At 45.9% G+C, this 57671-nt stretch carries 47 protein-coding genes; all 47 read left to right on the top strand.

Translation table 11 applies throughout. The features are described 5' to 3' along the window. Positions 1-42 precede the first annotated feature (42 nt). The 47 genes from mreB (at position 43) to hpf (ending at position 57482) form a co-directional block, all read left to right on the top strand. Positions 43-1041, top strand: a complete 999-nt coding sequence (gene mreB, locus EJP77_RS06525) for a rod shape-determining protein (RefSeq protein ID WP_127198416.1) — start codon at positions 43-45, stop codon at positions 1039-1041. Positions 1042-2028: 987 nt separating this feature from the next. Then, positions 2029-2904 carry a flagellar hook-basal body protein gene (locus EJP77_RS06515; protein WP_127198415.1) on the top strand — a complete coding sequence of 292 codons (876 nt, stop codon included), beginning with the start codon at positions 2029-2031 and terminating at the stop codon, positions 2902-2904. 10 nt (positions 2905-2914) lie between these two features. After that, the gene (locus tag EJP77_RS06510; RefSeq protein ID WP_127198414.1) at positions 2915-3733 is read left to right on the top strand and encodes a flagellar hook-basal body protein; all 819 of its coding nucleotides are present in this window, start codon (positions 2915-2917) and stop codon (positions 3731-3733) included. A 12-nt stretch (positions 3734-3745) separates the two neighbouring features. Beyond that, entirely contained in the window at positions 3746-3946 is a 201-nt protein-coding gene (locus EJP77_RS06505) for a DNA-directed RNA polymerase subunit beta (RefSeq protein ID WP_127198413.1), read from the top strand. Between the two features lie 336 nt (positions 3947-4282). Continuing rightward, the gene (fabZ, locus tag EJP77_RS06500) at positions 4283-4720 is read left to right on the top strand and encodes a 3-hydroxyacyl-ACP dehydratase FabZ (RefSeq protein ID WP_127198412.1); all 438 of its coding nucleotides are present in this window, start codon (positions 4283-4285) and stop codon (positions 4718-4720) included. Positions 4721-4747: 27 nt separating this feature from the next. Continuing rightward, positions 4748-6472 carry a phospho-sugar mutase gene (locus EJP77_RS06495; RefSeq protein ID WP_127198411.1) on the top strand — a complete coding sequence of 575 codons (1725 nt, stop codon included), beginning with the start codon at positions 4748-4750 and terminating at the stop codon, positions 6470-6472. A 119-nt stretch (positions 6473-6591) separates the two neighbouring features. Further along, on the top strand, positions 6592-8622 hold the full coding sequence (locus tag EJP77_RS06490; RefSeq protein ID WP_127198410.1) for a DUF5693 family protein: 2031 nt from the start codon (positions 6592-6594) through the stop codon (positions 8620-8622). Continuing rightward, positions 8595-9731: a polysaccharide pyruvyl transferase CsaB gene (gene csaB / locus EJP77_RS06485; RefSeq protein ID WP_127198409.1), complete on the top strand. Its 1137-nt coding sequence runs from the start codon at positions 8595-8597 to the stop codon at positions 9729-9731. The genes EJP77_RS06490 and csaB overlap by 28 nt, the downstream gene beginning before the upstream one ends. Positions 9732-9737: 6 nt before the next feature. Beyond that, positions 9738-10496 (top strand): WecB/TagA/CpsF family glycosyltransferase, encoded by a 759-nt coding sequence (locus EJP77_RS06480; RefSeq protein WP_127198408.1) that lies wholly within the window; start codon positions 9738-9740, stop codon positions 10494-10496. Between the two features lie 112 nt (positions 10497-10608). Next, complete coding sequence (locus EJP77_RS06475; protein WP_127198407.1) at positions 10609-11733, top strand: glycosyltransferase family 4 protein; 1125 nt, start codon at positions 10609-10611, stop codon at positions 11731-11733. Positions 11734-11941: 208 nt separating this feature from the next. Beyond that, on the top strand, positions 11942-15889 hold the full coding sequence (locus EJP77_RS06470) for an S-layer homology domain-containing protein (RefSeq protein ID WP_127198406.1): 3948 nt from the start codon (positions 11942-11944) through the stop codon (positions 15887-15889). Positions 15890-16063: 174 nt separating this feature from the next. Continuing rightward, on the top strand, positions 16064-16405 hold the full coding sequence (locus EJP77_RS06465; RefSeq protein WP_127198405.1) for a hypothetical protein: 342 nt from the start codon (positions 16064-16066) through the stop codon (positions 16403-16405). A gap of 502 nt (positions 16406-16907) precedes the next feature. After that, complete coding sequence (locus EJP77_RS06460) at positions 16908-19547, top strand: beta strand repeat-containing protein (protein ID WP_127198404.1); 2640 nt, start codon at positions 16908-16910, stop codon at positions 19545-19547. A gap of 206 nt (positions 19548-19753) precedes the next feature. Then, positions 19754-22387, top strand: a complete 2634-nt coding sequence (locus tag EJP77_RS06455; protein WP_246021754.1) for a DUF4832 domain-containing protein — start codon at positions 19754-19756, stop codon at positions 22385-22387. 135 nt (positions 22388-22522) lie between these two features. Then, a complete protein-coding gene (locus EJP77_RS06450) occupies positions 22523-23056 on the top strand; it encodes a hypothetical protein (protein WP_127198403.1) in 534 nt (177 codons plus the stop codon). A 114-nt stretch (positions 23057-23170) separates the two neighbouring features. After that, on the top strand, positions 23171-23452 hold the full coding sequence (locus tag EJP77_RS06445; protein WP_127198402.1) for an alpha/beta-type small acid-soluble spore protein: 282 nt from the start codon (positions 23171-23173) through the stop codon (positions 23450-23452). A gap of 200 nt (positions 23453-23652) precedes the next feature. Beyond that, positions 23653-24855 (top strand): methionine adenosyltransferase, encoded by a 1203-nt coding sequence (metK, locus tag EJP77_RS06440; protein WP_127198401.1) that lies wholly within the window; start codon positions 23653-23655, stop codon positions 24853-24855. Between the two features lie 358 nt (positions 24856-25213). After that, the gene (locus tag EJP77_RS06435) at positions 25214-28864 is read left to right on the top strand and encodes an S-layer homology domain-containing protein (RefSeq protein WP_127198400.1); all 3651 of its coding nucleotides are present in this window, start codon (positions 25214-25216) and stop codon (positions 28862-28864) included. Positions 28865-29272: 408 nt separating this feature from the next. Continuing rightward, positions 29273-31975 (top strand): stalk domain-containing protein, encoded by a 2703-nt coding sequence (locus EJP77_RS06430; protein ID WP_246021752.1) that lies wholly within the window; start codon positions 29273-29275, stop codon positions 31973-31975. Between the two features lie 50 nt (positions 31976-32025). Beyond that, entirely contained in the window at positions 32026-33189 is a 1164-nt protein-coding gene (locus EJP77_RS06425; protein WP_127198399.1) for a sensor histidine kinase, read from the top strand. A gap of 1 nt (position 33190) precedes the next feature. After that, positions 33191-33919, top strand: a complete 729-nt coding sequence (locus tag EJP77_RS06420) for a response regulator (protein ID WP_127198398.1) — start codon at positions 33191-33193, stop codon at positions 33917-33919. A 216-nt stretch (positions 33920-34135) separates the two neighbouring features. Then, positions 34136-34555, top strand: coding sequence for a hypothetical protein (locus tag EJP77_RS06415; protein ID WP_127198397.1), 420 nt, complete (start codon positions 34136-34138; stop codon positions 34553-34555). A 313-nt stretch (positions 34556-34868) separates the two neighbouring features. Continuing rightward, entirely contained in the window at positions 34869-37148 is a 2280-nt protein-coding gene (locus EJP77_RS20860) for a helicase-related protein (RefSeq protein ID WP_246021741.1), read from the top strand. Next, entirely contained in the window at positions 37145-37972 is an 828-nt protein-coding gene (locus EJP77_RS06405) for a ComFC family protein (RefSeq protein ID WP_127198396.1), read from the top strand. Before EJP77_RS20860 ends, EJP77_RS06405 begins: the two co-directional genes overlap by 4 nt. A gap of 411 nt (positions 37973-38383) precedes the next feature. Beyond that, the gene (locus EJP77_RS06400; protein ID WP_127198395.1) at positions 38384-38797 is read left to right on the top strand and encodes a TIGR03826 family flagellar region protein; all 414 of its coding nucleotides are present in this window, start codon (positions 38384-38386) and stop codon (positions 38795-38797) included. A 173-nt stretch (positions 38798-38970) separates the two neighbouring features. Next, complete coding sequence (gene flgM / locus EJP77_RS06395) at positions 38971-39249, top strand: flagellar biosynthesis anti-sigma factor FlgM (protein WP_127198394.1); 279 nt, start codon at positions 38971-38973, stop codon at positions 39247-39249. A gap of 112 nt (positions 39250-39361) precedes the next feature. After that, on the top strand, positions 39362-39862 hold the full coding sequence (locus EJP77_RS06390) for a flagellar protein FlgN (protein WP_127198393.1): 501 nt from the start codon (positions 39362-39364) through the stop codon (positions 39860-39862). 26 nt (positions 39863-39888) lie between these two features. Further along, positions 39889-41448, top strand: a complete 1560-nt coding sequence (gene flgK / locus EJP77_RS06385; RefSeq protein ID WP_127198392.1) for a flagellar hook-associated protein FlgK — start codon at positions 39889-39891, stop codon at positions 41446-41448. Positions 41449-41471: 23 nt separating this feature from the next. Then, positions 41472-42395: a flagellar hook-associated protein FlgL gene (gene flgL / locus EJP77_RS06380; RefSeq protein WP_127198391.1), complete on the top strand. Its 924-nt coding sequence runs from the start codon at positions 41472-41474 to the stop codon at positions 42393-42395. 13 nt (positions 42396-42408) lie between these two features. Next, positions 42409-42972 (top strand): DUF6470 family protein, encoded by a 564-nt coding sequence (locus EJP77_RS06375; protein WP_127198390.1) that lies wholly within the window; start codon positions 42409-42411, stop codon positions 42970-42972. A 74-nt stretch (positions 42973-43046) separates the two neighbouring features. Next, complete coding sequence (gene fliW, locus EJP77_RS06370) at positions 43047-43499, top strand: flagellar assembly protein FliW (RefSeq protein WP_127198389.1); 453 nt, start codon at positions 43047-43049, stop codon at positions 43497-43499. A 1-nt stretch (position 43500) separates the two neighbouring features. Then, positions 43501-43740 (top strand): carbon storage regulator CsrA, encoded by a 240-nt coding sequence (csrA, locus tag EJP77_RS06365; RefSeq protein WP_127198886.1) that lies wholly within the window; start codon positions 43501-43503, stop codon positions 43738-43740. A gap of 134 nt (positions 43741-43874) precedes the next feature. Further along, positions 43875-44702: a flagellin Hag gene (gene hag / locus EJP77_RS06360; protein WP_127198388.1), complete on the top strand. Its 828-nt coding sequence runs from the start codon at positions 43875-43877 to the stop codon at positions 44700-44702. Positions 44703-44866: 164 nt separating this feature from the next. Continuing rightward, complete coding sequence (locus EJP77_RS06355; protein ID WP_127198387.1) at positions 44867-46756, top strand: glycosyltransferase; 1890 nt, start codon at positions 44867-44869, stop codon at positions 46754-46756. 44 nt (positions 46757-46800) lie between these two features. Then, complete coding sequence (locus tag EJP77_RS06350) at positions 46801-48441, top strand: glycosyltransferase family 2 protein (protein WP_127198386.1); 1641 nt, start codon at positions 46801-46803, stop codon at positions 48439-48441. A gap of 36 nt (positions 48442-48477) precedes the next feature. Beyond that, positions 48478-49251: a glucose-1-phosphate cytidylyltransferase gene (gene rfbF, locus EJP77_RS06345; protein WP_127198385.1), complete on the top strand. Its 774-nt coding sequence runs from the start codon at positions 48478-48480 to the stop codon at positions 49249-49251. Then, complete coding sequence (rfbG, locus tag EJP77_RS06340) at positions 49248-50327, top strand: CDP-glucose 4,6-dehydratase (RefSeq protein WP_342772989.1); 1080 nt, start codon at positions 49248-49250, stop codon at positions 50325-50327. The genes rfbF and rfbG overlap by 4 nt, the downstream gene beginning before the upstream one ends. Further along, a complete protein-coding gene (locus EJP77_RS06335; RefSeq protein WP_127198383.1) occupies positions 50328-51554 on the top strand; it encodes a class I SAM-dependent methyltransferase in 1227 nt (408 codons plus the stop codon). Further along, positions 51555-52094 carry a dTDP-4-dehydrorhamnose 3,5-epimerase gene (rfbC, locus tag EJP77_RS06330; protein ID WP_127198382.1) on the top strand — a complete coding sequence of 180 codons (540 nt, stop codon included), beginning with the start codon at positions 51555-51557 and terminating at the stop codon, positions 52092-52094. Continuing rightward, positions 52091-52585, top strand: a complete 495-nt coding sequence (locus EJP77_RS06325; RefSeq protein ID WP_185897205.1) for an acyltransferase — start codon at positions 52091-52093, stop codon at positions 52583-52585. Before rfbC ends, EJP77_RS06325 begins: the two co-directional genes overlap by 4 nt. Then, on the top strand, positions 52582-53403 hold the full coding sequence (locus EJP77_RS06320; RefSeq protein WP_127198381.1) for an NAD-dependent epimerase/dehydratase family protein: 822 nt from the start codon (positions 52582-52584) through the stop codon (positions 53401-53403). The genes EJP77_RS06325 and EJP77_RS06320 overlap by 4 nt, the downstream gene beginning before the upstream one ends. 164 nt (positions 53404-53567) lie before the next feature. Continuing rightward, complete coding sequence (locus EJP77_RS06315; protein WP_127198380.1) at positions 53568-53966, top strand: flagellar protein FlaG; 399 nt, start codon at positions 53568-53570, stop codon at positions 53964-53966. Positions 53967-53979: 13 nt separating this feature from the next. Continuing rightward, positions 53980-55521: a flagellar filament capping protein FliD gene (fliD, locus tag EJP77_RS06310; RefSeq protein WP_127198379.1), complete on the top strand. Its 1542-nt coding sequence runs from the start codon at positions 53980-53982 to the stop codon at positions 55519-55521. Between the two features lie 32 nt (positions 55522-55553). Continuing rightward, positions 55554-55946: a flagellar export chaperone FliS gene (gene fliS / locus EJP77_RS06305; RefSeq protein ID WP_127198378.1), complete on the top strand. Its 393-nt coding sequence runs from the start codon at positions 55554-55556 to the stop codon at positions 55944-55946. Beyond that, entirely contained in the window at positions 55939-56274 is a 336-nt protein-coding gene (gene fliT / locus EJP77_RS06300; protein WP_127198377.1) for a flagellar protein FliT, read from the top strand. Before fliS ends, fliT begins: the two co-directional genes overlap by 8 nt. Positions 56275-56500: 226 nt before the next feature. Beyond that, positions 56501-56698, top strand: coding sequence for a cold shock domain-containing protein (locus tag EJP77_RS06295; protein ID WP_024631599.1), 198 nt, complete (start codon positions 56501-56503; stop codon positions 56696-56698). A gap of 217 nt (positions 56699-56915) precedes the next feature. Continuing rightward, positions 56916-57482, top strand: a complete 567-nt coding sequence (hpf, locus tag EJP77_RS06290; RefSeq protein ID WP_127198376.1) for a ribosome hibernation-promoting factor, HPF/YfiA family — start codon at positions 56916-56918, stop codon at positions 57480-57482. The last annotated feature ends 189 nt before the right edge of the window (positions 57483-57671 follow it).

Genomic DNA, 57671 nt, shown 5'->3' with positions numbered 1-57671 from the left:
ATTTCTTTTACCATTTAAAATACGCTTTGGGGGAGCTTTGTAATGATGAGCAAGGATATCGGAATTGACTTGGGCACGGCGAATGTGCTTATCCATGTAAAAGGGAAAGGTGTAGTGCTCGACGAGCCTTCGGTAGTAACCATTGAGAGCGATACCAAGCGTGTGCTTGCTGTCGGCGAAGATGCAAGACGGATGGTAGGCAGAACACCTGGGAATATTGTGGCAATCCGTCCGCTGAAGGATGGAGTCATTGCGGATTTCGAAATTACGGAGACCATGCTGAAGTATTTCATCAACCGTGTTGGCGGCAAGAGCTGGTATAGTCACCCCCGAATTCTCATCTGTGCCCCAACGAACATTACCTCGGTTGAGCAAAAGGCGATCCGTGAGGCCGCTGAGCGCAGCGGAGCTAAGGAAGTCTATTTGGAAGAAGAACCGAAGGCTGCTGCCATCGGTGCGGGAATGGATATTTATGAACCGAGCGGGAATATGGTTGTAGATATTGGAGGCGGTACCACAGACGTAGCGGTTCTCTCTATGGGAGACATCGTCACAGCGTCTTCAATTAAGATGGCAGGCGACAAATTTGATGCGGCCATTATTCGTTATATCAAAACAAAGTACAAGCTGTTAATCGGCGAGCGTACAGCTGAGGATATCAAGATCGGAATCGGAACTGTTCGTCCAGGCGGCCGTCAGGCAGAGCTCGACATTCGGGGAAGAGACATGGTATCAGGACTTCCGCTTACCATTACAATATCTTCTGCAGAAGTACAGGAAGCTCTATGGGAGCCCGTGTCTTCAATTGTTGCGGCAGCAAAATCAGTCTTGGAGCGCACTCCGCCGGAACTATCAGCGGATATTATCGACCGCGGGGTAATTTTGACCGGTGGGGGCGCTCTGCTGAACGGATTGGACGAGCTATTGGCCGACGAGCTTCGAGTACCGGTAGTCGTTGCTGAAGATCCGATGCACTGCGTCGTGAAGGGTACTGGGCTCATGCTGGATAATTTGGACAAAGTCATTAAGAAAAAGTTCTAATCGTCCGATATAAACTTAAGAACCTTCTTGCCCCCTTGGGCAATTGGATATAGATGATCTACATCACGGTTAATCCTGACGTTGAATGTTATGTAAATGATAGGAGTTAGACATAAACAAGCCAAGTAAGTAGGTCTAAAGTTTAACTACCCATGTCTGAATCATTAGAAACAGGCAATTTATTACAAAAGCACTAGCTGGAGTTCCTACGCCGCGGCTAAGAGAACTGGTCCCTTGCTGATCAGCAATTAGCCTTAGTGAGTAAGCTGTTAAACGGCTAGAGCATTTAGCAAGACCACAAGCAATTAAATCTTCAGCAAGTAACCTAGCAAGTAAAGTAAGTAAGTAAGCAGACCAAGTAAGTAGACCAAACAAGTAGACCAAACAAGGAAATCGTGTGAAGCAAGTAATTGAATCAAGCAAGTAAAAGAAGCAAGCAAGTAAAAGAAGCAAGTAAAAGAAGCAAGTAGAACAATTAAGTAAACAAGTAAGTAAGTAGAACCAAGTAAGTAGCTTAGCTTGTCAAAAGGTGTGTAAGCAAACAGAATCACCACATGGAAGATCCTAAGATTTAAGCCCAAGTAAGTAACTAAGCAATTAACAAGCTGTTAAGATCTTGATTTTAGTACAAGCAGTCAATGAATCAATACAGACATCCTAGCTAAGAAGATATTAGGAACAAATAAGATTTTGCAAGCCAAAGACAGTAAACGTCAATCCGAGTCAGTCAACTTGCTAACACTACACAGTAATTTTTCATCAAAGCAACCCAACCCAGAAGCGTGTCCCGTAGGGACGACAAGCGACTCAGAGCACGATGAGCACTAAGTCCAACTAACCCTGCTCCACTCCCCACCCATTCAGGTGTCCAGAGGATGAAATCCTTGGGGCCCTCCTAAAAGTTTTCCAAGGGAAAACTACTTCGAAAGCATATGCTTAGGCAAGGGAGGGTTTGGGCGGGTTGTGAAAACTAAGGAGGTTTCCCATTTGCTAAGAGGACTCTATACGGCTGCCGCGGGCATGATGACCCAGCAGCGAATGCACGATACGGTGACCCAGAATATAGCCAACGTTAACACACCAGGATACAAGTCGGTGAACGAGGCAGCCCGCTCATTTCCAGAGGTGCTTATATCTCTGGTAGGCGGGAACGGACCCGGCAGCTCACAAATTGGCAAGCTGAATACCGGCGTGTTCGCCGAAGAGACTCAACCTACTTACACACAGGGGGACCTTAGAGAGACAGGCAAGAGTTCGGATTTTGGACTGGAGTCCAGCCTGGAACTGGTTGACCCGGCGACGGGACAGCCGTATGCTTTTGATCAGTCAGGCAAATTCGTGAAAGCGGATGGCAGTGTGGTGTATCGCCCTCAAGCCTTCTTTACGGTTCAAGACAATAGCGGAAACATCCGTTATACGAGAGATGGCAGCTTTCATGTGAATGGAGCAGGGGAACTTCTTAGCTCCACTGGCTTCAAGGTTCTTGGCAGCAATGGTCAGCCGCTGGTTCTTGATCGTCCTATTAATGATCTCCAGATGGATAGTAAGGGTAACTTCCTATATAATGGAGCCCCTACCAACCAACAGCTGCAGATTACAGTAGCTGCATCCCCTTATGAGCTTGTTCGTAACGGGAACGGTGTGTATGAAGCTGCTGATCCGCAGAAGGCGGGTCTTCGCAATATGACCGCTGCTGACGCTGTAACCGTACGTCAGGGTTCTCTTGAGGGTTCGAATGTGAATACAGCTCAATCGATGGTCGATTTAATGACGGCTCAACGGGCTTATGAAGCGAACCAGAAGGTCATTCAATTCTACGATAAAAGTATGGACAAGGCCGTCAATGACGTCGGCCGAGTGTAGGAGGCGCTAAATGAACAACTCCATGATTAGTTCCGCAGTCTCCATGGCTGGAATCCAGCAGCGTCTGGATCTGCTTGCAGATAATATTGCGAATGTAAATACGGTTGGGTATAAGAGTAAGGGGGCTACCTTTGAGGATACCCTTACCAGTATTGTGAAGCAGGAATCCGGGATGGGCCGGACAGGTAGAGCCACTCCGCTTGGGGTGAACGTGGGATTTGGCTCGAGAATGACGAGTGTCTCCCGCGATTATTCCCAGGGAGCGATCAAGGATACAGGGAATGACACCGATCTTGCGATTCAAGGTAACGGATTGTTCGCGGTACAGGCGAACGGCCAGAAGGCTTGGACCAGAGAAGGTGACTTCCATATCCAGCCGGATCCCAAAGATAACAAATTGGCATATTTAGTTACTAGCCAGGGATACTATGTACTAGATAAGAATAATGCGCCTATCACTGTTCCTGCCGGATCCAAGCTTCAGATCGATGCTTACGGCAATATTAAAGCAACTTTGGGCCAAACGACTGCGAACCTGGGGCAGGTTCAACTGGTATCTCCTCAGCGGCCTGAGGCTCTTGAACAAAGGGCGGATAATTTGTTTGTTCTTACAGCAGGCGCCAGTGAGGCAGACGTTCTTGCGAGTAATGATACGCTTCCACAGAATCAACAGGCATCTCTTCGTCAAGGCGCGCTAGAACAATCCAATGTGGATTTGGCGACAGAAATGTCGGAGATGCTGCAGGTGCAGCGGGCGTATCAGCTTTCAGCACGTGCCTTGACATCAAGTGATACAATGACTAATCTGGCGAACAATTTGCGTGGATAGGTGGAAGCATTAATGAGTCAAGAGAGTAAACCGGCAGCCAAGCGGCCTGCTCTGCGCAGAAGCCTGTTCATTCTTCTGCTCCTGTTTATCCTTTTTCTGGCGCTCTTTGGCGGTATGATTGTAGGATATGTCGTGCTCGGGAAGCAAAGCTTGAGCGAGGTCTTCCAGTGGAGTACTTGGCGTCACGTCTATGATTTGGTTTTTGCTCCTTAAAGGTAACAACTCCCGCTTATACGGGAATTCTTGTGTAAAATAATCGCAAGCACTCCCGCGTAAGCGGGAGTTTTATTTTTGAGCAGGGAGAAGGTATAATTGTTGGAGGAATATTCGCACTAGGCAGCCAATAACTTTGCAGCAAAAGCAAAAGGGTTCTATCCGTAGGACAGCTGTTCAGCGGCCCTGCGAATAAACCCCTTATCTGAACCTTCGCATCTGCAGAGACGAAGGATAATTACAGTGTGGCCTTGGCCATTTGTTTTTATACGGATTTTTCCGTTTAAATACAATTACCCGGTGTGTGGGCAAATAAGAAAGGGGCAGTACATAATTATGTTAGACAATAGGCAGATTCAAGACATTATTCCTCACCGCTACCCGTTCCTACTGGTAGACCGCATTATCGAGATGGAAGAGGGAAAGCGGGCTGTAGGAATTAAGAACGTAACCATTAATGAGCCTTTCTTCCAAGGGCACTTCCCAGGGTATCCAGTTATGCCAGGGGTTCTTATTACAGAGGCTTTGGCTCAAGTAGGAGCGGCCGCTATGCTTAGCATGGAGAGCAATAAAGGCAAAATCGGATTCCTTGCAGGACTTGATGGATTCCGCTTCCGTGATATGGTATTCCCGGGGGATACCCTACGGTTAGAAGTTGAGATTATACGTCTGAAGGGTTCAATCGGCAAAGGCCGCGCTACAGCTAAAGTAGGAGATAAGCTGGTAGCAGAAGGCGAGATCATGTTCGCCCTTTCGGATGGAGAATTGAAATAATCTAATAACAGAATGGGAGTAGAGACAATGAGCGAGATCAATCAGACAATTCAAGATAAGGTTCAGGCTTGGCTGCAGGATGCTTCGATTGATGAAGAGACCAAACAGGAGCTTCGCTCGCTGGACAGCAGCCCAGCTGAGCTGGAAGACCGCTTCTATAGAGACCTTGAATTTGGTACAGGTGGACTTCGGGGTGTGATTGGTGCAGGAAGCAACCGGATTAACCGGTATACTGTGGGCAAAGCAACCCAAGGATTCGCCCAGTACATTCTGGATGTCCACAGCAAGTCCCAAGCGGAGGGCCAGCCTTCTGTAGTGATTGCTCATGACTCTCGGCACTTCTCGCCGGAGTTCGCTCTGGAAGCTGCGCTGGTGCTGGCTGGGAATGGAATTACGGCGAAGCTGTTCCGTTCGCTTCGTCCGACTCCGCAGCTGTCTTTTTCCGTGCGTTCGCTTAAAGCTACTGGGGGCATCGTAATCACAGCGAGTCATAACCCGCCAGAATATAACGGATATAAGGTATACAATGCTTCCGGCGGACAGCTTGTTCCTCATGAAGCTGAGGAAGTGATTGATTTGATCCAGCAGGTGTCTTCTTTTGCACAGGTGAAACGCCTTACCCAGGAAGAAGCAGAAGCCAAGGGGTTGCTGGTCTGGCTGGGAGATGCGGAAGATGAAGCCTTCGTGGATACGGTTGCTGCTACCAGTGTGAACCCTGAAATGCTGGCCTCCGGTGCGGGTAAAGATGTGGTCATTGTCTATACTCCTCTTCACGGAACAGGTAATATTCCGGTTCGCCGCGTGCTTGATAAGCTGGGCTTCACGCAGGTCCACATTGTAGCAGAGCAGGAGCAGCCGGATGCAGAATTCTCTACGGTGAAATCTCCGAATCCGGAGGAGCGTGAGGCTTTTACCCTGGCTATTGAGCTTGGGAAGAAAGTAGGCGCAGATCTGCTCATGGGAACAGATCCGGATGCAGACCGTATGGGCGCCGTGGTCAAGGATGCGGATGGAGAATATCAGATCCTGACCGGTAACCAGTCGGGTTCCATTCTGGTACATTATCTGCTTAGCCAGCTGGAGGCCAGCGGTAAACTCCCGGCTAACGGGGCTGTAGTTAAGACTATCGTAACCAGTGAATTGGGTGCCGTGATCGCCCGCCACTATGGAGTTTCGGTCTTCAACACGCTGACAGGCTTTAAATATATCGGTGAAATGATGAATCAATTCGAACAGTCCGGAGACCATACTTTCCTATTCGGATATGAAGAAAGCTACGGATATCTGGCTGGTAACTATGCCCGTGACAAAGATGCGATTGTGGCCTCGACTTTAATTGCTGAGGCTGCGGCATACTACAAGACACAAGGGAAAACTCTGTTTGATGTCCTTGAAGAGCTGTATCAACAGTTCGGTTACTACCGCGAGTCTCTGGTCTCCCGTACGCTTAAGGGTAAGGATGGCGTAGCCAAGATTCAGTCTCTCATGACGGACTGGCGGGATCATGCTCCTCAGGAAGTTGCAGGCATTAAGGTGAAAGAAATTGAGGACTATTCCAAGGGGCTCTACGGTTTCCCTAAAGAGAATGTACTTAAGTTTATTCTCGAAGACGGATCATGGTTCTGCTTGCGCCCATCGGGTACAGAGCCGAAGATAAAAGTGTATTTTGCCGTGCAGGGCTCTTCCAATGAGGAATCACTGAGTACACTTGGTAAATTGCAGGATGAGGTTATGGCAAGAGTTGACGCTTAATTCACATTTGGATGTAATAATGAAATAACGTTTTTACTTAATATTCCGAAGTCTCTGGATGCTCTCGCTTATGGGCTGGGGTTAGGGGCTTCGGAGTTTATTCATGAGGAGGTACCTTCGTGTATCAAAGATGGCAGAAGTGGAATAAGGTGTCCCGCAAGTGGCTATGGATTCTGGTCGTAGTAGGTATGGTAGCTTCATTACCGCTAATCTATGGCCGTATTCAGACCGAGCAGACAGCCAAGAACGTGGAGCTTATTTTCAATTATCGCAGTTTGCTGGAAAGTTCTTATTATCAGCCTAACCCGGAAGCATATCTGAATGAACAGCTTGATAAGCTGCAAGGAGCTGGTGTCAGCACGATCGCGATGTTTGAAAGCAATCTCGACGAGTTGTCCAGATCACACCGTGTGATGGTATACAGCACTCAGGATCTGATCAACATGAAGAAGCTGCCCCTATCGAGTGCGGCAACCGAGAATCAGACTTATGTCGTTTTTACGAATGAGGAGAATGCCCGTACTTTTCAGCCTTTAATTGAAGATACATTCAACACGTTTGATATCGATGTGGCTCCTTGGAGCTGGGAACCAGGCGAGACAGCTATCCGCATTAATACGTCTATGGCAAATGCTCTAATCAAATCTTTTGCTCCTGACCCGATTGCCATGAAGATGCTGCGAGATAAAGGATTTAATATTCTCCCGCGTATGAGTGACAGTATGCCATACGATCAGACGGCAGTAGACAAGATGCTGACCATGTTCCAGGAGAACAATGTGAAGCACATTCTGTTTGAAGGGGATGCAGTGAAGGGATTTACTGATGATCCGGAGAAGAAGAGCTTGAAGGCTTTTGCCGACTCGCTCAAAGCGCACGGACTGGGGATTGTAACCATAGAAGGTCTCAAGAAGCCTCAGGCAGGCTTTAACAAGCTGGCTTACGATCTTAATTACAATGTAGTACGTCTATATTCCTTAAGCGATAAGGATGCCAAGCTGGATACGGACACGCTTGCTGACCGGTTTGCTTTGGCTGTCAAGGATCGGAAGATCCGCATGATCTATATCAATAGTATGCCTAGCAAGGATATGTCGAAGTCTACAATCACAGACTCGGTGGATAACATCGTTCAGACCCTGGGCGAACCGGGAAATGCGATCAAGCGGATCGAGAAGGACGGCTACCACCTTGGACAGGCAGAAGCCTTCACGGTGACTTCCCATACTTGGGATAAAATGCTGAAAGCATTGGTTGTACTGGGCGGTGTAGCTTTCGTCAGCATTCTGGTCTCCTACTTCCTGCCTTCGCTGACACTGGCAGCTCTGATTATCGGCCTTCTTGGCTGTGCCGGACTGTTCGTCATTCACAAGCAGGAGCTGCTGGAGCAAATGCTGTCTCTGCTTGTAGCCATTAGCGCTCCAACTATTGCCATGCTGCTTGCCATTAAGAAGGTACAGGAGACTCAACGTGCGAACTATTTAATGTCATCAGGCCGCCGATTGACTCACAGTCTGGTGCTGTTCATTAAGACCTCGTTATTGTCATTATGTGCAGTGCCTTTCGTGATCGCGCTGCTGAACAATATTACTTATGCTCTGGTCTTGAACCAGTTCCGCGGTGTCAGCCTGCTGCATGTGGTTCCGGTATTCCTGGTTGCATTGTATGTCTTCTTATATCAAGGGAAATCCGTGTACAGTGAACTCCGCAGATGGCTTCGTATGCCAATCACCGTACTGTGGGTGGCTTGTGCAGTTATCTTGGGCGCTGTAGGGCTCTACTACCTTTCCCGGACAGGGAACTCGGGCAGTCTTCTGCCCGGTGAGGCTGAATTCCGTTCATTCCTAGAGAATACGATCGGAGTACGTCCTAGAAACAAGGAATTCCTTGCTTTCCACCCGCTGTTCATTATGGGTGTGTTCGCAGCTCTGCGTTTCCCTAAGCTGATCTATGTGCTGATTATTGCCTCGATCGGTCAGTTATCTATGGTCGATACCTTTGCTCACATTCATTCTCCAGTCCTGATCTCCTTGATCCGCGGACTGCTGGGCATGGGCTTTGGTATTATCATTGGACTTATTGCCGTTGGAGTATGGACTATCGTTGAAAGGTGCTGGACACAATGGTCACCCCGTCTGTTAAAAGACTAGTCATCTCAGGTTATTACGGCTTCCGCAACAGTGGGGACGAGGCGGTGCTCAAATCGATTCTGACTGCACTGGAAGAAGAAGGCGCACGGGCAGGGATTAGAATAGAACCCGTCGTTCTATCTATCGACCCGGAATGGACTACATCCATGTATGGTGTAAAGTCAGTACATCGCATGAAGCTTGGAGAGGTGCGCCGGGCCTTGAAGGATAGCGATGGTCTGATCAGCGGCGGTGGAAGTCTGCTTCAAGATGCTACCGGCATGACCACGATTCCCTATTATTTGGGCATCATAAAGATAGCGCAGTGGCTTCGGAAGCCCACCTTCATCTACGCACAAGGTATCGGACCCGTGAACCATGGGATATTCCATCCTTTTATAAAAGGAATCTTCCGCAAATGCAGCTATGTCTCCGTTCGTGACAATGAATCTGCACAGCTGCTTGGAACGATGGGACTAAGCCGGGACAAGGTCGAGGTTGTACCTGACCCGGTTATGGGTCTTCCTCTGCCGGAGGGTATTAGTCTGGCGGGTCACCCTGATCAGTCCGCTAAGGATCTGCCGATCATCGGCATTTCCGTGCGTTACTGGAATGCGGAGCGGAAGGAGCTCACGCAGCTTGCTGCGGGTCTTGCGGCCTTGGCCTCGCTGATGCCGGTCCACTTCCGCTTTCTGCCCTTCCACCTTCCGGGGGATGACGAAGCTTCTCGCTTTGTCATTGACCGGATGGAGGGCGTGACTGCGAAGGGCAGCGTCATCAGCGTGGCGCCTGAAACGGTGAATCCGCAGGAAATGCTGGCCGAAGTCAGCCGCTGTCAGGCGCTCATAGGAATGAGGCTGCACAGCTTGATTTATGCGGCTTCCCAGCAGGTTCCGCTGCTAGGCATTTCCTATGATCCGAAGATTGATCATTTTCTGGCCCGACTGGGCTCCGTTCCCGTGGGAACAAGCGAGCAGCTTGATCCACAGATTGTGGCATCCGAGCTTCGGGGACTGCTGCTGGAGGGTGCGTCCTGGCGGAGCCGGAATGCATCCCGAATCGATACATTGAAGCAGGAAGCCCGCCGTCCGGCGGAGCGGATTGCTGAATTTTACAGGAACAGAGGGTGAATCAACATGAAGCAGCCGGCAATTGTGCCTACGGTCTCTGTGTTTGGCATTCCAGTCTGCAAGTGGGGAATGGAGGATACCGTTAAGTATTTGACGGAAGTCGTACAGACCGGACAGCCACACCAGATTATCACGGCTAACCCGATCATGGTGATGGCCGCACTGGAGAACCCTGAATATAAGAGCATGATGCAGCAAGCGGATCTGATTGTACCTGACGGAACTGGAGTCGTATGGGCTGCACGGAAGGGCGGCCAGCCTGTAACCGAACGTGTGGCGGGATTCGACCTGCTCCACGAACTGATGAAACAGGGCGAGCAGCTGGGCTGGAAAGTATTTCTGCTCGGCGCAGCGCCTGAAGTGATTCAGGAAGCATCCGCACGGTTACAATTGCAGTATCCGAGAGTGAAGATCGTGGGCACCCGCGATGGATATTTTGGTCCTCAGGAGGACCTTGAAGTTGTTGGTGAAATTGTGAAGGCTAAGCCGGATCTGTTGTTCGTAGCCCGTGGGGCGGATACACAAGAGCCATGGATAGCCAAATATAAGAATCAGCTCGGTGTTCCTGTAATTATGGGAGTTGGAGGAAGCTTTGATGTTATATCAGGGCGGACCCAACGGGCACCGAAATTCATGCAGAAGATGCATCTGGAGTGGTTCTACCGTCTTCTCCGCGAACCTACAAGGATTCGAAGAATGCTTGCGCTGCCGAAATTCACCGTCAAAGTGCTGCGTGAGGGAGAAAACCTCACGAAAGTACGATAAATAGGCGGAATCCTCTGAAAATTAGCGGAATTTTGCTGAAAAACAGAGTTGGTAGTTTGTTCGCATTCGGAGTATAATTCATTCGGTAGATAAAATGGGGGTTGAAATTGACATGTTGATGATCTATATCATCGGGTTTATCGTCTCGCTCGTTCTGGCACTCGGCTTGACGCCGCTGGTGAAGAAATTCGCGATTAAGGTTGGCGTAGTTGATGTTCCAAATGCACGTAAGGTGCATACCAGAGTTATGCCGAGGCTCGGTGGACTAGGCATTTATTTATCTTTCGTTATCGGATTAGTCGCGCTACTTCCTTTTATCCCGGATAGTTATATCTCTTCCAGAGACCTCGACTTTGTGGGAGCTTTTCTAGTCGGTGGAACTATGATTGTATTACTAGGTGCTTTGGACGATCGCTTTGATCTGTCTGCCAAATTAAAACTACTTATTCAAATTGCTACGGCATGTGTTGTAGTGTTTGGATTTGATATTAAGATTGAATTCGCTAATATTCCGTTTCACACGTACTCCTCGGTGGAGACATGGATGTCGATTCCGTTCACCATTCTCTGGATTGTCGGTGTAACGAATGCGATCAATCTGATCGATGGACTCGACGGACTTGCTGCAGGTGTATCGGCGATTGCGATCGGTACCATTGCGGTAATGGCCTTTATTATGGGAAATGAGATCACAGCCGTGCTTTGCCTTCTGCTGCTGGGCAGTATCTTGGGCTTCCTGTACTTTAACTTTCATCCGGCCAAGATCTTCATGGGTGATTCCGGGTCGTTATTCCTTGGATTCAGCTTGGCACTGTTATCCTTGCTGGGATTCAAGCAGGTTGCTATCGTGTCGTTCCTGACGCCGCTGATTCTGATTGGCGTACCTTTGTCGGATACCATGTTTGCCATCGTGCGCCGCTGGATGCAGAAGAAGCCAATCTTCTCGCCGGATAAAGGACACCTTCACCACTGTCTGCGTGAGCTGGGCTTCAGCCACCGCCAGACTGTCCTGATCATTTACGGAATTGCTGCATTCTTCGGGGTGCTTGCTATCATTCAGTCCTCGGCCGCGCTTTACTCGGCCAACTGGGTCACCTTCGTGGTTATCTGTATCATGGTCTTCTTCCTGCAGATCGGTGCAGAAGTCATCGGCTTGATTGGCAAGACAAAGCGTCCTGTTCTTAACTTCATCGCAAGGCTGAGAATGAAGGAGAGCACGGAACGAGGCTCGGATTGATTCGAAATCTTATAATGACTAACAAAGTCTCGCTGCACCTAGGTGCTGCGGGACTTTTTGTGTTTGGAGATAGAAGCGCTGGAAGATGAAGCATCCATATTGGAGGCAAAATCCCAATAATCTGGATTTTATTCTCGTGTATTCTTCACAATCACGCGTACCTGTCCGATAAATAAGATAACTGACTTCAAAAAGGAGAGATTCATACATGCAGCGCGTGAAGAAGCCGTTAGTATGGCTTATGTTGTTGACAATGATTGTTTCTTTGCTACCGGCGGGTTTGACCGGAATAGCAACTGCAGCTACCTCATCGGCGGCTACTTATTTCATTCCGGATTCGAGCGGGATACGTCAGACGGCTTTGCTTACAACTGAGCCAGGAGCTCAGCAGATTAACCGAAGCAATGTATATGCAACCAATAATTCAGCGTTAACGATTGGCGGTACCTTCTCATATGTCGCCAAAGATACGATGAAGGTTAAGGTTGAGCAGCTGGTATCCGAGCCTGTAGTCGGCGGCGGGGTTCGCTGGGTACCGGATGGCACTCATTTTACCACAAGCTCCGTTACTGCAGATCCCGTGAATCTTCAGAAGTTCTCTGCGAATAACTTGGGACTCTTCGCGGGCTTCAACAGAATTACCTTCACAGGAATGCAGGGAAGTATTGAGCGTTCCGACATTTTCTATGTGCTATATGATAAAGTGCCTTATGTTGATTCCTTGAAGATTTATGGAAGCAGCCAAGGAGCGATTCTTCTGAATGAAGGTACTCAGGTGGTTGTAGACAGTAAGACCGTTACTCTTCAAGGGGTGGCCCAGAACACCAATAAAGTCACCGTATCCGTAAATGGAGGTACGGCACTTGTAGCCACAGTTCTTCAGGATGGTACGTTCTTCTCTCCAACACTTAACCTTAAGTCGGGGCAGAATGACCTGAAGGTGTCGATCCAGAACGGATCAGACGCTGTAGCTATTGCACGTACCGTGTACTTCTTTGATAAAACACAGCCGTTCACAGATCTGCAAGCGACGGTAGGAACAGAGACGCTCCCGATCCTCGACACCAAGCCTACCTTCACGAAGGATACAGGCGTTACAACAGGTATCATTTCTGGGCAGGTCCTGGTTCCTTATGTATCTGACGCTTTCAAAGATAAAGCAGTTATTACCGTTAATGGGGGAACCCAGCTTTCCTTTGATATCATTAAGGATGATGGCAATGTCGGTACTGCGAGTGATGAGAAGATCATTCCAGGTCCAGATGGAATTACTCCAGCCTATCGTCTGGTTAAGTTCAGAACCAATGTTCCTTACAATCTTCAGACTGATTCAGGTTCCCCAGCTCAAGTACTTACAGAGCAGAAGGCTACAGTCGCCGTAACATACGGTACACTTACTGCAGCTTATCCGGCTACATTCCGCTACTTGCCTGGCGATACCGTAATTACGGACATGAAGTATCTGGAGAAGTTTAAAGTAGGGGATGACATCACCAAAGCTACCAAGCTGCCGCTAAATGGAGCGAATGTCGATGCTCAGGATTTCTTCATCCTGGTGGAGTCGAATACTACACCTACCCAAACACTAATAGCTAATTATTTGCCGCTGGGAACCAAGCAGGTTACCTTGACGAAAGCTACGGTAGCAGGATTATCAGCTAATCAAGAGGTCTATCAGGTAACTGGGTTCTCAAATGGACAGCAGAAGGTTCGCTTCCAATATAATGGATCCAGCTCATGGTATAACGCAGACATCTCTTATGTGTCCAAGAACTACATTTACATTGATAATCTGACTGATGGACAGACTTTTGAATTTGATTCCCGTACAACGAACAAACTTCCGATTAGCGGTAAGTATATCGGTTTTGAGAATATCTCTAATGCCGAGTACTTTGTGAACGGGATAGCGGGAACAACTCTGAACTCCGGGGCTGCCACCGGCACCGATGGAGCAGATACTTTACTCGGAGTGAACAGCACGAATGTTTCTTTTGCACTGGATCTGAACATTACAGCTTCAGGCCCTCTCTTCTACGGAGATAACAAAATTGTCTTCTCAGGAACGTCCATGGATGGAGCGGGGAATAAGCGGGTAGTCACCAAGGAACTGCATATCTACATTATTGATAAAAATATCTCTAAGATAGATGCGTTTCTTCCGAACGCAGCCTTGGATACACGCACACCGTTCACCAAGGATGTTGCTGGAGATAACGATATTACTAACATTTTTGCACCATCCCCTGAGTTTGTGTTTGCAGATGGGAAATATACAACAACTCAGCAGAAATACGATTTGGTGCTTAGAGGCAGCGGAGCAACTGTCCTGAACCTGAACCTGGGAACAGACTTATTCTTTAGCTCTACCACAGATAGTCTCTTGGGTGATCCTAAAGTATTGAAAGCACCGGGAACGTTCTCTTACAAAGGAACTACTTACACTTATGATTTCTCGGGAAATAAGGATGACTTCATCCTTCGTATTCGTAATATTGCCTTTGATGCTCCAGGCAGCCATGTATACAACTTGGAGATGATTAATGCTACAGGGGCACGTGCTAACCAGCGTCTAGAGGTTGTGCGTGAGGTATCTCCTTATCGTATCCTTGCTCCACAGCCAACGGTTGGCAAGCAGTACATTGTGAACAAGAACTTCATTCACTTTGATATTGAAGCAGAAGGTGCGACTAAAGTTATTATCGGTAAGGATGAAGCAACCAAGCGTCCTGACCTTGGAACAGGGAACCGTTTCTTGTATGACTATGTAGGACTGAAGCCGGATAAAGCAACAACCATCAAGATTCAGATCGTACGCAGCGGTGCTACCATTAACGATACAATTACAGTGTATTATACAGGTACAGTCGCAGTGGATTCTCAGTTCATGGCTGAGAAGGTAGCCACAAAGTACAGTGTGTTTAACAAGTCATTAGACCTTTCTTTCCCTAAAGGTACTGTCATGAAGACTGCTAACCCAGACGGGAACAGTGTGACGAAATTCTATCCGAACACCAAATTGCTGTTTGGTATCGCTGATCCAAAGGATGGCGTCGTAGAACGCCGTAATGACTATGGCAACCTGCTCGGGATTCCGAACACAGGGGTTGTAAGTGGATTCCCAAGCGTAGCGCTCGACGATTTGCTGCTGCTTAAATTCACATCCAATGCCAATACAAGCAACTTCAGCCGTGTATCCGATATTTTCTGGGTAAGCGGAGGTGTAGGCGAGAAAGGTGATCTGGGAACGTCGGGTTACAAGCCGGCGACGAATGGTCTGGCTCCTTACTCACTGGAAGGTCAGTTCACCAAGTTTGAAGCAGAACGCAAGATTGTGCCTTCTAGCCGCGGTACGATGAAGATTGGCTTCAATAAGAACATTGTAGATGAAGTAGGTTCGACGATCACAGCATTCCGTTATACCGATCAAGGCGTATGGGAGAACATTGGCGGGGAAGTAGACATGAAATCTCATACCATCTCCGTACCATTCGATGAGTTCGGTTATTACACAGTCATGAAGCTTCGTCTCGGTTATAACGATATTACGAATCACCCGTGGGCGCGTAACTACCTGAATGGACTCTATGCCAAAGGGATTATGAACAACCTGCGCTCAGATGCGTTTGGTGCAGATGACCGCACTACCCGTGGTGAATTTGCTACTCTGATTGTTAAGGGGCTCAACCTGCCGCTGAATTATGACAACAATCAACAAACGTTCTTCGATATCAAGCCAACGGTCAAAGCACCAACCTGGGACTTTGAACATTTGGAGACAGCCGCAAGAGCGGGTATTGTCACAGGTCTTAGCGATGGATTCTTCGGTCCGGACCAACCTTTGACTAGAGAGCAAGCTGCAGTTATGATCGCAAGAGCTTTGAAGCTGAAGACAGCTACGAATGACGATAAGCTAAAGGCAACACTTGCTAAAGCCTTTACTGACTCAGGCACCATGGATGGTTACTCGATGCCGTCCATTGATGCGGTAAATAAAGCTAAGATTATGAGCGGCAGCCCTCAAACGGTTGCTGGCCAGAAAAAGCCGACGTATGCGTTCAACCCTAAGGGTACACTTACTCGTGCTGAAGCTGGTAAGATCGCAGTTGCACTGCTTCTGAAGAGCACTAAGATCTTCCCTAAGAACTTAAGCTAGTATGAATCTGGATACCCGCTTGTGAGCGTGAGCTTACAGGCGGGTATTCTCATTGTGTACATTAGTAATACAGGGACAATCTGTAATTACCAATTACATCTTTTTGTAATTATTCAGAGATTAGGATACAATAACAGAGTAATAGACATTTTTTGCAAAAGGGTGAATATGCACATGAAACCGTTATTATCGAAAGCTCAACTGGATTATATGAAAGCAAAGACGAAATTTGAGGATAGAGCGAAAGTTTTAGAGAAGAAGATCGAAGAAACTCAGAAGCTGCAAGAGGTTACGCAAGAGGTTATGGAAGGGCTTGTAGTAGAGACAGGCTTTCATGATGCATTCAATGAGCTCACCGTTGCCGAGAATGCGTTAATTGAATGGTCACATGTGACGATGAAGCACGAGAAATCATACAAAGATAACAAGCAGCCGATCGAGAATATGTATGCCAATTTGAATTCCGATCCGCAGATGCGTGCCCGTATTATTGAATTAGCTATGAAAGTAAGGTAATAATTTAACTTTTCTGTACTATATATAGTAGGGAGACATCCATGTATGGATGTCTCTTTTTTTGTGTTTGGGGTGGATAATAATGGGGTATTGTATTGGAAAAAGATGCTTAATGACTGACATTAAAAGGGATGTTATACTAAATCCCGTAAAGACCCATTGCTGTAAGAAAGTTGAATTTTAGGATGCGAATACTAAGTGTTAACAATTCTTTAATTTTTTTTTCGCAACCCGCAACTTTTTGAGATTACCTGCGTTTAAGATGTAGAACATGAACAACGGTGACCAATTTAGACAATCCAGTATGTTCCTCATAGGGAAAGTTGTCTATTTACTAGAAAAATTATCTTTACGGCTCTAGGGACCCATTGTATAATGTCAAGGTAGGATTAGGTAACTACTCTATTTCTACGTGCACCAAAGTTTACAAGTTTCTGTGGCACCGTTCACAGACATAATTTATAGTAATTCGCTCAACTCGGGAAAGGGGGTGTATCGGCTAATGAGTAACACGAGCTATACATTTAAAGAAAACTCTTATATGAAAGATATTCAAGGAGGAGACAAAAAGGTTATGAAGAAAATTTTATCCGTAGCACTCTCTACAGCAATGGCATTCTCCATGTTTGCATCTGTAGCATTCGGTGCTGAATCTACACTTTCACCGCAACAACAATTTGACGCTTTGAGCGCAAAAGGTATCGTTAATGGTTATCCAGATGGTTCTTCTCACCTTGAGAAGACAATCACTCGTGCAGAACTTGCTAAAGTAATCGTTAAGACTCTTGGTCTTAAAGAAGTTACTGGCGTATTCTCTTACAAAGATAAGAACTACAACGCTAAGAACTGGGCAGCTCCTTACATCGAAGCAGTATCCGCTGCAGGTATCATGCAAGGTAAAGACACTGCTAAGAAAATCTTCGACTTCAACGGCAACGTTACTGTAGAAGAATTGGCAACTGTATTGGTTCGTGCATTGAAACTTGAAGTTCCTACTACTGGCATTGACAACAGTGCAACTGCATGGGCTAAAGGTTATGTCCAAGCAGCAATCAACGCTGGCCTTCTTGAGAAGTCCACTAACTTCCAAGGTGCAGCAACTCGTTCCCAAGTAGTTGTAGCAGCTTATGTAGTAGATCAAAAGAACACAGCAACAACTGTTACTGGCGTAACTGTTGCTAGCCCTAATACATTGACTGTTTCTGGTACTGGTCTTGGTAAGCTGACTGCAGCACAAGTTACTGTTGGCGGCGTAGCTGCTACTGCAGTATCTGCATCTGCTGACGGTAAGACTGCAACTGTTACACTTGCAAGCAACCTGCTTCCTAACTCAGAGTCCACTGTAGTTGTAACAATCGACGGCAAAGCTACTGAATACAAAGTAACTAACGGCGTTGTAGTAACTAAAGCAGCTGTTACAAAAGCTGTATTCGATGTGCAACTTGCTGGGCAAGGCGTTAAGTTCACAATCAATGATCAAGCTACTCCTGCAGATGCTAACTACTTGGCATTGGCTGGCTACGATGTAACATTTGTTGCTACCAAAGACGGGCAAGCTGTTAATATCTTTGATGATGGCACAACAACTGGTTCTGCTACTTCTAAAACTGGTGTTTTGAGATCTAAAGGTATCGCTATTGCAGCTGGTGACTATAAAGTTGAGGTTCAAATCGTGAAAGGTGCAACTGTTGTTACTGGTTCTGAAACTATTACGTTTGCAAACTTGGCTACAGCTGCAACTGGAATTAGTGAAGTTAAGCTGTACAACTTGGGAGCTAATGGCGATGAGTCTAATTCCGCTTACAATGGAGCTCCTTTGACAGGTAATGACTTTGCCTTGAACAGCAATACGTTGGTAGCTGGAGAGTCAGCAAGAATTTACAATGTTAAGGCTACCATCGCTGGCGTTGTTGGTTCTGCACCTTCAAGCAGTGTATCTCTTACTACTTCCAACCCAGCAGTTGTATCTGTGAATGGACTAGTGTTAACTGCTGAAGCAGCTGGTACTGCAACTATTACTGTAAAAGTGGGTAACGTTACTCAAACCCTCAACATTACTGTAACAAATGCTGCACGTACTCTTAAATCGGTTACAGCTAACCCAGCTACTGTAAATGCCGTGGTTGGAGTTAAAGCGAGCACTAAAGTTACGACCAAAGACCAATACGGCGATCCTTTCTTGGCTGTGACTAATAGTGTTAACGAAGTTCTTCCAACCAACCTTACGCTGGATGCATTTGATGTAGTTACCAATACAAGTAACACTGATGGAACTGCTACAGTTGAATTCACGCCAAGTGCTACTGGTACAGGTACTGTATACTTTAAAGACAAAGATGGAAACATTGTTGGTTCGGTATACCTTAATGTAACTGATGTTAACAATATTGGATCGCAAAAACTTGAAATCGCTGGTTCTTCTAAATCTTCGGACAATGCCCTTGATGTAGCTGCAGCTGGATCTGATGACACAGTTACTTATGTACTTAATAACTACACAACAAATGGTGTTCAAAACGGTTCTGATACCCTGGCCAATATTACACCTTCAAGTAGCGATGATTCAGTAGCAACAGCTACTAAAGTTGGAAGCACGATTGTTGTTCAAGCTAAAAAAGCTGGAACTGCTCAAATCGTATTGAAGAATGCTACAGGGAATATCGTTGCTACTCAAACTGTAACAGTGGTTAACAATGCACCTGCTATTTCTACTGTTTCCTTCAAAACCGCACCAACTATTAACTACATCAACAAGAACATTACTTACAAAGATGTTCTAAACACAACAGATCAAGTAGCTGGTGTAGATATTATTGTTACTGGAATCACTTTGAAACAAGCAACACAGTATCAAATTCGCATTGGCGCTGATGCTGTATTGTATCTAGACAAAGATGGTTCTGGTAAGTTTACTGATGGGGATGTTAAACTTGGTAAAGTTGTAGCTTCGGTTGCAACTGGTGGTAAAGTTGGTAATATTGACGCTGCCGCTACTACAAGAACATTTAATGCAGTAACTGGTCTGACAACCGCTTCTGGTGATAAAGGAACTGTGATCTTCAAAGTTCTGACAGATGTAAGTGGTAATGATGATCAAACAACTGCTGTTGCAGCACAATCTGTAAACGTAGACGTTAAGTAATAACTTCTACTGAGAAAACCCTGATGAGAGAAATCTCATCAGGGTTTTTCTATTTATATAGAATGACGTCCGCAACTATAAGTAACTGACTGAAATTTATCTCAATATCTATTAGAAACAGTACTATATTAGAAAATTATAGAAACTTTCTCCAGACATATACGTTTATAGGTTAGAGCATAATTTTTCCATAGGAGGAAGTTAATTTGAACAAGATTACATATACATCTACTGTTTTGGGCTTGAGTCTACTCGTCGGAAGTTTATCTACAGGACCTGTAGTAGAAGCAGCATCCAACACACCGACTTTATCTGTAGTTTCATCCGCAACTTCTAAGTCCTCTTTATCCATTGGAGCCAAAAAGACTACCCAAGCCAAACCTGCTGTTAAAAAATCCGCACCTGTCGTTCATACCATTAATGCTTTGCCGGCGATTAAGCTAAGTGGCAATAGTTCGGTTCGTTTATCTGAAGTGAACCTGCTGGCGCAGGATGAAGGAAGTATTGTTACTTATACGCTCAGCTTCAACAACGGGAATTCCAAAAGTCTGGATCTGACGGATTACTGGACCCGAGTTCGTTCGGCTGGAGGCTCTGTATATAGTGCGGCACTTAAGTCTACTGATGCTGCTAAGAAAAGTGTTGCTCCGGGATCTACAGCAACCTTAACCTACATTGTTAAAGTAGGCAGAAACGTGAAGATCAGTGATCTTGCTTTTCAGATCGTAAAGTGGGATTTTAGCCAACCTAACTATGAGAGCAGCCTAGGCGCATTTAAGATACCGGCATCCTATCTCATATCTACACCAGCCGGTCAGTCCAAGACATTCCGGATTAATGAAGCACCTGTGAAGATGAAAGTTAGCCAAGTCACAAGCTATTTATCAGGCGATTATAATTATGTAGGTGTGAATGTAGATCTGCAGAATATTGGCTACAAATTATTTGAGGATCCTAAGGTGAAAATGGTAATTAAGACAGCGGGTGGATCCAGCTATCCGTTAACAGCCGATTCTTTGGGGACAGATTACCGTATACAGCCCCAGGATACGAAGAAGTTAAATCTAATGGCATCTATTCCTAAGAGCATTCCACTTAAAAATCTGGAGCTTCAAATTATTCAGGATGATGAGGCTACCAAGCTAAGTCTTCCGCTTGCAACCCTTCAGCTCCCTGCTGTTAAGAATCAATCTATTACAGTAAAGCCTTATGCGGAGAAAGTAATCGTCCTCCCGGCAGGTAAGATCGCGGCAAGTGTTAAGGGCGCATGGGTGAATCAAAGCTATGATGATAGTGATTTGGCTGTTCAATTCGCGGTTCGAAATGTTGGGACAACTACAGTTACTGTTCCTAAGTATGATTTTGTACTGCATACGGCTGGCGGGAATACGATTCCTTTTACTGTAACTGGTATAGATAACATGACTTTGAAGCCTCAAGAAGAGAAGAATATTAGGATGAATATCACGATTCCTTCCAACTGGGTGAATAATAAGCTCCAATTATTTGTTAATATTCCTCAGCCTACCGGTGACGTACCCAAGGATGCAGCGGGTCAAACCCCAAGTTCCAGTAAAGATCCGGTATTTACTTATCCAGTAGGCGTGTTTGCCTTACCAGAAGCCAAGCTCCTTGAGAACACTACAGGAGTTGAGCAGTTCATGCAGACGAATAATGGCTTGGTCGGATTGACCTTGTCCAATATTCAGCGGCTGCCATGGACCGATGGTGACTTGGTAACTGCGAAGGTCGTCATAGCCAATCGAGGGAATAAGACCATTAACTTGCCGGATTTGGCTGGACAGCTCACGGTGGATTCGGCCAAACTGAGTGCGGATACGAAGCTGGTTAGCACCCAAAGTGCAGGCCTGCTTGGTATAGGAATGACAACAGATCTATATATTGTAGGAAAAGTACCGTCTTACCTTAACTTTGCTCAACTGCAGATTGCTCTGCTCGAGAAATCGGGAGATCCGGCATCTCCAACTACATCACCTTGGTTCCAATTCACGAATTTTGGAGTTCTGCCGGGACTTAGCACGATCAAGAAGGATGCAGCCTATCAGATTTCAACGAATGGACGCAAAGAGGAATTCAAAGTATTAAGAACAACCGTATACCCAGGATCGTCTTCAGACATTGTGTACTCGGAAGTAGAGATCAATAACCTGGAGGATCATCAAATCGATCTCTCTCAAATGGTCGGTTTCTACAAAGGTTCTAGCGGCCAAAGCTATAGAGCTAAAGCCATCCAGATAGAGACCCCTGCGGGACCAAAGGAGAAAAGTATTGTTGCCTTCTGGACGAAAATTCCTAGCAAAAATAGTGTATCCGATATGAAGCTGATTCTAGGCGAAGGGATCACAGACAACAAGCTTACTCCGGTCAAAGGTGACCCTAACGGATATATTAACGCGGCTGAGATGGAAGTTAATTTTCAACCTAGTGTTTTAAAAGCTGGCTTGAAGGACATTCAGCTGTTTCCATATACTTTGAATGTCAATAAGTTAGATGTGTATTTAACCGCTTCAACAACAGTGAATGTAGATATGAATTACACCCTAAGCAAAAATACGAGCTACAACGTAGGAGAATTAGGACACAAACTAGTGTTTGAATTGAAGGATTCCACCGGCCGTATATTTGAGAAAGAGGTAGCACCAGAGACAGACTTGAAACTTAGTGAGAATGGCAGTTTTGCCTATACTGTAGACGATGCGATCTTTGACGGTATGAGTTATGGAGCTTATTCTCTATCTGTCTATGATGTGTTCCAAGGCCAAAAGGTCATGCTGGCAACCCAAAACGCATACTACAATACTTCACGTATGTACCATTAATAAGTTGATTCAAGCTAAGATCCCCCAATTGGGGGATTTTGCTTGTCTCTATCTAGCAAAACCTCTATCATTAGTAGATATATGGTATGAACCAAAGACGACTAGAAGAATTTCCAATATGGCAGGAGGCAGCTCATGAAAAGAACATGGAAGATCACGGCAGCAGCCGTTTTAATTGGTGGCGGATTATTGGCAGGCTCACTGCTCAACCTTCAGGCGGAAGGAGCTGGAGTAACCAACCAGCCAGGTACCGCAGATGATCCGGTAGTAACTAAGAGTTATGTGGATCAACAGATTCAAAAGGCACTTGGTGGCTCAGCGGGCAGCGGTTCCACGACACCAACACCAGGCACCGGAAGCGGAACAGGATCTTCGACAGGAGGATCTGCTGCTAGTGATGGCATTGAAGTTGTTACCCTAAAGCCTGGCCAGACATTGATCGCGAAGGCAGGTGCCGAGTTCATCGTTCGTGCCGGCAAAGCCATTATCTATAGTGCAGACGCTAACGGAGTGGCGGATCTGACGGACGGTAAGGATATTGCGAATGGAGAGCCAGCTGCGGGTAATCATCTGTTATCTTTTCCAAGGGAAGGCCGGGGTATTCAGGTAGCAGACGGTCAGAAGATGAGTCTTACTGTCATGGTCAGAGGCGGTTATGTCATTAAATAGCCTGTTAACCAGCAGCGCCATTAATTGCTTCTAATAACAAACATTCATACGGCTACAAGTTCGCAAGGCAGAGATACTAATCCTGTATAACCAGTACTCAGGAGGTGTATTCTAATGGCAAGTAACAGCAGAAGAAATCGTCAAATCGTACCGCAAAGCCGTGAAGCCCTGAAACAAATGAAATATGAAATCGCAGCCGAGTTCGGTCTGCCAGTAGGCTATGGTGCAGGTTCCATGGGTTCGGCAGATACTGAATTTGCCGGGGAGCTTGGAAGCATGGGAAATGGCCATACCACAAGCAGCTGGGGTCACTTGACCTCGCGTGAGAATGGCTCCGTGGGCGGGGAGATTACGAAGCGTTTGGTGGCGCATGCAGAGCGGCATTTTACATTATAAAGAATGTATTCAAATTCATTGCAATTATTAATCGGAAATAAGGAATAATAAGCCTGGTCCCTTGATTGACAGGGGGGTACAAATACGTTAATATGACTTTTGAGGCTTGTACTTCAACCTTTTCCGAGCGGAAAAGGTTCATTTTTTGTGTAGGATCGGTTGGCGATTGCCATACTATCCATATGGGAGGTTGAGAATTCATGTCCATTAAAGGGCGACATTTGTTTACTTCCGAGTCCGTTACCGAAGGACACCCGGACAAGATTTGTGACCAGATCTCTGATGCGGTACTTGACGCATTTCTGGCTAATGACCCTAATGCTCGCGTTGCTTGCGAAGTGTCCGTTGCAACGGGCCTGGTGCTTGTAATTGGTGAGATTAGTACGAGTTCCGAATACGTAGACATCCCGTCTATCGTACGTAAGACCGTCAAGGATATTGGTTATACCCGTGCGAAGTACGGTTTTGACTATAATACCTGTGCAGTGCTGACGTCACTAAATGAACAGTCCGCGGATATCGCCCAAGGCGTGAATGCGGCACTGGAGAACCGCGATCCTGCCCAAGTGGATAAGGAAACGGCTAATATTGGTGCAGGGGACCAAGGTCTGATGTTCGGTTTTGCTACGAACGAGACACCTGAACTTATGCCTCTTCCTATTGCTCTGTCCCACCGTATTGCTCGTCGTCTCTCCGAAGTACGTAAAGACGGCACACTGGACTACCTTCGTCCAGACGGTAAGACTCAAGTTACGATTGAGTACGTGGACGGCAAGCCGACCCGTGTTGATACAATCGTGGTATCCACACAGCATGCTGAAGAAGCAACTTTGGAGCAGATCCAAGCTGACATCAAAGAAAAAGTTATCCTTCCTGTAGTTCCAGCTGAACTGCTGGATGCAGATACTAAATATTTCATCAACCCAACAGGCCGCTTCGTTATCGGTGGACCTCAAGGGGATGCCGGTCTGACTGGACGTAAGATCATCGTAGATACCTACGGCGGTTATGCTCGTCATGGCGGTGGTGCATTCTCCGGTAAGGATCCTACAAAAGTAGACCGTTCCGCAGCCTATGCAGCACGTTATGTTGCGAAGAACCTTGTAGCTGCAGGTCTTGCTGACAAAGTAGAAATCCAGCTCGCTTATGCGATCGGGGTAGCTACACCAGTATCGATTAATGTCGATACATACGGAACAGGCAAAGTATCCGAAGAGAAGCTTGTCGAACTCGTAAGCAATAACTTCGACCTTCGTCCTGCCGGTATCATCCGTATGCTTGACCTTCGTCGCCCAATTTACCACCAGACTGCAGCTTATGGTCACTTTGGCCGTACGGATGTGGATCTTCCTTGGGAACGTGTGGACAAGGCTGAGCTCCTCAAAGAGCAAGCGGGTCTGTAAGACAAGTTCATCACAATTAAGTTAAGACGGGTATTCCTCCGCGATGTGGAGGAAGCCCGTTTTTTTGTTATACATAGAACGAACTTAGAAAACCGTTCAGAAGAGATATTGAGGAACGGGGAAACTTGGAACAGTTGAACCGATATCAGCCGCCTTGATATCTGAACTGAAGACCTAATGAAGGGAGAGGCAGATCAATCTGAGAGGGATAGCCTTCTCTTGTTGGATAATTCTGTATAAAAACTAAAGTTAGAGAGCCTTTTAGCCGAAAATAGATATACGACTGTTCATTTAGTCGTGAGCAGATGATTACATATTTTAAATATATATTTTTGGCCTGAAGGGAGAAGTTGCTAGAGTGAGGAAAAGAATTGCTTTATGGTTGGTGCTGATTATGGGGTTGAATATGGTAGTGTCTGCGGTTGCCGCTGCTGCGCCAATTCAGCAGGATCCGACACTTATTCCTACGGTCACCACACCGGTTAATGGATCGAAAGGGATCGATCCGACGAAGGTGAATCTCAAGGTGCAGTTCGACAGGAAGGTGAAGGCGGGAACAGGAACGATTACCGTAACCAAGGATCCCGCAGGGGCATCGACAGTTGTCGGGACGATACCCGTGACTCCAAGTGTTGTGGATGCTTACAATACGATTCGTGACATCGATACTTCTAGTATTACTTACGATCCAGGCAGCTACTATAGAGTAAGTCTGTCCGGAGGTACCTTTGTGGACGAAGCAGGGAATACTTCTGCGGCCTACTCGTATACCTTCAAGACACTGACCAGCGGCAGTGTGCCGCCGACGGCTGCTACATTTTCACCTGTAAATAACGCTATTGTGAATGGGGTTAGCCAGACACTTAGCGTTACTTTCAGCAAGCCGGTTATCAAGGGGAACAGTGGCAATATTCTGGTGAAAAAGGCTTCAGACAACACAACGGCGTTGTCACTGCCTGTGACTTCAACTCAGCTTGTCCTTAGTGGGGGAGACACCGCCACCTTCTCGGTAACTGGGCTAACCGCCGGAGAACGCTATTATGTCCTAATTGATCCAGGTGCGTTCGTAGACGACGATGATCAGGCTTTTGGCGGGATTACAAGTGCTCAAGGCTGGGTGTTTAATGTGCGGGGTACGGCGGTGCAGCTGGTCTCCGTAAGTCCAGCTAATCTTACATCAAATGTAGCGGCTAGCAGCAGTCTTAAATTGACCTTCAGCCGTCCGGTCTATCCGGATCATGGTTCCATCAGTGTTAAGCCATCTGGTCAAACGGCGCAGAGCATAGCTCTGACTTCATCCAATGTAACAGGTGGAGGTACCAATACGATTACGGTCACTCCCCAGACTTCCTTGTTACCAGGAGTAGGCTATACTGTAACGGTACCGGTAGGTGCTTTTACGGACAGTGACAAGAATCCTTACCCAAGCAGTGCGGACTATAGCTGGGGCTTCACTACGGGTGCACAGGACACAACAGTTCCGGTACTGCAAAACGCTCAATTGTATAATAGTACAACCATTCGCTTGCAGTATAACAAGACGCTGGATTCTACGGTGAGTCTTCAGCCCTCAAGCTTCCAGATATACGTAAATGGAGAATCTCGTCGTATCGCAAGTGCGTATGTGTCAGGCGATTCGGTCCATGTGGTCTTAGAGACAGGAGTATCTCTCGGTCAAAATATTCGCATCAGCTACTCCGGCAGTGCAGTAAGTCCCATTCAGGACGTCTATCACAATATTGCTGCCGCCTTCTCTCTACGTGAGGTAGCGAACGCGGTGGACTCCTCGCTGCCTCAGACAGAGGAAGGGTACGCTAGTGGCAGCACTGTTGTTCTAGCATTCCGTGATAACCTGAATAGTGTATCCATTTATGCCGCAAGCCAATTCTCAGTCAGCTCGGATGGATCCTACCGAGGGATTAGCAGTATTTCACAAAGTGGCAACCGGATCTATCTGAATCTATCCAGTCCCATAGGGAGTGGAGAAGTAGTAAGGGTATCCTATTCACCAGGTTCGTATCCTGTTCAGGACTATAGGGGTCAGAACATTTCGGCATTCAGTAATTTGTTTGTGCGGAATATCAACGACAGTAAGGCGCCTGTATTCACAAAAGCAGAGGGAACTGGTAACTCGCTTGTGTTAACTTATAATGAGGCGCTTAAACCTAATACAATACCTATGAAAAGCCAGTATTCAGTTCTCGTAAATAATACGCCAGTCTATGTAACTGCAATAGCGGTTAACTCCAATCAGGTTACCTTGACCTTGGCTTCCTCATTTACCGTATCGCAAAATGTAACAGTCTCTTATGTACCATCTGCGGACGGAATCAGTGACCTGAATGGGAACTTGGCGGGATATCTTAATCAGGAGCGCGTAAATTATTATAGTTCCTCAACAGGACAGGGTATCCGCTCTGCTACCATCAAAGGGGATACGGTCACGGTTGTGTATAACAGCCCGCTGAGGTCTACTTCGGTTTCACTGCCCACCAGCCAATTCTATGTGATGGCTGATCAGCTGTCCAAGGGCATTCTATCCGCCGTGCTGGATGGCAGCACACTTACAATTAAGCTAAGTTCGCCTGTTGCAGCCGGACAGGTTGTAGACCTGTCTTATGCCCAAGGCAGCACCCTGATTTATGACAGCTCCAATAATCTGGTTGCCAGCTTCAGTCGTATGGCCCTGCAGAACCTAACTGATTCAGCGGCAGCTAACAATGGTCTCCCATTGTATCTATCCCTGCTTCAGTCCAGTGAGTTCGGAAGAGCTGCCTTCGTAATGAATTTGAGTACAGCAGTGAAAACGAGTGATCGCTCGCGTACGGGTCAGGATATTTCGAAGTACACCTTGGATAACAGTAAAGTATCAGAAGCTTTTACCTATCTGGCAGGATCGAGTCTTGAGCGTACCTTGGCTTTTGAAGTGCCTTCTTCTGAGAGAGCGGCAAAGGTAGCTATTCCGCTGCAGCCGTTATTAGAGGCCTATACACGTGGAGGGAATCCCTCTTTTGTAGTCAGATATGGGGATGTTCTCTATGAAGTGCCGCTCGCCAAAATATCATTTATCGATATATCTCGATTAACGGGCGGATCTACGCTTTCGTCAACCTATTTAACCGTACAGCTTGAGCGTATATCCAAAACCTCACTAATAGGTCAATCCGTCAGTACGGGAGCCGGGGTATCCTACGTGGCAGTTGAGGATCCGGTTGATGTCTATGTCGGTGTAGTATCGCCAACCGTAGCCCAGGCGGTAACCCTTAACGGCAAACTGATGGTTCGTACAAGCAAAAGTGCGCCAACCGCTCAGACAGCGATGCTGAAATTTGATGCTGCTTCACGAACCGGTTCATTCATGCCTTCCAAGGCATCTAGATTAGGCAGCTATACCGTATTGACGGCATCTATTCCAGCTAATATGATTGCTGGACCTGCTACAGGCCTTACGCTGTTCTCTGATCTGAACGCACACTGGGCGCGTAACGAAGTGAACGAACTGGCAAGCAAACTGATTATAGACGGTCGCAGCCCGAATCTGTTTCATCCCAATCAGAGCATTACCCGCTCTGAATTTGCCGTGTATATTGCTAAGGGACTAGGTTTGAGCCCTGACATCTCATCAGGAAGCCGATTCCGCGATGTATCTTCGTCTTCGGCGTCAGCTGCATACATCAATGCCGCGGCTAAGGCGGGGATCATTACCGGGAATACGGATGGCACCTTCCAGCCGGGCAGCCCGATTACCCGGGAGCAAATGGCGATCATGATGGTCCGGGCGCTCAGTTCTGCGGGATACAGCGTTATATTGGGCACGACTCCGTCGCAGACGCTGAGATTGTTCAAGGACAGCAAGAAGATCTCTTCCCAGGATTTTGTCGCTAAGGCTTATCAAGAGGGGATTATTCAGGGGACAAGCACGACAACCTTCGAGCCAAAAGGCAATGCCACAAGGGCTCAAGCTGCAGTGATGCTGAAGAGGGTCCTAACTAAGCTTGGGTATCTATAGAGTTAAAGGTATTCCAAACTACAGATGTACTTATGTTCTCTTAAGCTCTAGTCTATCTAACCATGCAGAAATAACGTATTAATATGAGGGCGTTTCGTTGATTTCAACAACGAGGCGTCCTTATTCTGTCTTGAATAGCCGAACTATAGAACACGAGAAAAACATGGTAACTAGTAGGATGCCAATCTTTACCCAAGGGGATAGTCTATATGATCAGTCCTCTCCCCAACACTATCCCCCGCTACGGATTCCCTTCAGTTCAATAAAATGACAAAATGATGGAAGAAAATACAACTGGAGAAAATTCGCTATATTTCGTAACTTTTCCGTTTTTTTATAGTCTATTAATAGGATGAGAGAGTACTATGAATAGATTTTGTAATGAAGATGGGAGAGTATCTTTATATTATGACGGATAGAAATCAAGAAAAGCGTGTAGGGTTTGTCGTCAGCAGAGGAAAACGTCTGGCCATAGTGACTTTAGCCGGGCTGATCTGGATTCAGCCTGTATTAAGTCTGGGACCGCTTTCGGCTCCAACTGATAGTGCTTATGCGGCATCAAGCCCAGTAGTGAAGCTGGGGGAAGAGATCATTACTTCGGGCGCGAAGCTGGCCCATTATCAATATGCCGTCACTCGTTCCGGATCTACCGTCAAAGTACTGGCGGACGTAATTCAGGTTGATTTGACCAATCCTTATGTCAAGCTGGATGTCATGACCGGTAAAGGAGGACAGGTAACCACCCGTCAATCCGTACAGGGTATGGCCAAAGAGACCGGCGCCGTAGCGGGCGTCAATGCCGACTTCTTCAATGTGAACGGCCAAGGTGTTCCTATGGGCGCATCCATTTCGGAGGGGACGATGATAACAAGTCCGTCTGAACTACAGGGGATGTATGCTTTTGCGGTAAGTAAGAGCGGAACGCCCACGATAGATGAGTATACCTTTGACGGAAGCATTCGTGCGCAAGATGGAACAACCTTCCCGCTGGCCGGGATCAACAAGGAAGCTTACCGTACAGAGCCGGATAAAGGCTACAGCCATGTGAACGCGCTGTATATTTATACAAGTGCCTGGAAATCCACAGACCGGCCAAAAGACAGTTCAACCACGCCAACCGAGGTTCTTGTTCAGAACAATGTCGTGCAGCAAATCTCGCCGGGTGCGGCTATTCCGGGTGAGGTTCCAGAGGGAGCTTATATCCTGCGTGCCCATGGCACCGCAGCAGCGTATATTACTTCACACCTGGCTGTGGGGCAGAAAGTGGATGCCAACTATCAGCTGCGCTCCGTCACGACTGGCAACACGCTCGACCCGAACGCCCAGGCGATGATGGTCGGCGGTCACACCCTGCTGGTGAGTAACGGCAAGGCGGCAGCCTTTACCCGTTCAACTTCCTCAATCAGCGGCAGCAGCCCGGTTGCCCGTACTGCTGTAGGCTATTCCAAGGATGGACATACCGCCTATATTATTACGGCACAGAAGAACGAGAATAGCAGCGGGATGAAGCTCAGCGAGCTTCAGGGCTTCATGACCAGCATTGGGGTATGGAAGGGGCTTGATCTGGATGGTGGAGGTTCAACAACCATGGTCAACCGTCCGCTCGCAGAGACCGAAGTGGGTTTGACCTTCGGCACTTCGAATGGAGGAACGACCCAGCGTCTGGTGGCGAGTGGTCTGGGAGTATACAGCGAGGCTCCTCAAGGCACTTTGAAAGGTCTTAAGGTGAGCGGTGCAAGCTCGCTCCTAATCGGTCAGGAAGCGTCCTATAAGCTGAAGGGCTATGATACGTATTACAATCCGGTAGATGCATCCGGAATTCAGGCAAGCTGGAAATCAAGCAACGGCAGCTTGGTCTGGACAGGCCAGAGCTTCAAGGCAGCCAAGCCGGGAATTGCGGAGATTACGGCAGTCAGTGGATCAGCCAAGACCAGTATGAAGGTGAATGTACTGGGTGGAGCTGACTTGAACGGTCTTACAGCCAGCACGCAATCCCTGCCGCTTGTGGCAGGAACTTCGGCTGACATCTCGGTAACTGCTCAACTGAAGAACGGAAGCTCGGTAAAAGTCCCTGCTGAAGCTCTCAAATGGGAATTTATCGGTTTCAGCGGTAGCGTGAAGGAGGGTACTTTAACTGTGCAATCGATCAAACCGGGAGCACAGGGAGGCTATGCCATCGCGAGATACGATGGCTTTAGTACCGTGATCATCCTCAGTCAAGCCGGGCAGCAGACTTGGGAGAACTTTGAGAACGTGTCTTATCCGATCGCCTTCACAGGACTTCCGGTAGAAGCGAAGGGTAAAGCTCAGGTGGTACAAGGCACAGGCGATCATGCAAGCTCCAAGGTGCTTCAGCTGGATTATGATCTAACCGGAGGAACGGGGAATAAATACGCTTATGCTCAGTTAAACGGCACAACCGGCAAGAGTGTTCCGGAGAACCCAACTTCCATGTCCATTGATGTGCTTGGAGATTCCAGTCTGAACTGGGCACGCGCGGAGTTCGAAGTGGGTGGTAAATCGGTCTATGTAGATTTGGCGCGGCAGGTTGATTGGACTGGCTGGAAGACCCTGAATATTGACCTCACCACATCAGGACTCGGCTCATCTGCCAAGCTGAAGCGGGTGTATGTGGTGAATCTGGCTGACGGTCAGGACGAACGTGCGCTTACAGGCAGTGTGGCTTTTGACAATATCCAGTTCTCTGTACCGGATCTGGGCGGAAGTGCTAATATGAAGAGCGCGACCGTGGTCATGACCGTAGGGCAGAAGACCATCTCTGCAGACGGGAAGAAGATCACCGTGGATGTGGCTCCGATCGTGAAGGGAGATGTCACCTATGTGCCGATTCGCTATGTGCTCGATTACTTTGGAGGACAGGCCAATTGGGAGGGTGCAAGTCAGCGAATTACCGTACTTCGGGGCGGAACCATGATGGACTTAACCCTTGGCAGCAAAGACATTATTATAAATGGAAAAAGAAAACAGGTTGCCGTTTCCCCGATTTTGATTAATAATAGGACCTTGGTCCCACTACGTTTGGTATCCGAACAGCTAGGGATAGCTGTAAAATGGGAACAGAAAACGAAGTCGATCACCCTCCAATCATGATATGATAGGTTTGACATATACCCGGAAGAAAGAAATGGAGAATTGCCCAAGTGGATTTTCAAGCCGACGCGATCGACCGCGTTATAAAGAACGCTATCAACGTGATGGAGAACAGCAAGCATCAGATGTTCGAGATTCTCGATTCAGCCCGTCAGGAGCTGAAGACGCTTAATAATGAAGTGCAGCTGGTCATGAAAGAGACCGCCGAGACGGTGGAGAAGGTTGACCAGCTTGAACTGAATTATCGCCGTTCACGAATCCGGCTGACTGAAGTCAGCCGGGATTTTGTGCGGTACAAGGAAGAGGATATCAAACAGGCGTATGAGGTGGCCACTCAGCTTCAGCTGGATCTAATGATTTATCGTGAGAAAGAAATGTACCTGAAAGCTCGGAGGGACGAGCTACAGAAGAGGGCAAGGAATGTGGAGAAGTCGGTAGAACGTGCCGAGACCATCGGCAGCCAAATGGGGGTTGTTCTGGAGTATCTGTCCGGTGAGCTTGGACAAGTTACCCGGATACTTGAATCTGCGAAGAACCGTCAAATCATCGGCTTGAAGATCATTTTGGCTCAAGAGGAAGAAAGAAAAAGGATTTCAAGAGAAATTCATGATGGTCCTGCCCAGCTTCTCGCAAATCTAGTTCTTAGGACGGAAATTGTGGAAAGGATGCTTGTGAAGCAGGAATTTAAGATGGTCCAAGACGAAATAGTAGACTTGAAGGGTCAGGTTCGTGCCAGTCTGGAAGAGATGCGCAAAGTTATTTTTAATCTCCGGCCTATGGCACTTGACGATCTTGGACTGATTCCGACTCTCCGTAAATATGTTCATGACTATGAAGAAAAATCGAAAATTCGTGCAACTTTCGAGACCAGAGGGAAAGAGCAGCGCCTGTCTTCCGCCATGGAAGCAGCCATTTTCCGGTTGGTGCAGGAAGCCCTCACCAATGCGGCAAAGCATGCTTACCCTACGTTTGTTGGGGTGGAGATCACTTACCAGGCTCAAATGATCAAAATTGTGGTACAGGATAATGGTCTTGGATTTCGAGTGGAATCCCTGGAGCAAAAGACCAAGGAGCATTCTCATTTCGGGCTGATCGGCATGCGCGAGCGTGTTGAACTCCTGGAAGGAAGAATGGAGATTGAATCCGCCGAGAACCAGGGTACCAAAATCATCATTCATATCCCGACTAACGTAGAGAAGAGAAAGGAGCAATAGGATGGATAACCTTATTTATACTAGCAAACGACCAATTAAAGTTCTCTTAGCTGACGATCACCAACTGTTTCGGGAGGGCCTCAAGCGGATTCTGAATATGGAAGAAGATATTGAGGTTGTAGGCGAGTGTAGCGACGGTACGCAAGTACTGGATTGCTGCCAGCGTTTTAACCCTGAAATCGTATTGATGGATATTAATATGCCTCTCCTTAATGGAGTGGATGCTACTGAGAAGCTTCGTGCCTCTCTTCCAGAAATTAAAGTGATCATTCTCTCCATTCATGATGATGAGAGCTATGTATTCGAGACCCTTCGCAAGGGAGCGACAGGGTATCTTCTGAAGGACATGGAGGCTGAGTCGCTAATTAATGCGATCCGTTCCGTTGCAGAAGGACATGCCTTTATTCATCCTAAGGTAACAGGCAAGCTGATTCACCAGCTTCGCCGGATGGAATATTTGAATGAGACAGGTGCGATTGCTGAGGATGGCGCGATCCGTGAAGCCGGCGTCAAATTTGTGGCTGGCGATGATAATCCGCTGACTCGTCGTGAGGCTGAAGTGCTTAGATTAATGGCCGAAGGACGCAGCAATAAGATGATTGGGGAATTCCTCTTCATTAGTGAGAAAACGGTTAAGAACCATGTCAGCAGCATTCTGCAGAAGATGGAAGTAGATGACCGTACTCAGGCTGTTATCAATGCAATCAAGTATGGATGGGTAACCCTCTAATACATACCTGCATCTTAGAGCTTGATTAAGCTGAGTGGATAAGTGCGCGGTATAAATTTTTGTGAATTTATATAAGTCAGCCCACGCCTCTCCTTCGGTTCAAGGGGAACTGAGGGTAATAGCCGGATTGTCCGGGGAACTGGGCATTTGCTCAACACGACGTGGAACCGACGGCCTTGTGGCGGCATATATTGTCGCTATAAGGAGGTGAGCAGGGTGGTTCCTGTATGGATCCTGTTGTGTTATGGCCTAGCCGCAGTGCTGGTGCATCTTATGCATAGAATGTATGTCCGCGGAAGGGCTGGAGCGCCTAATCGGGAGCATTATATTCTTGTGACCCGCAATCACGAACAGCAGATGGAGTGGTATCTTCGGGCAATCTCCTGGTATGCCCATTTAAGGGGAAGGGACTGCCGGATAACGGTATTTGATGAAGGATCGGAAGATGACACCTTGGCCATAACCCAGCTAATCAAGAATTCGGGTGACTTGGAGCTCTCGGTGTATGGTTTTTCCGGAAGGCAAGGTGAAGACGATATGAGGCGTCAGGCGGCTGCGGCTGAAGGAGAGACTGCGCTCCTTATCGATCTTCGAGTGCCTATGGAGGCTGCCAAAATTCCATATGTACATGTTTAAACGGTTTCAAAAGCGCGGAGCTAATGAAGGGCTGGCTCCCATATATGATAATACAGTGTGAAGCACACTCATGAGGCTGCGGCCGGGAGTGTGCTTTTTTGCGTGCGGAGAAAGGGAGATTCTGATTGTAAGGAATTCGGCTGAGCACTGCCGACTCTGCGTCACGGGCCGTTCGTTAAGTTGTATCTCAAGTAATTTGAAGAGGGCACTGGCCGCAGTTGAGAGGTTCTATGAAGTCATGGGGCCGATCTAGAAAGTGAGTTTCTAGCCAGCTTTTTTATATAGATGTGACTTAGTGAAGAGGGGGAAGAAGATGAAAGCTGCTCTATATATGGTTCGTAGACAGAGAGGGTGGGAGTGCTGCATAAGTCTGGATATCGAGACTGATCTGAAGTGGTGGACATCTAGAAGAGAGAGCGATGCTGAGTGTCTGCTGCTTCTTGCCCGTGAACTCCCGCTTGGAAGGGCTGTATCCTTACGTGATGATATGGAGTGTAATTCAAAGATGGACAGCTATGGGTCCACGGAATGGATAGAGTGTCTTAAACGTATTGAGACAAAGGCGAAATGGAGGGGGGTGGAAGAAAGAGGGAAGACAGTTCTTCGTATGAGGAAAGAAAGGGATGGAGAAGGCGGCAGAACTCACATGACAGACCAGATCCAGCCCACCTGGTTATGGATGAAAGGGCAGGGCCACAGCCCGGCAGGAAATAGCCTGTGTCAGAGGGGGAACTTTAACGACGAGAGGGATTGGGGGGATGCGCTGGAAGCTGCCGAGCAGTTCAACCAAGCGCTCCAAGGGCGCTCGCTGCTTGTGCCTGAGCTGAAGCAGCTGCTGGAGAGCCGCCTGCCGCAGTACGCAAGCGGCTGGCGGGGAGTCGCTCAGCTGGCGCAGCTTCGCGGGGGCATAGCGCTCACGGCCGGCGTCGCACCGGCCGTGAGCCGCAGCCTGCAGCGCCGCGGGCAGCCCCCGCGCTGCCACCGCTGCGGAAGCGCGGCACTCGCCGCGGCGCCCTGCGCCTCGTGCGGCAGCGAGGCCTGCGCCTACTGCGAGGCCTGCCTCGCGCTCGGGCGCAGCCGGGCCTGCGCGCTGCTGCTGCGCGGCGCGCCGGAGACGGCCGCGGGCATCCGCGCGGCCGGCCATGCAGCCCCCACCGGTGCCCAGCTGGACCGGTGGGGGCTGAGCCCTGCGCAGCGCGAGGCGGCTTCAGCCGCGCTGCGGTTCTTGGCCGAGCGGCCTGCCGAGGGCGGCCGCTTAGCCGGGCGACGGCATGGCGCAGGCACGCCGCCGGGGTCAAGCATACTCAGAGCGGTCACAGTACTAAGCCATCGAGTCCGCGAGGTTCTTGCAGTTATGATAGGCAGGCGGTCGCCGATTACAGCAAATGCGAGAACTGCGGACAGCCGCCAGGCGATGAAGTTGCGTCACTGGAATGAGCTGCGCCAAGGGAAGGAGCAGCAGCAGGAGAAGGAGCAGCGCCAGAGGAAGGAGCAGTACCATGGGGAGAAACTGCGGCAGGTAAAGGAATGCCAACAGACGAAGGAGCAGCCGCAGACTAGAGAGCGGCTGCCGGTCAGTAAGCCGCCGCGGTTCCTGCTATGGGCCGTTACCGGCGCAGGCAAGACGGAGATGATCTTTCCACTGCTGCGCTATGTACTGGATCAGGGCGGGAGAGCATTGGTGGCTACGCCAAGACGTGATGTGGTGCTGGAACTGGCACCGCGGATCGCCCAAGCTTTCCCGGAAGAGCCCGTGGCAGTGCTCTATGGGGGAAGCACTCAGAGATGGGAGGAGAGCCGCCTTGTTCTTGCTACGACGCATCAGCTGCTGCGATACCATGAAGCATTTGATCTTGTCATTATTGATGAGCTGGATGCCTTCCCTTATCATAACGATTCCATGCTAGCCTATGCTGCAGAGAACAGTTGTAAACGGGATGGAAGTTTTATTTTCCTGTCTGCAACCCCACCGAAGCCGATGCAGCATGCAGCCGCTGCCGGTAGGCTGCCGCATGCCAAGGTGCCTGCACGTTATCATGGGCACCCTCTTCCGGTTCCAAGGCATGTTGAGGCAGAACCGGTTGAGCGATGCTTAAGTAGAAGGCACCTACCCTTGCAGCTTGTTAAAGCACTCAGGCTGTCCGTGGCCCGTGGTGCCCAGGTGTTTGTTTTTGTCTCTCGCATTCGTCATATCAAACCCTTGGTAGCTATAATTCAGGCAGCCTTGGGCAGCGGAATCCCGGTGGAAGGGACGTCTTCCCAGGATATCCACCGGGCGGACAAGGTCCTTGCTTTCCGTTCGGGCCAGATTCGTGTACTACTGACCACCACCATTCTGGAGCGGGGTGTCACCGTTGCTAGGAGTGATGTGTTTATTCTTGATGCGGACAGCGGACTCTTCGATGAAGCCTCGCTTGTACAGATGGCTGGAAGGGCGGGAAGATCCAAAGATGACCCGAATGGGAATGTCATCTTCGCCTCCCCGCAGTGGACGGCCTCCCAGCGCGGGGCTATCCATCAGATCAAGAAGATGAACAGATTGGCAAGACGCGGCAATTATCTGCACGCAACGGCGAAGGAGGGATTGTCATGAATCTCAGCCGCCTCTTGTCTCCGCTGCATCAGCTTCTTGCACCGGTGGGTCAAATCTGCCTGGCCTGCGGGAGACCTATGCAGACTGGGGATCGGCACTACCCTGAAGTGTGCCGGACATGTGTAGCGGAGATCCCTTGGATTCGTCATCCGCGGTGTCCACGGTGCGGCCGTCATATCGGCTGCCCGGACTGTACCCGTCCTGGCGCGTTTAGAAGGCCTTTCATCCTGAATCGCAGCGCGGTAGCGTATGATTCAAGGATGCGTGAGTGGCTCGCACAGTATAAATACCGCGGCCGCGAAGCTTATGCCCCCTTGCTGGCCCGAATGATGGGCCAAGCCTACAAGACACTGGCGTCGGAGATGGCATTTGCCCAGAGACTGGGCAAGCCATGGAGAGTCGACGCCGTGGCTTATGTGCCGCTAAGCAGCCAGAGGCTGGCAGAACGCGGCTTCAATCAGGCGGAGCTGCTTGCCTCCGGCGCCGCCGCAGCGGCCAGGGTACCGCTCATCGCCCTGCTCGAGCGGGCACGAGATACCGAGAAGATGAGCCTTAAGAATCGTAGGCAGAGGCTAAATGATATGCGCGCAGTATTCCGGCCTCTGCCAGAGGCCTCAGATCTGCTCGTATCGTTACTAGAGTCCAGAAGAGACAGAGACAGAAGACCAGATAGACAAATTCGTTCCCCTCTGCGTCTCTTGCTGGTAGATGACATATATACAACCGGCAGTACGGCTGCGTACTGCACGGAGGGATTATTACTTGCAGGAGAAGAGGCGGGGATCCGGCTCGAAGTCTACAGTCTGACGTGGGCAAGGTCATAAGGCCATAGCGTGGTAGTGACTGTCTTGAAATTTGTCTCGAGCGCCAATATTGGTCATTCTAATTGCATGTTAATTTTAATAATAAGGCCGCATTCAAAGCGATTAACATTAATTTTTTTGAATGGGTGTGCCGATATAGGTTATATCCGAAACTTTTGCTAAAGAAGTAGCCCAAGGTTTACTTTGAGAAGCATGCTTACCCTACTGGAGATGCTGGTGGGGCCTTTTTATTGTTGAAAGAGCTCCCTAATTTACATTAAGCATAGACGGGTGTTGTATCTTTAAGGTAATCTGTAGAATAACAAGCTTAGATTAAAGATTTTCTGCTTTTTTCCTCTTAGTCGATACAATTATTTGGAATTTGTGAGGCAAGTTATTTTACAGTAGAATGAAATGAAAGAGGTAATTTCCATGAATCTAGACAATTGCCCTCGCTGTGGGAAGCTGTACGCCAAGAACTTCAAGAATATTTGCTCCGCCTGTATTAAGGCGATTGAAGAAGAATATGAACGTTGTTTCAAATATCTGCGCGAGAATAAAGGATCAACCATTCATGAGCTTTCCGAAGCAACCGAGGTGTCCATCAAACAGATTACCAAATTTATCAAAGAGGGCAGAATTTCTGTTGAGAATAATCCCAATATGATGTATCCCTGTGAGGTGTGTGGGATTCTAATTCGGGATGGAAATATGTGTGACGGCTGTCGGACCCGATTGACTCGTGATCTTACGGCTGCAGCGAGGGAAGAAGCACTGGCGAGAGATTCAGAACAGAACCGGACTAGTGCGGCATACAAGACGTTAGATCGGCTTCGTAAGGACTAGATAAGAGTTCCTTTGTACGGTTTGAACTAATTTATTTTTGTAGGCTGTGACCTTATGTATAGCGCTTGCCTGATAAAGTTCATTCCCTGGAACTATAAAAAATGTTTCATTTGATGCCGATAAACTTAGTAGAGATTATCGGTATTTTTATTTTTGAGAGGAAGGTGTAGGTTATGAAAATTAACGAGACCGGACGAATTGGGTCGATAAATTCGTATCAACGCCAACTAGATAATCAGCGGCAGCTGACTGACAAGAAGACCAAACGCAAAGATGAAGTATCCATTTCAAACGCAGCACAGGAGCTTTTGCAGGCTCAGGCAAATGAGAAAACCTCGGATCCTGCGCGTATTCAGCGCATTCAGGATTTAAAGGCCCAAGTAGCAGCTGGAACCTATCAGGTCGACGCAGGCAAGCTTGCTGACAAGCTGGCACCCTACTTCAAGTCATAGAACAGCAGCTAGACGGAATGAACTAAAGACTGCATGGTCTTGATGGTTCATAAGTGAATACGAAAGAGTCGTGTGTTCATTTCTTTAGTTCATACACGTATAGGAGGATAACATGGCAGTACAGGCATTAGTGGATTCACTTAGTAAGTTGGATGAAGCTCACTTGGTTATGCTCGATTGTGCAGTTAAGAAGAGGGCAGCCATTATGAAGAACAATGTGGAAGACTTGATTGGTATTCTGAATCAGGAGTCCCGTATTGTGAAACAGATAGAGCAATTAGAAGATACACGCATGACAGCATGCTATGCTTTTCTGCAGGAAAGAGGCGTTAAGTCTCAGCTCAATCTGACGATTACCGAGTTATCTAGACTTGTATTTGATCCGGAAGAGAAGAAGTCATTGTTGGATATGCAGAAGCAGCTTTCTGACACTCTTCATAGGCTCAAAGAACTCAATGATTTAAATCAGAAGCTGATTGAGCAGTCGCTTACTTTCCTCGATTATTCACTTGATCTGCTGGTCGGTGAACCTGAGCAGGCAGCGACATACCAGCATCCGGCTGATAAGAGCGGCGGCCGAGGCCGCCCCGGACTTTTTGATACACGCGCCTAAGGCTCATTTGAGGAGGAAGTAAGGTCATGACATCCACATTTCATTCAATAGAAACTGCCAAACGAAGTCTGTTCACCCAGACTGCGGCATTAAATACAACAGGACATAACATATCAAATGCTAATACAGAAGGCTATTCACGGCAGACGGTGAAGATGAAGCCTTCTCTTTCCATAGAAGCTTATGGGCTTAATCGTTCCAATACTCCAGGACAGTTAGGAACAGGAGTAGAGTATCAGGCGATTGAGCGAATTAGACAAGGATTTCTGGACAGCCAGTATCGCAGCGAGAACAACGCAAGCGGCAGCTGGAATATCAAAGCAGATACGCTGGATAAGCTTGAAGGTATATTCAACGAACCTTCGGATACCGGGATCAGCAAAGTGCTCAATAATTTCTGGAGCTCGTGGTCCAACCTTAGTAAAGACCCGGAAAGCGCTGCTGCACGCAAAGTCGTTAAGGAGAATGCAGCGGCGCTAACGGATGCCATGAATTATATGAGCGGACAGCTTACCAAGTTAAGTCAGGATTTGACAACCAACGTGGGGGTTAAGGCCAGTGAAGTTCAGAACTATCTGACCTCAATTGCAAACCTTAACGATTCTATTACCCGAATTGAGGGCCTTGGCGACCAGGCCAATGACCTTCGGGATCAGCGGGATTTACTAACCGATAAGCTGTCCCAGATTATCAACATTAATGTTCAGGAGACGGATCAGGGCTACACGATCTCTATGGGCGGGCAGAACTTGATTGAAGGCAGCGAAGTCCAGGTGGACGTGGATGGAACAGGTCCGGATGACAAAGGTGCGTTCCTCGAAGCCGCTTATGCTTCCGGCAACTTGAATGGCGGCGAAGTATTCGGCATGATCGCATCACGTGAGAATTATGTCAAAGACTATCAGAAACAGCTCGATAATCTGGCTAACACTCTGGCCAATGGAGACATCCAGATTACTCTTCCAAAGGGAACAGTGCTTCCTGAAGGCGTAACCGTTGCTGGAGTAACTGGCCGGAACGTAACCCAAGATACCGTAGTAACGGTAAAGGGTCTGAACGGCCTGCATCAGCTTGGCTATACGATGGATGGTACAACTAATGGGGGCCTTCCGTTCTTCGAAGCGAAAGGTGGCGGAGACATTACGGCTGCGAATATCGGCCTCAATGCCAAAATTGCCGCTGATGAGAAGTTGATTGCTACTTCAATGCGTACGGAGGGAACCGGCACCAGCGAAGCAGTTATTAAAGGTAACAATACGCTTGCCCTTTTAATGTCGGGTTTGAAACAGACCAACTTTACTGCTGCAGATGGTTCACGCACAACAACAATTGATGGGCTTTATAACTCAGCGGTAGGTCAGCTTGGTGTACAGTCACAGGAAGCGCAGCGTCAGGTGGAGAATTCCAGCATCCTGGTTCAACAGGTTGAAGGCCAGCGGCAATCCGTAAGCGGAGTGTCCCTGGATGAGGAGATGTCCAACATGATTAAGTTCCAGCACGCTTATAGTGCGGCTTCACGCTTCATGACGACTTTTGACCAATTGCTCGATAAGCTCATTAACTCAACGGGTACCGTAGGCAGATAATTAGGTAAAGGAGGTTAGCCCTAATGTTAAGAATCACTTCAAATATGATGAACTCCCAGCTGATGCTCAACTTGAACCGCAATGCTCAGGCTATGAATAATACGCAGAACCAGCTGGCTACAGGCCGCAAGCTGAACAAGCCTTCCGACGATCCAGTCGGAATCACTTACTCTCTACGTTACCGCGGAGAGCTGGCTTCTAATGACCAGTACACCAAGAATGTAGACAGCGCCTTATCATGGCTGGATTTCAATGACACCGTGTTAGACCAGACTGGAAGTGTGATTCAGCGATTGCGTGAATTAACGGTACAGGCTTCTACGGGGAGCAATCCTCAATCAGCTCTGGATAGTATTAAACAAGAGGTGGGTCAGCTGAAGGAACAGTTGATCGATATTGCCAACAGTAAGTTGAACGGGAAATATGTCTTTAACGGTGAAGCTTTCGATCGTAAGCCTTATGATTTTCCGAAAAATGCTGATGGCACCTCCAATACAGCCAGCTTGAGCACACTTGCAACCGATAAGGGCTTGATTAATTATTCCGTTGGAGAAAGTGTACAGCTTCCTATTAATATTACAGGTACCGATGTATTCGGTAATGGTTCTGATACAGATAATATCTTCGTCATTATGGATAATATATCAGCAGCTTTGACTGCAGGAAGCTCTACGGCGATTGGTGCCCAGTTGGCTAACATTGATAGCAGGATGGAGACCGTGCTTACGGCTCGTGCTGAACTCGGTGCCAAGACGAACCGGATTGAATTGATGCAAAGCAGATTAGGGGACCTCAATACCAATCTGACGGATCTTCAGTCAAAAACGGAAGATGCGGATTATGCAGAGTTGATTATGAAGTCCAAAGTGCAGGAGAATATATACAATGCATCTTTATCAGCCGGCTCCAAGATTATTCAGCCTTCATTGGTGGATTTTCTTAGATAGGAGGGTGGTTTGAATGATGCAGATTCTGCAAATTCGTCAAACCCCCGGTAAGATTGGGATTGATGCTGATCTTGGAAGCTATTCTATTCGTCAGCCAAGGGCGGAGTTGAATATGCAGACACAGCCCGGGAAGTGGGAGATACATCAGTATCAACCGCAGTTGTCCGTGGATAGTTCTCGGGCGCAAGCTGCGTATAATGGTGGTAATTTTCTAGAAATGAACCAGCGGATTTATTCCGGCCTTCAGCAGATCTATCTCCAAGGTATCGCTAATCGCGTGGAGCAAGGGAACCGCATGGCCAAGTTCTTCAAACCGGGCAATACTATTGCGGATGTGTATGGCGAGGACTGGAAGCCGATATCCTTTCCCGAGTTTAGGGGTCCGGCTTCTATGGACAATGTGGATGTTAATATTGAAACGACTGCGCCATCTATTACATTCAATAAGGGATATGTAGACATCCAAGTAGTGACTCATAAGCCGGAGATAGAATACACACGCGGAAAGCTGGATATCTATATGCAGCAGTATCCTTCGGTACAGTATATTCCGCCGGAACTAGACAAGATGATGTAGTAAAACTAAGCTATAGATGTGCCCAATATGCCATCTATGGCTTTCTTTTATTTTCAAATAGGAGTGATGAGCAGATGATTATTGAGACATTATCATGGGGATCTATTGATATTTCCGAAGAGCAGATCTATCATTTTTTGAAGGGTATACCCGGATTTGAAGGCGAAACGAAATTTGTTCTGATTCATGGAGAGGAAGGGCCATTTAGTTATTTACAATCAACTGAGGACAAAAGTGTGTCCTTTCTAGTCGCTGATCCATTTGTGTTCTATCCTAACTATGAGTTTGAATTGCCAGACGCGGAAGCAGAAGAACTGGGTATCCAAGAAGAGGTTCTTGTACGGTGTGTGGTGACTTTAAAGGACCCGGTGGAGGAATCTACAATTAATCTTCTTGCTCCTATTGTATTGAACCCGGTAACGTTTCGAGGTAAGCAGGTAGTCTTGAATAAAACAAATTATCAGACAAGACAAAGCTTGTGGAATAATCAAGATAATAGTATAGAAGTCCAAAAGGACGGTGAATAAGATGCTGGTTCTTTCAAGAAAGAAAGGCGAATCTATTGTCATCCAAGATCAAATTGAAGTGACTATACTAGCTGTTGAAGGGGAGACAGTGAGGGTAGGCATCTCAGCACCAGGAGATATTGATATCTTTCGTAAGGAAATCTATCTATCTATTAAAGAGTCCAATCTTGAGTCTGCTGCGCCGGCTCCGGAAGGATTGGGAGTTCTGATGAAGCATATGAAAGAAATTAAAAAAAATTAGAAATAGCTATAAAGTGACAGGCGAATCTGTCGATATATATATTAAGACGATGATTCGGAGGGGCGGCCGACCTTAACGAACAAGCGTTACCACATGGATGTGGACATTAACTTATTTCAGGGAGGAAATACACAATGATTATCAACCACAATATCGCAGCAATGAACACTCACCGCCAACTGGCTGTAAACACAGCTAACACTAACAAATCCATCGAGAAATTGTCTTCCGGTCTTCGCATCAACCGCGCTGGTGATGACGCTGCAGGCCTCGCAATCTCCGAGAAAATGCGTGGACAAATCCGCGGTTTGGATATGGCTGCTAAGAACGCTCAAGATGGTATCTCTTTGATTCAAACAGCTGAGGGCGCACTGAACGAAACACACAGCATTCTGCAACGTATGCGTGAGTTGGCTGTTCAATCTGCGAACGATACTAACACAACTACTGACCGCGGAGCACTTCAAAAAGAAGTGGATGAACTGGCTAAAGAAATCACTAGAATCTCTACTGATACTGAGTTCAACACTAAGAAATTGCTTAACGGTTCTGCTTCTGGCGTTACTTTCCAAATTGGTGCTAACAAAGACCAAAACATCGCATTGTCTATTGGTTCTATGGATGCTACTACTTTGGCAGTTAATGGTACAACTTCAAGCGGTATTGACATCTCCACTCAAACTGCTGCGAATGCTGCAATTTCTACAATCAATGCTGCAATCGAAACTGTATCCAGCGAACGTGCTAAATTGGGTGCTAACCAGAACCGTCTGGAACACACAATCAACAACCTGAACACTTCTTCCGAGAACCTGTCTGCAGCTGAATCCCGTATTCGTGACGTAGATATGGCGAAAGAAATGATGAACCAAACTAAGAACAACATCCTTGCTCAAGCTGCTCAAGCTATGTTGGCTCAAGCGAACCAACAGCCACAAGGCGTTCTTCAATTGCTTCGTTAATTTCAAATTATTTAGTCCAAAGGAATCCCTGGTTTTATACAGGGGTTCCTTTTTTTACTAGTATCTTAATCATAGAATGAGCTTGCTTAATACTAATGATGACATACATACAAGCCGATATTAGATATATAGTGTTCTTACTTAAAGTGATGAGGAGCTCATTTATGAAAAAAACAATTTCTTTATGTATGATTGTAAAAAATGAAGAGAAGGTCTTAGATAGATGCTTGAATAGTATTAAAAATAAAGTGGACGAAATTATTATTGTGGATACCGGATCAACAGATTCGACTCTAGAGATTGCTACTAAGTATACATCAAAAGTCTTTTCCTTTGATTGGATTAATGATTTTTCAGCAGCACGCAACTTCTCGCTGGAGCAAGCAACTTCAGAATATATTTTAGTACTAGATGCAGATGAGTACTTGGAGGAAGAAGCCGATCTACAGCAAGCTATTGAATCAAATAAAGAATACTACTTAGTTAAAATTAGAAACCAATTATCCTATGGATGGGCGCATACGCATACCTCTATTCGGCTGTTTGTAAATAATGAAAAAATAAGATTTAAGAACCGACTGCATGAGCATTTGGATATTAAGAACGATGAAGAACACACCTTTGGAAAGACGGAATTCATTATTCTTCATACTGGATATACTAACGAGACCGTTCAAGAGAAGGACAAGCTTAGTCGAAACCTTCCAATTATGCTAAAAGAGGTGGAAGAGAATCCCGATGGCTATAACCTGTTTAATACAGGTAATGTGTATTACTCCATTGGTAATTACGATAAGGCTGTACAGTATTATCAAAGATCCTACCCACTCAGCAAGGATAGATCATATTCTCCGGAGCTGCTGACCAAGTTAGCAACGTCATTGAGCTATATGGGAAGACATGAGGATGGGCTAAACATACTAATGGATGCAGTGGAACTGTTTCCGAGTACAGTAGATCTACGGTTTACCCAAGGTAAGATATACTTAGAGGCAGGTTATTTCAAAGATGCAGAACGCGCTTTTCGTAAGTGTATTGAGATGGGTGATGAAGGGATCGCCGTAACTGAAGGAGCAGGAGGATATGGGGCTCACTATTATCTATCGTTGCTCTACTATAAAAAGGGTGATCTTACTAAGAGTTATGATGAAATTATTAATGTAATTCAACTGAAAAAGCTATTTTCACCGGGTTTAAGCCACTATTTTGATATTATTTTGAAGAGCAACATTCCTTTTGAAGAGGCATTCCATAATATCGATTTAATTTATAACATAACTAGTATTGAAGAATTAAAATGGTTAATGGACGCTATGTATGGTATGAGGCACCCTTTATTGAATGAATATTTGTCGAAATATAAGGTGAATGTAGAAAATAAGATAAAGGCCGTAGCTCTCCAATATGATAAGAAATATGAGGAATCCAAGCAATGCTGGTTAAATGAAACGGTATCAGAAGAGAATGCTATTGATGTTGCGCTTCTTGCATTAATTCTGCAAGATCAGGAACTATTTGATCTGGCGGTGCCAGCACTCAACTTAAGTCATAAAGAGATCAAGTTATTTAAATCTATAGTACAAGGTGAAGATATAAGCAAATTAGTTATCTCATCAGCTTTAGAAGAAGTGATTTTAAAAATAATTGCTCATCTAATTGTCTTACAGGAGTTCGAAATTTTTGAGAAAGTATCAATTCTGCTGTTATCAAGTAATAAATTCGCAATTAAATTAAAATTAAGTGAGATTCTAGTTTCATATGGCTTTTATGAAGTTGCGATAGATATACTTGTGAAATGTTTTGAAGAACAGCCTAATCATCTTCCATTAATTCAATTGTTAGGTGATGTCTGCTATAGATCAGGCTATTATCAGGATGCCCAGTTATTTTATACAAAATTATTAGATATGAATCATGATTATCCAACTTATGAAAGATGCTTCAACTTATATGAGAGAACTGATGATGTGCAAGGAATGGTAGCACTTAAAGCCGAAATAAGCCAAAAGTTCCCGCTAGCTGGCTGGGTTAAAGGACTAAGAGCTGTAAAATAATTATGTCATCATAATCATTACATTCGGTTAGGAGAAACAGTGGAATGGGATTTAAACAAAAGATGGAGTATTTGATTAGTAACGGAAATTACACGGAAGCCAAAGAAACAATTTCTCTATACGAAGAATTAATGGAGAGCGAGCCTGAGTTTTATTCCATAAAAGCTGTTTTGGCCATTATAGAAAATGATTTGGAAGCCGCTGAAGCTGAGCTTCTGAAGGGGCTTGAGATTGACCCGAAATACTCGGATATCCTCTATAACCTAGCTTATGTATATAAGTTGAGAAAACAACATCTTGAATCAATAGATTACTATACGCAAGCTTACTTAAATACAAAGTCTGAAGAAATCAAATCATTAATAGTGGAAGGACTTGATGAGGTTCAAGAAGATATACTTAGTTTTGCGATTAAGCCCTCAGCCCAACCTCTTGTTAGTATAGTAGTATTGGCTTATAACAAGCTTCAGTATACAAAATTATGCGTTAATTCTATTCTTAAATATACGAGAAATATTGATTACGAGCTAATCCTTGTAAATAATGGATCTACCGATGAAACACTAAACTTCTTTAATTCAATCCCTTATGCTAAAGTTGTCGATTTGAAGGAGAATGCGGGAATCGTAAATGGATTTAACGCGGGTATCATGGCAGCAACCGGTAAATACACTGCAGCCGTATGTAATGATCTCATTTTTACACCGCGCTGGATGGATAATTTGCTCACATGTATAGAGTCCGATGAATCTATTGGTTTTGTCTCATCCGGAGCAACTAATATTAGTAATAATCAGCTCATATCAGGTCCATTTAATAATCTAAAAGAGATGCTAGAGTTCTCTGAAGAATACAATCGTTCTAATCCTCGGAAATGGGAAGAAAGAGTTAGGCTTATCCCATGTGTGCTAATGGTAAGAACAGAATTGTTACAAAGGCTTGAAGGGTTTGACCCAGCCTTTTATTATGGTGAGTTTGCAGATGATGATCTGAGTTTTAGAATCCGCCGCTGCGGTTATAAATTGATTTATTGTAAAGACACATTTACCTTTCACTTTGGGTCGGTAACGTCAAGAGAAGCTCAAGTTAACAATAACTCTCTCGGTGTTAGTAGACAAATCTTCTCAAATATTTATGATTTAGATGCTTGGGAGGATGCTTCCTTTGACTATCAGTTGATGGATGCACTAAATCATAATGTTCGTTTAGATCAGGATGCGAAAATTCTTGCGATCAATGCTAAGTGCGGGGGAAATCCTCTACAGTTAAAGAATATGCTAAAAGAATTGGGTCAAGAGCGGATTACAGTAACTAATTACTTTATAGATTTAAAGTATGAGACAGACCTGCACACGGTATCTGATCACGTTATTAATGGTTCTAACTATGGATTAGCTAATCCTGAAACTAACGAAAAATTTAACTATATCATTCTAGAAGATAATGAAGTGGTTTTAGTAGAAAACTCGAAGTTGATGGATGAATTAATACGAGTTATGGACGAGAACTGCCATATAGCGCTTAAGTTTGTAACTGATCATGGAAGTGATACCGAGGAGAAGATAGGCGCTATAAAGAGTGAACTCGAACTGCTTGGATTTAACTTCCTTTATGAAGATAGAAGTTTCTTGAATACTCTTAGAGAAAACATGGTTTTTCTTGTTGGGGAGAGACAAGTATCTTAGGCAGACTACATCATATGAGAGTAGGAAGTGAACTTTATGAAAGCAGTCATCCTAGCTGGGGGTTATGGTACTAGAATTAGCGAAGAAACGCATTTAAAACCCAAGCCGATGATTGAAATCGGCGGGAAGCCCATACTCTGGCATATTATGAAGGTATATTCCCATTATGGAATTAATGACTTTGTTATTTGCCTTGGATATAAAGGTTATATGATCAAAGAATACTTTGCCAATTATTATCTGCACATGTCTGATGTGACCTTTGATATGAGAGATAACAATATGAAGGTACACAATAATACAAGCGAGCCGTGGAAAGTCACGCTTGTTGACACAGGTATGGAGACGATGACAGGTGGCCGCCTCAAGAGAGTACAGAAGTATATTGGCAACGAAACGTTTTGTTTTACCTATGGGGACGGGGTTTCTAATGTTAATATTACGGAACTTATTGAGTTCCATAGGAATAATGGAACCCAAGCTACTCTTACAGCAGTTCAGCCTCCTGGACGATTCGGAGCGTTGGATATTTTACAGAACAGAATAACCAGTTTTGAAGAAAAACCTCAGGGCGATGGAAGTTGGGTGAACGGTGGTTATTTTGTTCTAGAGCCCGCCGTCTTTGATTTGATTGAAAATGATGCTACGGTGTGGGAGCTCGATCCTTTAGAGCGATTAGCAAGAGACAATCAGCTGTCGGCTTTTAAACACAGTGGCTTCTGGCAGCCTATGGATACATTAAGAGATAAAGTCAAGCTTGAGGAGATGTGGGATACAAGAGAAGCTCCTTGGAAGGTATGGCAAACATGAGATCATTTTGGAAGGATAAACGAGTTCTTATCACAGGACATACTGGTTTTAAAGGTAGCTGGTTAGCATTATGGCTGCAGAAGCTTGGGGCTGAAGTATTGGGGTACTCGAAGGAACCCTCAACTAACCCTAACTTATTTACCCAGGCAGAAGTCGGCAATGGAATGACGACAGTGTATGGGGACATCTGTGATCTATCCCTATTAACTAAGACCATGGCTGAGTTTGACCCGGAGATTGTCTTTCATATGGCAGCACAATCCCTTGTAAGAAAATCATATCAAGAGCCAGTGGAGACCTTTTCGACTAACGTCATGGGTACAGTAAACCTGTTTGAAGCTGCCCGTAGTGCCTCGAACTTGCATGTCATCATAAATATTACAAGTGACAAGTGCTACGAGAATCAGGAATGGCAATGGGGGTACAGGGAAATAGATCCGATGGGCGGGTATGATCCATACAGTGCCAGCAAGGGCTGTGCTGAGCTGGTAACAGCTGCTTACCGGCGTTCATTCTTCCCGGTTGAGAGTTATAATCAGCATAGAGTAGCTGTTGCTAGTGTGCGTGCAGGGAATGTGATTGGCGGAGGTGATTGGGCTGAGGATCGCTTGATTCCCGATCTTGTTAGAGCGATTCGAAGTAATCAGCCTCTTTCAATTAGAAATCCAAATTCCATTAGACCATGGCAGCATGTCCTAGAGCCACTATATGGTTACTTGCTGTTAGCCGAGAAAATGTGGGAAAGAGGCGCAGAGTTTAGCGATGCATGGAATATAGGTCCATCTGATAACGACGCTATCCCCGTAGAAGCGATCCTGCACTTATTCCAAAGAGCTTGGGGCGAGAACCTGAACGTCCAAATTGATGAGGGAAATCATCCGCATGAAGCCAATTACCTTAAACTTGACTGCTCGAAAGCAAGGATGCAGCTGGGCTGGAAGTCGACTTTGTCCATTCAACAATGTATTGAATGGGTAGCGGAGTGGACACGTACGTATATGCAAGAGGGCAACATACGCGAATTTACATTGCGTCAAATATCATCCTTTGAAGAGATTATAGAGGAGAATAAATAAATGCAAAGCTGCCGATTTTGTGGGGAAGCGTTGACTCAGAATTTTGTCGATCTAGGGATGTCCCCACTTTCAAATTCTTTTATAAAGCCAGAGCATGTATATGCTGCGGAGACTTTTCTCCCGCTGCATGCCTTTGTGTGTAGTCATTGCTATCTAGTTCAGCTTGAAGATTATGAAAGTCCTGATCATATCTTTCAGGACTATGCATATTTCAGTTCCTTTTCGGAAAGCTGGCTTCGGCATGCACAGAGCTATGTCCATAAAATGATGTCGGAGTATCCGATAGGGACAAACAGTCAGGTTGTCGAAATCGCGAGTAATGACGGCTACTTACTCCAATATTTCAAGGACAACGAAGTGCCTGTCTTAGGTATTGAACCCGCCAGAAATGTTGCTCAGGTCGCTATAGATAAAGGGATACCGACAATCTCAGAGTTTTTTGGCAGAGAACTGGCAAATGATTTGAGTGCAAAGGGTAATCAAGCGGATCTCCTTCTTGGGAACAATGTACTGGCGCATGTACCTGATATTAACGACTTTGTTGCAGGTATGAAAATTTTGCTAAAGCCTGATGGCATAATCACGATGGAGTTTCCTCATCTGATGAAACTGATTGAGAACGTACAATTTGACACGATTTATCATGAACATTTCTCTTACCTCTCATTTACCGCTGTAAATCAAATTTTCCAGAAGCATGGGTTACAGCTATTTGATGTCGAAGAGCTTCCAACGCATGGAGGGTCCTTGCGGGTCTTTGTTAAGCACGAACAGGATCAATCCAAGCGGGTGCAAGAACGTGTCCAATCTCTTTTGAACGAGGAAGAAGAATTCGGAATCAAGAGTATGAGGGTCTATGAGATGTTTGGTCAAAAGGTAAAGAAAGTGAAACGGGATATATTAGAATTCTTAATTAAAGCAAAGAATGAAGGGAAGACGGTTGTAGGTTACGGGGCCCCTGCAAAAGGAAATACATTACTTAACTATTGTGGAATCGGGACGGACTTTATTGACTTTACAGTGGATCGGAGTCCATATAAGCAGGGATTATTCCTGCCAGGAACCCATATTCCAATCCATAGCCCTGAACAGATTAGTGAAGCTAAACCAGACTATGTTTTTATTCTTCCATGGAATTTAGAAGAAGAAATCATGAACCAATTGTCATATATTCGTGAGTGGGGTGGGCAATTTATTATCCCGATTCCAGAAGTTGTGGTGAAATAAATGATTTTTCATAAGACTTCATTAGAGGATGCTTATATCATTGAAGCTGAACCCATTGAAGATGAACGAGGTTATTTTGCTCGTACCTGGTGTAAGCGTGAATTTGAGGCTCAGGGGTTAAGCTCGGAACTTGTCCAGTGCAGTATTTCCTTCAATAAAAGAAGAGGCACCTTAAGAGGGATGCATTATCAGATAGCGCCGTACGAAGAAGTTAAATTAGTTCGCTGCACAAGAGGTTCTATATTTGACGTTATTATAGATATGCGTCCAAACTCAAGAACTTATCTGAAATGGATATCTATTGAATTAACCGCTAATAATCGTAAGATGCTGTATATACCAGCAGGGTTTGCGCATGGTTTCCAGACACTAGAGGACAATACAGAGGTGTCCTATCAAATGAACGAGTTTTATCACCCGGAATGTGCCAGAGGCATTAGGTGGGATGATCCACTTTTTAATATTGATTGGCCCATTACGGATCAGATCATAATGTCGGAAAAAGATCGAGCTTATTTATATTGGCGGGAGGGGAAATGAGGTTGTTGCAAATCTCTGATCAAGCAAACATTTCAAAATATGCTGATATTGAACCATCCGTCAGGGGCACTAAGATTATCATTCATGATGGTGTAATGATCGATTCCTTCGTTAAAATAAAACCAGTGGGCGGAGATGGGGATGTAATCATTGGTAAGAATACGAATATTAATTCGGGTTGCGTCCTCTACTCCGGAAACGGTATTACAATTGGCGAAAGTGTTCAGATTGCGTCAAATTGTACATTGGCGCCGGTTAATCATGAATATCAGTCAAAGGAAGTAACTATAAAAGAACAACGATTTATGCCAAGCAGAGGTGGAATTTTAATAGAGGACGATGTATGGATAGGTGCAAACTCTGTGATTTTGGATGGAGCTATAATTCGAAAAGGGGCAGTAATCGGAGCCAACTCCCTAGTTAATGGGGAGATTGAGGAGTATTCAGTTAACGTAGGGAGTCCAGTAAGGAAAATTGGTGAGCGTACATGAGAACTACAGTGATAGGTGGAAACGGATTTATAGGGCGAAGTATTATACATTCGCTTAAAGAAATGGGTGAAGAATATTATTCTCCCTCAAGGCATGATACTTCAATTTTTTCTGAATCACTGGGACACGTAATCTATTGTGCTGGAGTTACGTCGGATTTTCGCCAACGACCTTTTGATACTGTCCGTGCTCATGTGGTTCACTTGACTGATCTTTTGGAAAAAGCAGACTTTGAGTCCTTTCTATACTTATCCTCAACCAGAGTGTACTTTCACCAATCAGGTGATTTATTGGGAGATGAGGATATGTCCCTTCAAGTTAATCCTAATCTCCCAGAGGATTTGTTCACTCTCTCCAAACTAACCGGAGAATCCCTCTGTCTCACTGTAAATCGCCCAAATGTTCGGATTGCACGAATTTCCAATGTATGCGGCAATGATTTTGACTCGAACAATTTTATTTATTCAATTATTAAAGAGGCTGTTGACGATTCGATCATTACTCTTCAGACTGCTTTAGATTCCGAAAAAGACTATATTAGTTTATCTGATGTAGTAAAATTGTTAATTCGGATTTCTCGTACGGGAGAATCCAAAGTATATAATATTGCGAGTGGAGTTAACATTCCACACCGTGTTTGGGTGGATGAGATATCAAGTAAGACGGGATGCTTAGTTAAGGTTAATCCTGAAGCGAAAACAGTGAAATTCCCACCTATCAACAATCAAAAAATTAGAAGTGAGTTTCAGTTTGTTCCTAAGGATGTCATTAGTTTGCTGCCCAACCTAATAAATGCATATTCTAGTATGAAAAGATAACACCGTTAGATTTATCGCTCCAAGTGAATTTGTTTTCGACTTGAATTGCTGCCATCCCCTGTTTTCAAGAACAATATGAAAATAGGGTTATTTTTATTGTTCTCTTCATAACTTACCAATAACAACCGATAAAAATAATAAACATGCCATCGGAGGTTGTCAAAATGAACTTGCAATTCTCTCTTTCGACAAATACGGTGGGCGGCAATACAACTACTAACAATGTCAGTCAACCTAGCGATAGTGCTGCCTCTAATCAAACCAATCAACTAGTACAAGCAGTGAAAAGCGGGATAGAGTTAACGAAGCTTGAGAAACAAGGTGTGCAGATTTCAGTTGGTGATGAACAGCTGATTCGGGCCATTGACAGAGCAGTCAAAGCGCTGCAAGGTCCTTCTACTACTTTGGAAATGAGCGTACATGAAAAGACTCATCAAATCATGGTCAAGGTTCTGAACAAGGATACAGGTGAATTAATCAGAGAGATCCCTCCTGAGAAAACGCTGGACCTTGTAGCTAAGATGATGGAGATCGCAGGTATCTTAATAGACCAAAAAGTGTAAGGAGGATGACAGCGTGCGTATTAACGGATTTTCAGGTATGGATATAGATAGCATGGTAAAGAGTCTGATGACCGCGCAGCGAGCTCCGCTGGACAAGCTTAATCAGAAGAAGACTATCCTTCAATGGACTCGTGATAGTTACCGTGATATGAACATCAAGATTGTAGATGCCAAGAAAAAGCTGGCTCAATTTGGTCTTCAATCGGCAATGAACACACAAGCTTCTACGGTTACGGGGAACACCAGTGCTGTGAAGGCAAGTGCCCAGGCAACAGCCTCAAGTGCGACGATGACAGTGGATGTTACTAAATTAGCAACTAAATCTACATTGCAAACAAAAGATGCAGATAAATTGATTGTAGCGGGAAGCAGCCCGGCAGTAACAGCGACTCTGAGTACAACATTAGCCCAACTGGTAAATGGAACAGCATCTGGAACATATGAGCTTAATCTTAATGATAGGACAATGTCTTTTAATAATACAGATACCATTTCGGCAGTCCTAGGAAAGATAAACTCATCTGATGCCAATGTTACAGCTTCTTATGATGAGGTGAGTGGTAGATTCTCTATTGTAGCCAAAGACTTTGGCACTAGTAATGAGATTAGATTTACTGATGCAACCAAGACAGCTAAATCCAGCACTTTTTTAGATTTAATCAAAATTTATACGGATCCTGCTAGTAACACAGATCCTGATCCTACAAAAAACAATGTTATAAAAGCCTCAAATGCTAGCGTAACCGTCACTTCTGATGGAGCCGCCAAAACCTTCACACCAGAAGGAAATACACTTACCGTCAATGGCGTTGTTCTTACCTTGATGGGGACGACAACTCTGGGCGGGCTGGCTACAATAACGACACAACCTGACCCAACCACAGCGCTAAGTACAATTAAATCTTTTGTCGAAAATTATAATGATCTAATCAACACATTCAATACTAAAGTAGATGAAGAGAAATATAGAGATTTCCTTCCTTTAACAGATGATCAGCGAAGCAATATGAAAGAAAGTGAAATTACGGAGTGGGAGAAGAAGGCTAAGAGCGGTCTGCTGAAGAATGATGGGATACTTAACTCAGCCATCGCCTCCATGCGGGAAGTAATTACCACACATCTAGGAGATTTAAGCTCGATTGGGATTACGACAGGCAGCTACTATGAGAATGGACAACTGACAGTTGATGAGAATAAGCTAAAGTCAGCACTGCAGAACAATCCTGACAAAGTGCTGAGCATTTTCCAAGGACCAAGCGGCTCAACGAATTCAGGGATTTACAATGAACTTAGCAATAAATATGATAATACACTCGACTTATTCGTCAAAAAAGCAGGCACATCAAAATTTAGTTCAGATACTAATATGATCTACAAAACCCAGAGTATTATGGGAGATCAACTTAAGGATTACAACAGTCGTATTTCTAATCTTCAGACTCGCCTTAAAGGGATTGAAGATCGCTACTACAAGCAATTTACCGCAATGGAGACTGCCATGAGCAAGCTTCAGTCACAGTCATCGAGTCTCTTTGGCACACAAGCATCTAGCTAAAATTTCAAGAAAAAAGTAAAGGGTGAAGGCACTTGATTACATCTCCTTATGAAAAATACCGTCAGTCATCCGTCCAAACATCTACCCCGGGGCAGCTGCTCTTAATGCTATTTGATGGAGCCATTCGATTTGTTCGCACGGGAATGGATGGGTTGCAAAATCAGGATATTTCTAAGGCAAACCTTAACCTGGGTAAGGCTCAAACGATTATTAGCGAACTAATTGTAACTCTAGATCCTTCCTATGAAGTTTCTGAAGGGTTGGCATCATTGTACGAATATACGAATCACTTATTAATACAAGCAAATGTGAAGAAAGATGTGCAGCCGGCTGAAGAGGCTTTAGGTTATCTTGTTGAGCTCAAGGAAACCTTTGCTCAAGCTGTTAAACTAACAGCTGGCAATCTAGAGTTGTCCAATGGATAATGTAATTACTTCACTCAGGGCTTTAACAGAGTCCGTGGTGATCAGGCTTCAAATGATATCCTATGAAGAACTAGACTCTTTTATTGAGGAACGTCAGCACTTAATTGACGAGCTGAATCAGTTAAAGCTAACAAGCCCATTCAACCCTGCTCAGCAAAAAGAACTGCAAGACATTGTGCAAGCAGACTCTGTCATCCTTGCTCGTATGGCGGCACTTAAGGCCGAAGCCGCAGATTGGCTGCAGCATCGCGGGCAGGTAAGAACCCAACGGAATGCATACGAAGCTTCCTATACACCAGATAGCATTCTCTTGGATCGCCGAAAGTAACGGCGCCATATTATCAAATATTCAAACGAGCCTGGTACCCCCGTACCCGGCTCGTTTTTTGTCGAACCCCACCCTGTAAAAATCTGATAAAACCAGACAAAATCCCACATTTTATTTACAGAAAAACCTTTTCATTTCCAATTGACAACGCTCAATTGAGGGTGGTATATTCCAAATGTGAAGAAATCTTCACACTTTCATTTGACTAAGAAGGGAATGTTAGTGCATGCAAGGTAAAGTTAAATGGTTTAACGCTGAGAAGGGTTACGGTTTCATCGAAACTGAAGACGGAGGCGACGTATTCGTTCACTTCTCCGCAATCCAATCCGAAGGCTTCAAGACGCTTGAAGAAGGACAATCCGTAGAATTCGATATCGTCGAAGGCGCACGCGGACCTCAAGCCGCTAACGTAATCAAGCTATAATCATCCCGGCTCTTGCCGACCTATATACCTGGTAACGATGGTTAACAATTGAATTCGCTAGCAACAGACTCTGGACTTTCCAGGGTCTTTTTTTGAGCTTTCTAAATGTTACACACGCCGTCACAAATGAGTTCGATTTTTGACCTATTTTGCAGAGTTAACATTTTAACTTGGGCTTTACATATGGTATAATATAGAGGCAAAGGAGGAGTGCCCTATGAATTACAGTATTCGAGGACAACAGATTGAAGTGACTGACGCCTTGTATGATTACGTGGACAAGAAACTCAGCCGGCTTGAGAAGTACTTTGATGCACCTCCCACCTCAGAAGGACATGTAACCCTTAATGTCATCCGGGGATTGCACACAGTGGAAGTAACTATTCCACTAACCGGTGTAGTGCTCCGGGCAGAGGATAAGAGCGATGACATGTACTCATCCATAGATGAGGTAGTGGACAAGCTTGAACGCCAGATTCGTAAGCACAAGACCAAGGTGAACCGCAAATTCCGCCAGGAAGGCAGTCTGAAGACGTTGTTCGTCGAGGAGCCTGTGGATGGACCTATGCTTGCGAGCGAGGAAGAAGATGCGCTAACCGATGATGATCTCGAAGTAGTCCGTACCAAGCGCTTTACCTTTAAGCCAATGGACGTGGAGGAAGCCATACTTCAAATGAATATGGTTGGGCATGATTTCTTTGTATTCTCCAATGTGGATACCCGTGAGATTAACGTAGTGTATAAACGTACCGATGGGAAATATGGACTTATTGAACACGCTTGATTAAGTGATCCAAGGAATCAGGTAACATTCGAATTTATTTTATCCAGCTAATACGTAAGAGACCGAGCCTCATCCGCCTCGCGGGTAAGGCTCTTTATTCATATATGGGGAAATTTGCCGCGGGAAAGCGCTCTAGCTTAAGTTGCGGCAACCTTGACAAACTGTTACAATTTAGGCAAATCATCTGTT

It is taken from the genome of Paenibacillus zeisoli (genome assembly GCF_003994465.1).
Taxonomy (GTDB): domain Bacteria; phylum Bacillota; class Bacilli; order Paenibacillales; family Paenibacillaceae; genus Fontibacillus; species Fontibacillus zeisoli.
Note: the sequence above shows the minus strand (reverse complement) of the source record. Positions and strands in the feature narration are given on the sequence as shown.

Coding starts and splice junctions, on each gene's coding strand:
- mreB (WP_127198416.1), top strand. CDS start 43: ATGATGAGCAAGGATATCGGAATTGACTTGGGCACGGCGAATGTGCTT.
- EJP77_RS06510 (WP_127198414.1), top strand. CDS start 2,915: ATGAACAACTCCATGATTAGTTCCGCAGTCTCCATGGCTGGAATCCAG.
- EJP77_RS06505 (WP_127198413.1), top strand. CDS start 3,746: ATGAGTCAAGAGAGTAAACCGGCAGCCAAGCGGCCTGCTCTGCGCAGA.
- fabZ (WP_127198412.1), top strand. CDS start 4,283: ATGTTAGACAATAGGCAGATTCAAGACATTATTCCTCACCGCTACCCG.
- EJP77_RS06495 (WP_127198411.1), top strand. CDS start 4,748: ATGAGCGAGATCAATCAGACAATTCAAGATAAGGTTCAGGCTTGGCTG.
- csaB (WP_127198409.1), top strand. CDS start 8,595: ATGGTCACCCCGTCTGTTAAAAGACTAGTCATCTCAGGTTATTACGGC.
- EJP77_RS06480 (WP_127198408.1), top strand. CDS start 9,738: ATGAAGCAGCCGGCAATTGTGCCTACGGTCTCTGTGTTTGGCATTCCA.
- EJP77_RS06475 (WP_127198407.1), top strand. CDS start 10,609: ATGTTGATGATCTATATCATCGGGTTTATCGTCTCGCTCGTTCTGGCA.
- EJP77_RS06470 (WP_127198406.1), top strand. CDS start 11,942: ATGCAGCGCGTGAAGAAGCCGTTAGTATGGCTTATGTTGTTGACAATG.
- EJP77_RS06465 (WP_127198405.1), top strand. CDS start 16,064: ATGAAACCGTTATTATCGAAAGCTCAACTGGATTATATGAAAGCAAAG.
- EJP77_RS06460 (WP_127198404.1), top strand. CDS start 16,908: ATGAGTAACACGAGCTATACATTTAAAGAAAACTCTTATATGAAAGAT.
- EJP77_RS06450 (WP_127198403.1), top strand. CDS start 22,523: ATGAAAAGAACATGGAAGATCACGGCAGCAGCCGTTTTAATTGGTGGC.
- EJP77_RS06445 (WP_127198402.1), top strand. CDS start 23,171: ATGGCAAGTAACAGCAGAAGAAATCGTCAAATCGTACCGCAAAGCCGT.
- metK (WP_127198401.1), top strand. CDS start 23,653: ATGTCCATTAAAGGGCGACATTTGTTTACTTCCGAGTCCGTTACCGAA.
- EJP77_RS06430 (WP_246021752.1), top strand. CDS start 29,273: ATGACGGATAGAAATCAAGAAAAGCGTGTAGGGTTTGTCGTCAGCAGA.
- EJP77_RS06420 (WP_127198398.1), top strand. CDS start 33,191: ATGGATAACCTTATTTATACTAGCAAACGACCAATTAAAGTTCTCTTA.
- EJP77_RS20860 (WP_246021741.1), top strand. CDS start 34,869: ATGAAAGCTGCTCTATATATGGTTCGTAGACAGAGAGGGTGGGAGTGC.
- EJP77_RS06405 (WP_127198396.1), top strand. CDS start 37,145: ATGAATCTCAGCCGCCTCTTGTCTCCGCTGCATCAGCTTCTTGCACCG.
- EJP77_RS06400 (WP_127198395.1), top strand. CDS start 38,384: ATGAATCTAGACAATTGCCCTCGCTGTGGGAAGCTGTACGCCAAGAAC.
- flgM (WP_127198394.1), top strand. CDS start 38,971: ATGAAAATTAACGAGACCGGACGAATTGGGTCGATAAATTCGTATCAA.
- EJP77_RS06390 (WP_127198393.1), top strand. CDS start 39,362: ATGGCAGTACAGGCATTAGTGGATTCACTTAGTAAGTTGGATGAAGCT.
- flgK (WP_127198392.1), top strand. CDS start 39,889: ATGACATCCACATTTCATTCAATAGAAACTGCCAAACGAAGTCTGTTC.
- flgL (WP_127198391.1), top strand. CDS start 41,472: ATGTTAAGAATCACTTCAAATATGATGAACTCCCAGCTGATGCTCAAC.
- EJP77_RS06375 (WP_127198390.1), top strand. CDS start 42,409: ATGATGCAGATTCTGCAAATTCGTCAAACCCCCGGTAAGATTGGGATT.
- fliW (WP_127198389.1), top strand. CDS start 43,047: ATGATTATTGAGACATTATCATGGGGATCTATTGATATTTCCGAAGAG.
- csrA (WP_127198886.1), top strand. CDS start 43,501: ATGCTGGTTCTTTCAAGAAAGAAAGGCGAATCTATTGTCATCCAAGAT.
- hag (WP_127198388.1), top strand. CDS start 43,875: ATGATTATCAACCACAATATCGCAGCAATGAACACTCACCGCCAACTG.
- EJP77_RS06355 (WP_127198387.1), top strand. CDS start 44,867: ATGAAAAAAACAATTTCTTTATGTATGATTGTAAAAAATGAAGAGAAG.
- EJP77_RS06350 (WP_127198386.1), top strand. CDS start 46,801: ATGGGATTTAAACAAAAGATGGAGTATTTGATTAGTAACGGAAATTAC.
- rfbF (WP_127198385.1), top strand. CDS start 48,478: ATGAAAGCAGTCATCCTAGCTGGGGGTTATGGTACTAGAATTAGCGAA.
- rfbG (WP_342772989.1), top strand. CDS start 49,248: ATGAGATCATTTTGGAAGGATAAACGAGTTCTTATCACAGGACATACT.
- EJP77_RS06335 (WP_127198383.1), top strand. CDS start 50,328: ATGCAAAGCTGCCGATTTTGTGGGGAAGCGTTGACTCAGAATTTTGTC.
- rfbC (WP_127198382.1), top strand. CDS start 51,555: ATGATTTTTCATAAGACTTCATTAGAGGATGCTTATATCATTGAAGCT.
- EJP77_RS06325 (WP_185897205.1), top strand. CDS start 52,091: ATGAGGTTGTTGCAAATCTCTGATCAAGCAAACATTTCAAAATATGCT.
- EJP77_RS06320 (WP_127198381.1), top strand. CDS start 52,582: ATGAGAACTACAGTGATAGGTGGAAACGGATTTATAGGGCGAAGTATT.
- EJP77_RS06315 (WP_127198380.1), top strand. CDS start 53,568: ATGAACTTGCAATTCTCTCTTTCGACAAATACGGTGGGCGGCAATACA.
- fliT (WP_127198377.1), top strand. CDS start 55,939: ATGGATAATGTAATTACTTCACTCAGGGCTTTAACAGAGTCCGTGGTG.
- EJP77_RS06295 (WP_024631599.1), top strand. CDS start 56,501: ATGCAAGGTAAAGTTAAATGGTTTAACGCTGAGAAGGGTTACGGTTTC.
- hpf (WP_127198376.1), top strand. CDS start 56,916: ATGAATTACAGTATTCGAGGACAACAGATTGAAGTGACTGACGCCTTG.